The 57,671-nt window shown below is 72.9% G+C and carries 47 protein-coding genes and 1 riboswitch (2 of these 48 only partly in view); of the genes, 18 read left to right on the forward strand and 29 right to left on the reverse strand.

Annotation, left to right across the window (positions count from 1 at the left end):
- Nucleotides 1–543: the 3' portion of a hypothetical protein gene (locus D7044_RS09865; protein WP_120688620.1), read on the forward strand. 57 nt of this gene lie to the left of the window's left edge; only the last 543 of its 600 coding nucleotides appear in the window; its start codon lies beyond the left edge, outside the window; it ends in the stop codon at nucleotides 541–543.
- Here D7044_RS09865 and D7044_RS09870 read toward each other — a convergent pair.
- A complete protein-coding gene (locus tag D7044_RS09870) occupies nucleotides 497–775 on the reverse strand; it encodes a helix-turn-helix domain-containing protein (RefSeq protein ID WP_120674412.1) in 279 nt (92 codons plus the stop codon). The two genes, D7044_RS09865 and D7044_RS09870, sit on opposite strands and share 47 nt — an antisense overlap.
- A 65-nt stretch (nucleotides 776–840) precedes the next feature.
- Here D7044_RS09870 and map point away from each other — a divergent pair, with 65 nt between their 5' ends.
- A complete protein-coding gene (gene map, locus D7044_RS09875; RefSeq protein WP_120688621.1) occupies nucleotides 841–1,623 on the forward strand; it encodes a type I methionyl aminopeptidase in 783 nt (260 codons plus the stop codon).
- A 23-nt stretch (nucleotides 1,624–1,646) separates the two neighbouring features.
- Here the strand turns inward: map and D7044_RS09880 are convergent, their stop codons facing one another.
- From D7044_RS09880 to D7044_RS09900, 5 genes are all read right to left on the reverse strand, one after another.
- Nucleotides 1,647–2,180 carry a DUF1697 domain-containing protein gene (locus tag D7044_RS09880; RefSeq protein WP_120688622.1) on the reverse strand — a complete coding sequence of 178 codons (534 nt, stop codon included), beginning with the start codon at nucleotides 2,178–2,180 and terminating at the stop codon, nucleotides 1,647–1,649.
- Nucleotides 2,181–2,282: 102 nt separating this feature from the next.
- Nucleotides 2,283–3,467, reverse strand: a complete 1,185-nt coding sequence (locus D7044_RS09885) for a low temperature requirement protein A (RefSeq protein WP_120688623.1) — start codon at nucleotides 3,465–3,467, stop codon at nucleotides 2,283–2,285.
- Nucleotides 3,468–3,526: 59 nt separating this feature from the next.
- Nucleotides 3,527–4,027, reverse strand: coding sequence for a hypothetical protein (locus tag D7044_RS09890; RefSeq protein WP_147434623.1), 501 nt, complete (start codon nucleotides 4,025–4,027; stop codon nucleotides 3,527–3,529).
- Entirely contained in the window at nucleotides 4,024–4,782 is a 759-nt protein-coding gene (locus tag D7044_RS09895) for an SDR family oxidoreductase (protein ID WP_120688625.1), read from the reverse strand. The genes D7044_RS09890 and D7044_RS09895 overlap by 4 nt, the downstream gene beginning before the upstream one ends.
- A gap of 145 nt (nucleotides 4,783–4,927) precedes the next feature.
- Nucleotides 4,928–5,527 (reverse strand): copper resistance CopC family protein, encoded by a 600-nt coding sequence (locus D7044_RS09900; protein WP_158609973.1) that lies wholly within the window; start codon nucleotides 5,525–5,527, stop codon nucleotides 4,928–4,930.
- 193 nt (nucleotides 5,528–5,720) lie between these two features.
- Between D7044_RS09900 and D7044_RS09905 the strand changes: the two genes are divergently transcribed.
- The 6 genes from D7044_RS09905 (at nucleotide 5,721) to D7044_RS09930 (ending at nucleotide 10,308) form a co-directional block, all read left to right on the forward strand.
- Nucleotides 5,721–6,155, forward strand: coding sequence for a hypothetical protein (locus tag D7044_RS09905; RefSeq protein ID WP_120688627.1), 435 nt, complete (start codon nucleotides 5,721–5,723; stop codon nucleotides 6,153–6,155).
- Nucleotides 6,156–6,195: 40 nt separating this feature from the next.
- Complete coding sequence (locus D7044_RS09910; protein ID WP_120688628.1) at nucleotides 6,196–6,558, forward strand: sigma factor; 363 nt, start codon at nucleotides 6,196–6,198, stop codon at nucleotides 6,556–6,558.
- A 100-nt stretch (nucleotides 6,559–6,658) separates the two neighbouring features.
- Entirely contained in the window at nucleotides 6,659–7,543 is an 885-nt protein-coding gene (locus D7044_RS09915; protein WP_120674432.1) for an RNA polymerase sigma-70 factor, read from the forward strand.
- 91 nt (nucleotides 7,544–7,634) lie between these two features.
- Nucleotides 7,635–9,032: a MocR-like pyridoxine biosynthesis transcription factor PdxR gene (gene pdxR / locus D7044_RS09920; RefSeq protein WP_120688629.1), complete on the forward strand. Its 1,398-nt coding sequence runs from the start codon at nucleotides 7,635–7,637 to the stop codon at nucleotides 9,030–9,032.
- Between the two features lie 41 nt (nucleotides 9,033–9,073).
- Nucleotides 9,074–9,490, forward strand: a complete 417-nt coding sequence (locus tag D7044_RS09925) for a cupin domain-containing protein (protein WP_120688630.1) — start codon at nucleotides 9,074–9,076, stop codon at nucleotides 9,488–9,490.
- A gap of 2 nt (nucleotides 9,491–9,492) precedes the next feature.
- Complete coding sequence (locus D7044_RS09930; protein ID WP_120688631.1) at nucleotides 9,493–10,308, forward strand: NAD-dependent epimerase/dehydratase family protein; 816 nt, start codon at nucleotides 9,493–9,495, stop codon at nucleotides 10,306–10,308.
- Nucleotides 10,309–10,407: 99 nt separating this feature from the next.
- On the opposite strand, the gene D7044_RS09935 is transcribed toward D7044_RS09930, so the two are convergent.
- From D7044_RS09935 to D7044_RS09945, 3 genes are all read right to left on the reverse strand, one after another.
- The gene (locus D7044_RS09935; RefSeq protein ID WP_120688632.1) at nucleotides 10,408–11,034 is read right to left on the reverse strand and encodes a LysE family translocator; all 627 of its coding nucleotides are present in this window, start codon (nucleotides 11,032–11,034) and stop codon (nucleotides 10,408–10,410) included.
- 3 nt (nucleotides 11,035–11,037) lie between these two features.
- The gene (locus D7044_RS09940; protein ID WP_120688633.1) at nucleotides 11,038–11,550 is read right to left on the reverse strand and encodes an acyl-CoA thioesterase; all 513 of its coding nucleotides are present in this window, start codon (nucleotides 11,548–11,550) and stop codon (nucleotides 11,038–11,040) included.
- Nucleotides 11,551–11,675: 125 nt separating this feature from the next.
- A riboswitch (cobalamin riboswitch) is annotated at nucleotides 11,676–11,891 on the reverse strand.
- Nucleotides 11,892–12,606: 715 nt separating this feature from the next.
- Nucleotides 12,607–18,120 (reverse strand): ATP-binding protein, encoded by a 5,514-nt coding sequence (locus D7044_RS09945; RefSeq protein ID WP_120688634.1) that lies wholly within the window; start codon nucleotides 18,118–18,120, stop codon nucleotides 12,607–12,609.
- A gap of 422 nt (nucleotides 18,121–18,542) precedes the next feature.
- Between D7044_RS09945 and D7044_RS09950 the strand changes: the two genes are divergently transcribed.
- The gene (locus D7044_RS09950) at nucleotides 18,543–21,905 is read left to right on the forward strand and encodes a S8 family peptidase (protein ID WP_233564923.1); all 3,363 of its coding nucleotides are present in this window, start codon (nucleotides 18,543–18,545) and stop codon (nucleotides 21,903–21,905) included.
- Nucleotides 21,906–21,947: 42 nt separating this feature from the next.
- On the opposite strand, the gene D7044_RS09955 is transcribed toward D7044_RS09950, so the two are convergent.
- From D7044_RS09955 to D7044_RS10005, 11 genes are all read right to left on the reverse strand, one after another.
- Nucleotides 21,948–24,008 carry an AfsR/SARP family transcriptional regulator gene (locus tag D7044_RS09955; RefSeq protein ID WP_120688635.1) on the reverse strand — a complete coding sequence of 687 codons (2,061 nt, stop codon included), beginning with the start codon at nucleotides 24,006–24,008 and terminating at the stop codon, nucleotides 21,948–21,950.
- A gap of 125 nt (nucleotides 24,009–24,133) precedes the next feature.
- Nucleotides 24,134–24,658 (reverse strand): sigma-70 family RNA polymerase sigma factor, encoded by a 525-nt coding sequence (locus tag D7044_RS09960; protein WP_199716557.1) that lies wholly within the window; start codon nucleotides 24,656–24,658, stop codon nucleotides 24,134–24,136.
- A 114-nt stretch (nucleotides 24,659–24,772) separates the two neighbouring features.
- Complete coding sequence (locus D7044_RS09965; RefSeq protein WP_147434624.1) at nucleotides 24,773–27,589, reverse strand: AfsR/SARP family transcriptional regulator; 2,817 nt, start codon at nucleotides 27,587–27,589, stop codon at nucleotides 24,773–24,775.
- Between the two features lie 119 nt (nucleotides 27,590–27,708).
- A complete protein-coding gene (locus D7044_RS09970) occupies nucleotides 27,709–29,208 on the reverse strand; it encodes an MFS transporter (RefSeq protein ID WP_120688637.1) in 1,500 nt (499 codons plus the stop codon).
- 113 nt (nucleotides 29,209–29,321) lie between these two features.
- Nucleotides 29,322–30,377, reverse strand: coding sequence for an aldo/keto reductase (locus D7044_RS09975; protein WP_120675247.1), 1,056 nt, complete (start codon nucleotides 30,375–30,377; stop codon nucleotides 29,322–29,324).
- A gap of 273 nt (nucleotides 30,378–30,650) precedes the next feature.
- Nucleotides 30,651–31,838 (reverse strand): hypothetical protein, encoded by a 1,188-nt coding sequence (locus tag D7044_RS09980; protein ID WP_147434625.1) that lies wholly within the window; start codon nucleotides 31,836–31,838, stop codon nucleotides 30,651–30,653.
- A gap of 121 nt (nucleotides 31,839–31,959) precedes the next feature.
- Nucleotides 31,960–33,699: an ABC transporter ATP-binding protein gene (locus tag D7044_RS09985; RefSeq protein ID WP_120688639.1), complete on the reverse strand. Its 1,740-nt coding sequence runs from the start codon at nucleotides 33,697–33,699 to the stop codon at nucleotides 31,960–31,962.
- Between the two features lie 79 nt (nucleotides 33,700–33,778).
- Nucleotides 33,779–35,461, reverse strand: a complete 1,683-nt coding sequence (locus tag D7044_RS09990) for an ABC transporter ATP-binding protein (protein WP_233564924.1) — start codon at nucleotides 35,459–35,461, stop codon at nucleotides 33,779–33,781.
- Nucleotides 35,458–36,300, reverse strand: a complete 843-nt coding sequence (locus D7044_RS09995) for an ABC transporter ATP-binding protein (protein WP_120688640.1) — start codon at nucleotides 36,298–36,300, stop codon at nucleotides 35,458–35,460. Before D7044_RS09995 ends, D7044_RS09990 begins: the two co-directional genes overlap by 4 nt.
- An 11-nt stretch (nucleotides 36,301–36,311) precedes the next feature.
- Nucleotides 36,312–37,385, reverse strand: a complete 1,074-nt coding sequence (locus D7044_RS10000) for a FecCD family ABC transporter permease (protein ID WP_233562961.1) — start codon at nucleotides 37,383–37,385, stop codon at nucleotides 36,312–36,314.
- Entirely contained in the window at nucleotides 37,382–38,443 is a 1,062-nt protein-coding gene (locus D7044_RS10005; RefSeq protein ID WP_199716558.1) for a FecCD family ABC transporter permease, read from the reverse strand. Before D7044_RS10005 ends, D7044_RS10000 begins: the two co-directional genes overlap by 4 nt.
- A 102-nt stretch (nucleotides 38,444–38,545) precedes the next feature.
- Here D7044_RS10005 and D7044_RS10010 point away from each other — a divergent pair, with 102 nt between their 5' ends.
- Together D7044_RS10010 and D7044_RS10015 are read left to right on the forward strand one after the other, a co-directional pair.
- Complete coding sequence (locus D7044_RS10010; RefSeq protein WP_120688642.1) at nucleotides 38,546–39,589, forward strand: iron-siderophore ABC transporter substrate-binding protein; 1,044 nt, start codon at nucleotides 38,546–38,548, stop codon at nucleotides 39,587–39,589.
- 137 nt (nucleotides 39,590–39,726) lie between these two features.
- Nucleotides 39,727–40,167 (forward strand): OsmC family protein, encoded by a 441-nt coding sequence (locus D7044_RS10015; protein WP_120674462.1) that lies wholly within the window; start codon nucleotides 39,727–39,729, stop codon nucleotides 40,165–40,167.
- A 15-nt stretch (nucleotides 40,168–40,182) separates the two neighbouring features.
- On the opposite strand, the gene D7044_RS10020 is transcribed toward D7044_RS10015, so the two are convergent.
- Genes D7044_RS10020 through D7044_RS10030 form a run of 3 tightly spaced genes read right to left on the reverse strand, consistent with a single transcriptional unit; the run spans nucleotide 40,183 to nucleotide 43,371 of the window.
- Complete coding sequence (locus D7044_RS10020; RefSeq protein WP_120688643.1) at nucleotides 40,183–41,922, reverse strand: multicopper oxidase family protein; 1,740 nt, start codon at nucleotides 41,920–41,922, stop codon at nucleotides 40,183–40,185.
- The gene (locus tag D7044_RS10025; RefSeq protein ID WP_120674466.1) at nucleotides 41,919–42,371 is read right to left on the reverse strand and encodes a DUF6220 domain-containing protein; all 453 of its coding nucleotides are present in this window, start codon (nucleotides 42,369–42,371) and stop codon (nucleotides 41,919–41,921) included. The genes D7044_RS10020 and D7044_RS10025 overlap by 4 nt, the downstream gene beginning before the upstream one ends.
- A 10-nt stretch (nucleotides 42,372–42,381) precedes the next feature.
- On the reverse strand, nucleotides 42,382–43,371 hold the full coding sequence (locus tag D7044_RS10030) for a carboxymuconolactone decarboxylase family protein (RefSeq protein WP_120674468.1): 990 nt from the start codon (nucleotides 43,369–43,371) through the stop codon (nucleotides 42,382–42,384).
- Between the two features lie 144 nt (nucleotides 43,372–43,515).
- Here D7044_RS10030 and D7044_RS10035 point away from each other — a divergent pair, with 144 nt between their 5' ends.
- A complete protein-coding gene (locus tag D7044_RS10035; RefSeq protein WP_120688644.1) occupies nucleotides 43,516–44,646 on the forward strand; it encodes a sensor histidine kinase in 1,131 nt (376 codons plus the stop codon).
- Nucleotides 44,643–45,305, forward strand: coding sequence for a response regulator (locus D7044_RS10040; RefSeq protein WP_120674472.1), 663 nt, complete (start codon nucleotides 44,643–44,645; stop codon nucleotides 45,303–45,305). The genes D7044_RS10035 and D7044_RS10040 overlap by 4 nt, the downstream gene beginning before the upstream one ends.
- A gap of 27 nt (nucleotides 45,306–45,332) precedes the next feature.
- Here D7044_RS10040 and D7044_RS10045 read toward each other — a convergent pair whose 3' ends face one another.
- Nucleotides 45,333–45,854, reverse strand: a complete 522-nt coding sequence (locus D7044_RS10045) for a hypothetical protein (RefSeq protein WP_120688768.1) — start codon at nucleotides 45,852–45,854, stop codon at nucleotides 45,333–45,335.
- 109 nt (nucleotides 45,855–45,963) lie between these two features.
- On the opposite strand from D7044_RS10045, the gene D7044_RS10050 reads away from it, so the two are divergent.
- On the forward strand, nucleotides 45,964–46,434 hold the full coding sequence (locus D7044_RS10050; protein ID WP_120688645.1) for a TspO/MBR family protein: 471 nt from the start codon (nucleotides 45,964–45,966) through the stop codon (nucleotides 46,432–46,434).
- A gap of 22 nt (nucleotides 46,435–46,456) precedes the next feature.
- Here the strand turns inward: D7044_RS10050 and D7044_RS10055 are convergent, their stop codons facing one another.
- Complete coding sequence (locus tag D7044_RS10055) at nucleotides 46,457–47,398, reverse strand: RNA polymerase sigma-70 factor (protein ID WP_120688646.1); 942 nt, start codon at nucleotides 47,396–47,398, stop codon at nucleotides 46,457–46,459.
- Nucleotides 47,399–47,581: 183 nt separating this feature from the next.
- Here D7044_RS10055 and D7044_RS10060 point away from each other — a divergent pair, with 183 nt between their 5' ends.
- The 4 genes from D7044_RS10060 to D7044_RS10075 all read left to right on the forward strand — a co-directional run bounded on the left by D7044_RS10060 (nucleotide 47,582) and on the right by D7044_RS10075 (nucleotide 50,142).
- Complete coding sequence (locus tag D7044_RS10060; RefSeq protein ID WP_120674478.1) at nucleotides 47,582–48,067, forward strand: carboxymuconolactone decarboxylase family protein; 486 nt, start codon at nucleotides 47,582–47,584, stop codon at nucleotides 48,065–48,067.
- 134 nt (nucleotides 48,068–48,201) lie between these two features.
- Nucleotides 48,202–48,852 (forward strand): tetratricopeptide repeat protein, encoded by a 651-nt coding sequence (locus tag D7044_RS10065; RefSeq protein WP_120674480.1) that lies wholly within the window; start codon nucleotides 48,202–48,204, stop codon nucleotides 48,850–48,852.
- A 10-nt stretch (nucleotides 48,853–48,862) separates the two neighbouring features.
- Nucleotides 48,863–49,126 (forward strand): DUF7161 family protein, encoded by a 264-nt coding sequence (locus tag D7044_RS10070; protein ID WP_120688647.1) that lies wholly within the window; start codon nucleotides 48,863–48,865, stop codon nucleotides 49,124–49,126.
- A 5-nt stretch (nucleotides 49,127–49,131) separates the two neighbouring features.
- Nucleotides 49,132–50,142, forward strand: a complete 1,011-nt coding sequence (locus D7044_RS10075; protein WP_120688648.1) for an MFS transporter — start codon at nucleotides 49,132–49,134, stop codon at nucleotides 50,140–50,142.
- Between the two features lie 41 nt (nucleotides 50,143–50,183).
- Here D7044_RS10075 and D7044_RS10080 read toward each other — a convergent pair whose 3' ends face one another.
- The 4 genes from D7044_RS10080 to D7044_RS10095 form a co-directional block, all read right to left on the reverse strand.
- On the reverse strand, nucleotides 50,184–50,747 hold the full coding sequence (locus D7044_RS10080) for a GNAT family N-acetyltransferase (RefSeq protein ID WP_120688649.1): 564 nt from the start codon (nucleotides 50,745–50,747) through the stop codon (nucleotides 50,184–50,186).
- Nucleotides 50,748–50,826: 79 nt separating this feature from the next.
- Nucleotides 50,827–52,290, reverse strand: coding sequence for a family 43 glycosylhydrolase (locus tag D7044_RS10085; protein WP_120688650.1), 1,464 nt, complete (start codon nucleotides 52,288–52,290; stop codon nucleotides 50,827–50,829).
- 11 nt (nucleotides 52,291–52,301) lie between these two features.
- Nucleotides 52,302–54,845, reverse strand: a complete 2,544-nt coding sequence (locus D7044_RS10090) for an alpha-L-arabinofuranosidase C-terminal domain-containing protein (protein ID WP_120688651.1) — start codon at nucleotides 54,843–54,845, stop codon at nucleotides 52,302–52,304.
- Nucleotides 54,846–54,925: 80 nt separating this feature from the next.
- Nucleotides 54,926–57,671, reverse strand: the 3' portion of a protein-coding gene (locus tag D7044_RS10095) for a family 43 glycosylhydrolase (protein ID WP_199716559.1). It continues 1,307 nt past the right edge of the window; the window shows 2,746 of its 4,053 coding nt (coding positions 1,308–4,053); the start codon falls outside the window, past its right edge; the stop codon is at nucleotides 54,926–54,928.

Raw genomic sequence — 57,671 nt, forward strand, 5'->3', positions numbered from 1 at the left:
CTGTTCGCCAACCCCGGCCCGTTCGGCGAGTGGTATCAGGGCCGCGGCCCCGGCGTCGGGGACCACCCGGTCGAGGGGTTCCTCGGTATGCCGCCTGGTGCGTTCTACCTGGGCGTTCTCTGTGTTCTCGCGGCCCTGGGCGGGGTGCTGGCCCTCGGGCTCATCAGCGACTGGGGCCTGACCTTCCCGCGCTGGATACCGCTGCTGCGTGGCCGCAGGGTGCCGCCGTGGCTCCCGTTGACCCCCACCGTTCTCGGCTCCGCGCTGATGATCGGCTATTCGCTGACGCTGCCCACGCAACTTCTCGAACAGCTCGACACAGCCGGCCCGCAGGACATCTTCACGACCACCGGAGTGCTCATCGGCCTGCCGCTGCTGGTGGCGTGGGAGATCGCGTTGCCGGTGGCCGGGTGGTCCTACTACCGCCGTACTCGTCGCGTCGAGGGCTCATCCGGCTCTCGGGGTCGACGCTGGGCGTACCGACCGGGGGCGCGGCCTACGAGGCCAGCCGCGCGGGTGCGGCGGCGCGTTCCGGTTGGTTGATCTCGGCCCAGACCACGTCGAGGGAGAGGCCGAGGACGTCGGCGATCGCCGCGATGGTCGAGAAGGCGGGGGTGGCCACGCGGCCGGACTCGATCTTCCGAAGGGTCTCCGGCGAGACGCCGGCGTCCAGCGCGGTGAGGAGCATCGAGCGCTCCCCCCTGGCGCGTCGCAGGAGGGCGCCGAGGCGCTGCCCGCGTTCGACCTCCGCGGGGGTGAGCGGCAACCTGACCATGGGCCGATTCTAGTACCGGGATACTATGGCCGGGATAGTTATTGGATGTGCGAGGAAGGCGGCACATGATCGAGCTCCTGAACCCCACCGACCTGCCGCGAGCGAGGGAGACGGGCGCCCTGGTCGCCGAGATCCTGCAGACCCTGAAGGGCCGCAGCACGGTCGGCACCAACCTGCTGGAGATCGACAGGTGGGCCCAGGCCATGATCGTTGAGGCCGGAGCGCAGTCCTGCTACGTCGACTACGAGCCCTCCTTCGGGCGCGGGCCGTTCGGCCACTACATCTGCACCTCCGTCAACGATGCCGTCCTGCACGGTTTGCCGTACGACTACACGCTCGCCGACGGCGATCTGCTCTCCCTCGACCTCGCCGTCTCCAAGGGAGGGGTGGTTGCCGACTCCGCCATCAGCTTCGTCGTGGGCGACTCCGCGCCCGCCGAGAGCGTCGCGCTGATCGACGCGACCGAACGCGCGTTGCGCGCGGGGATTGCCGCCGCCGGACCTGGAGCCCGGGTCGGTGACCTCTCCCATGCCATCGGTTCGGTGCTGAGCGAGGCAGGCTATTCGATCAACACGCAGTTCGGTGGTCATGGCGTCGGATCGACGATGCACCAGGACCCGCACGTGTCGAACACCGGGAAACCCGGTCGTGGATACAAGCTCCGCCCCGGGCTCCTGCTGGCGCTGGAGCCGTGGGTCATGGCGGACACCGCCGAACTCGTCACCGATGCCGACGGCTGGACGCTCCGAAGCGCGACCGGCTGCCGGACAGCGCACAGCGAGCACACGATCGCCATCACCGACGACGGAGCCGAGATCCTCACCCTGCCGAAGCAGACGCACGGGTGAGGTCGAGGTCAGGGGTGCCGCGCTCAGCGCATCATGGCGAGGAGCTTCTCCACCGTGTTCCAGTTGCGCACGGTCGCCGGCGGGCCGCCCTTGATCCTGGACAGGGCCTTCATCAACGGGCTGTCCCGCTGCCCACCCGGGCACCAGATGTACATCTCGGTGCCGTCGACGGCGTAGCGGTCCGCGCCGAGATCGACGCCGGCCAGCTCCTCCTCGACCGGCCGGTCGGGCGGCCGGGCCAGGAACGAGACGACGTACCTCGATCCGTCGTTCGCCACGGCGGCGAGCGGATTCCTCGCCACCACCCGGGCCAGCTCGTCGCGGCTGCGTAGGAACACCTCCACCGGCATTCCGAACCGCTGCTCGAGCGCCCGTTCGATCAGCGGTCCCAGCTCGTCCGGCGGCCGGTCGGCGTCCAGCACCACGTTGCCGCTCTGCAGCAGCGTGGCGACGTTGCCGTACCCCTCCTGGGTGAGCAGGGTGCGCAGGTCGGCCATGGCGACCCGCCGAGCTCTGCCGAGGTTGATGCCGCGGAGCAGCACCGCGTAGCGCGTCATGTCACCACCCCTTCGCGCGACCGGTCCGGTACGAGCCGTTCCCGGCCTTCCAGCCGAAGCTGCCCGAGCCCACCGGCCGTGTCAAGCAACCGCCCCGAGCCGCTACGGCCGGCCGTGTGCCGCGACCGGTTCGGTCGGGTGCCGTCGGGCGTTGCGCGCGTCGGAGACGACCACCGCGGCGAGGACCAGGGGGACGGCGCCGGCGGCCAGCAACGGCGGCGCGAACAGCAGCGGTACCGAGAGCGCGAGCAGGGCGAGCAGCGCGATCGGCCGGTTCCGCGAGACCCGGCCGAAGATCGCCTGTTCCAGGCGGGCCCGCCCCACGATGAAGAGCGCGGGCCCGCCGAGCAGCACCGCGACCCAAGCTGCGTGATTGTGGCCGAGCGGGTCGGTGATGACCATCTCGTCGCCGACGGCGGTGACGACGACGCCGGCCACCATGATCAGGTGCGCGAGCGCCAGCGGACGGGTCAGCTGCACGGGATCGGCGGCCGCCGCGATGGCGCTGTCCAGCAACTCCCCGGCGCGGAAGACGTAGATCCGCCAGAAGAGCACGGTGGTCAGGACCGAGACCGCCAAGGCGCCGGTTCGGTCCGGAGTGAAGTCCCGCTGGGTGAAGGTGACACCCGTGACGAGGATCAGCTCGCCGAGGGCGATGATGAAGAGCTGGCGGTGCCGCTCCGCCAGGTGCCCGGCGGAGAGCGGCCAGTCGGGCAGGGTCACCCGCCCGAGCCGGGGCGTGGGATACCGGAGGGTGTACGCGGCGTAGTCGATGACCGCGGCGAGAACCCACAGCACATTCCGTGCGGTGCCGCCGGTGAGACCGCCGGCGAACCAGAGAACGCCCGTGCCCGTGGACCAGACGAGCAGCCGCCGGCCGGTGCGCCTCTCCGGGTGGGGAAGCGCGAGAGCTAGGAAGAGCATCACCGCGATGTGCAGCGCGGCGGAGACGCTCGCGAAGATGACGCCGTGCGCGCCGAAGGCGTCGGTCAGCACGACCGCCATCACGAGCGTGCCGACCATGATCCCGAGCACCACCGCCTGAACCGTCGGGCGGCGGGGATCCATCCGGTTCGTTATCCACGCGGCGAGGGTCCAGACCCACCAGAGCGCGAGGAGCAGCACGAAGGTCTGGTAGACCCCCGTCCAGGTGAGATCCGAGACCAGGTTCTTCGACAGCTGCGTGAGGGCGAAGACGAACGCCAGGTCGAAGAAGAGCTCCAGGAGCGCCACCTGCTGCCGCTCCTCGGGCCCCCTGAGCAGCCCGCCTGGCTTCCCGTCCCCCATCACCTGTCCCGCCGGGCTGTCCTGCTCGCCGAACTCCGGAACGTGCCGCTACCAGGCGATTATCCGTTGGCGGCTCCGCTCGGCGGCCGGATTGGTCGCTGCCGCCGTCGCTGCACCGCGTCCCGGACGAGGGACAGGACGATGACGAGCAGGCCGAGCAGGGCGACGACGGCGTTGCCCCCCGTGAGGAGCACCGCCTCGCCGAGGCCGGCGTGGTCGAGGTGTGTCAGGTGGAAGAAGAAGTGCGGCACGGCGAAGGTGGAGAAGGCCGCGGCCGCCGGGATGGTGAAGACGGACCGGGGTACGGCGAGCGCGATGCCGAGGACGACGGCGATGCCGAGCGTGGCGCCGCCGAAGTCTCGCGCGTAGTGCTCGCTGAACGGCGGCGTGAGGCTGACCGTCGGGAAGTTGTCGTAGAAGTTCTCGGGGAAGGTCTGGTTCCAGAGCCCGACGACGAGCTCGTCGAGGAAGATGATCGCCAGTGCGATCCGGATCAACGCGGTGATCCGCCGGCCCCGGGTGTGGCTCTCCGGCGCGGCGGGATCCCGGCCTGCGTTCACCGGCCCCGCCTGCTCTGCGCCACCGGGCTCGCCAGCCACTGGTCGAAGGTCTGGGTGCCGCGTGGGCCGGCGCCGGTGGGCAGCAGGGCGCCCTCGGCCATGGCCCGGCCGACCGCTCCCGGGAGGCGGACCGGCAGGACGACGCGACGACTTCCCCGGGCACGTAGCAGCCGCCGAGCCATCTCCGGCATCCGCAGCTGCTCGGGGCCGGCGAGGTCCGGCACCAGGCCGGCCGGCTCCGCCACGGCGAGGTCGACCAGGCAGCGAGCGACCTCGCGGGCCGCGATCGGCTGGCTGAGCAGCTGGGGCACCGCCGCGACCGGTCCACGGGGTGCGATCCGCTGCGCGGCGAACTCGTGGAACTGTGTCGAGCGCAGCACCGTCCCCGGTACCGCGCCGTCCAGCACGAGCGCCTCCTGCCGGCGTTTGCCCACGTAGTAGCCGATGTCCACCCGGTCCACGCCGACGATCGACAGGACGACGTGGTGCCGTACGCCGGCGCGCCGGCCGGCGGCGAGCAGGTTGCCCGTCGCGGTGCCGAAGAACTCCTCCGACCTCTTTCGGCTGATCGTCCACAGGTCGCTCACGTCGATCACGACCGCCGCCCCGGTCAGCGCCTCGGCCAGCCCGGTGCCGCGGATCAGGTCCACGCCTGCGGAACGCGCGATCACGACGGGTTCGTGGCCGCCGGCCCGTACGGCCTCGACGACCCGCCGTCCGATCCAGCCGGTCCCGCCGGCTACCGCGATACGCACCGAGCCACCTCCCGATCCGCGTTCGCGTCACGCCACCGGCAGGTCGCCGCCGGGGGCGACGGCGGGCGGGGGACTGCTCGCTCTGCTGTCATGTCGGTCCTATCTGTCCGGAGCCCTCGGCAGGGCCGAACCTCGGCAAATCGCCCTAACGGGTGGAGTCCGCGCGCTCGCCGGTCGCGTACACACCCCGTGCGAGCGCGATGATGGCGAGCAGCAGGGCGAGCACGGCGGCGCCCGCGGCGGCCTGCAGGGCGACGACTCCACCGGAGGTGACCCGAGCCCGGAACGGATTCGCCGCGACGGCCGCCGCCGCTTCCGCCCCGACGGTGAACTCGGACGTGCCGGCGACCGGATGACCGTCGGTGAAGGTAGCCCGCCAGCTGATCCGGTACCCGCCGTCCGGCATGCCCGTCGCCACCTGTTGGGTCAGGGTCGCACCCTGGACCGCCGGTCGACCGCCGGCCCAGTCCCTCCCCGCGCGATCCGTGATCGTGACGGCGCCGACCTGGCTGATCTCGGCGGCGAAGACCACGACGACCTGTCGCGGGGCATCCGGCAGCGCCGCGCCGTCGGCCGGCGCGATCGACCGCGTCGCGCCGTGGGCGAAGACGGGAGTGGGTGCGAGCGCCGGCGAGAGACCCACGGCGAGCGCGACCGCGACGAGCAGTCCGACCGTACGCCGGGTGCGGGCAGCCCGGCCGGGTCTCGACCCGCCGATGCCACCCGCCGTGCCGCGCCTCTTCATGGCCTGCTCCCTCCGTCGCGGCCGATCCCACCGTTCGGGAAGTGGACCGAGCGGGGCCCTCGATTCGTGACAGCCGGCGCTCGCCGTTCGCCGGCTGTCACGAATCGGGGGGCCGCTCGGTCCGTAACAGGTGACAGCTCGCCGGTGGCGGCACCTCGGAGGTCGGCCGGGCCAGCGTAAGGAGCACCAACTCATGACCGTCATCATCCGAATCGCCCTGGCGATCCTGTTCGTCGACAACGCCATGGTCGGAGCCTGGAACGCGATCTCGCCAGCGAGCTTCTACAAGTACTTCCCGACGGTGGACCTCACGCCGCCGTTCAGCGAGCACTACGCGCGCGACTTCGGTGCCGCGTCACTGGCGATCGCGCTGCTGCTGGGCATCGCGGCGGTCAAACCCAAGGCGCACTACGTCATCCCCGCCGCGGCGGCGTACTCGACCTTCGGGGTGCCGCACTTCTTCTACCACTTCGCGAACATGGAGAACGCCACCCTCGGCGAGGCGCTCCTGCTCACCGTCGGAAACGGAACCGTGGCGCTCGCCGGCCTGCTGATCATCCTGCTCACGGTGCTGCGCGACCGCAGGGCGGCGCGGCGCGCTCCGGCGCCCGCGCCGGTCGCCCGCTGAGACGGTCCGACCCGGCCCCGCGACAACCCTGGGAGGATTGATGGTCCCCGAATCCCGCCGGTCACCCCGGTCCGGCGCGCTCCCGAGCACGTTCTGCGCGGTCGTCGCCGAGCGGCGCCTGCTCAGCAACCTCGCGTACTGCCTGCTCGACTCGGTCGGCGCGGCCGAGGTCGCGGTGCAGGAGACGTACACCCGCTGGTACACGATGCCGGACGAGGAACAGGAGAGGATCGACCGGCCGCTCACCTGGCTCGTCGGCACCCTCGTCCGGATCTGCGTCGACAGGCGCGAATCATCCTCGCGCCACGCGGGCGGCCCTGCCGTCGACCCGGCAGGCCGCACCGATCCGGCGGGCCCGACACCTCGCCGGTTCCGCGTCTGGCGGGATGTGCCGAAGCTGTAGTCCGCGCGTGCGGGGTATCCACCGTCGGGCGCGGAGCCACCGGAAGCGACATCACGCTCGGCAGTTTCGATTCAGGCACGGAAGGGATGAGGCGGCGAAGATGGCAGGGCGAGGGCATGAGGAGACGTTGATCGACGCGCTGGAAGTGTTCGACGCGGTCCGTCCCCGGCTCTTCGGCATCGCCTACCGGATGCTCGGTAGCGTCACCGAGGCGGAGGACGTCGTGCAGGACGCCTGGCTCCGCTGGCAGCAGACGGATCGCCGCCAGGTGCGGGATCCGATCGGTTTCCTGGTCACGGCGACCGCTCGGCTCGCGCTGAACGCCGCCACCTCGGCTCGCGTCCGGCGGGAGCGCTATCCCGGGCTCTGGCTGCCGGAGCCCGTCGACACCTCCGCCGACCCGACGCTCCTGGCCGAACGGAACGAGTCGCTCGAACTCGCCGTGCTGCTGTTGTTGGAGCGGCTCACCCCGGCCGAGCGCGCGGTCTACGTGCTGCGCGAGGCGTTCGACTACCCCTTCCGCCGCATCGGCGAGGTGCTCGGCATCGGCGAGGCGCACGCGCGGCAGCTCGGCAGGCGCGCCCGTACGCACCTGGCGCAGGAGCGGCACGATCCGGTCGGCCGTACGGACCACGGCCGCCTGCTGCAAGCCTTCCTCGCCGCCGCCCGCTCCGGGGACCTCGGCCAACTGGAGGAGCTGCTCGCCGAGACCGCCACCTCCCACGCCGACGGCGGCGGCGCCGTACGGGCCGCCCCGGCGCCCATCGTCGGACGCGACAACGTCGCGCGATACATCTTGGGACTGGTCCGGAAGTACGGAGACGACCTGTCGTTGGAGATCGTCGAAGCCAACGGTCAGGCCGCGATCCTCGCGTCGCGGGCCGGAACGGCCGTCGCGTTGCTCACCGTCGACGCCTCACCGGAGGGCATCGAGCGGGTGCTGATCGTCCTCAACCCGGAGAAGCTGGCCCAGTTCCGACGATGACCGGTCGAGGCCCCGTGACACGCCGACCCCGAAACCTGGCGAGTCGTCACCGAACCCGCCACAGCCACCGCACGAATGAGATCGTTGGACGGTGACGGAGTCACTCGACCTGCACCTGGAGTTCGATCGAGGTGCGGGATCTCCGGGCCGCTCGCTGGAGAACGCCCTGCGGGAGAGCATCCGGACCGGCCGGCTGCGGGCCGGGACACGCCTGCCCGGCAGCCGTAGCCTCGCCACCGATCTGGGCCTGGCCCGGGGCACGGTGGTGCAGGCGTACGCGCAGCTGGTGGCGGAGGGGTGGCTGGTGTCGACGGCCGGCTCGGGCACCCGCGTCGCGGACGTGCGGCACGATCCGCCCGACCCGCTGCGCAGCCCGCGACCGTCGCCGGTCTCCGATCCGGTCATCGAGCTGCGGCCGGGGATTCCGGACCTCGGCTCGTTCCCGCGTACCGCCTGGGCGGGCAGCGTTCGTCGGGCGCTGGCGTCGGCGTCCCGCGAGGCGTTGGACTACCCGGATCGACGCGGCCTGCTTCCGCTGCGAGCGGCGTTGGCCGACTATCTCGCGCGTACGCGGGGGGTGCGCTGCGACCCGGACGCCGTGGTGGTCACCGCGGGCTTCACCCAGGGGCTCTCCCTGCTGGCGCGGGCGCTGCACCGGCGCGGTGTACGCGCCATCGCCACCGAGAACCCCGGTCTGGCCCCGCACCGTAAGGTGCTCCGGGCCGCGGGCCTGACGGTCACCCCGCTCACCGTCGGCGCGGGCGGGGCCGACCCGGACGAGGCGGCGGGTCAGGCCGCGCTGCTCACCCCGGCACACCAGCATCCGACCGGAGCGGTGCTGGCGCCGCAGCACCGCTACCGCTTCATCGCCTGGGCGCGCCGGCACGACGCGTTCCTGATCGAGGACGACTACGACGGCGAGTTCCGCTACGACCAGCGGCCGGTGGGCGCGATGCAGGCGCTGGCGCCGGAGCGGATCGTCTACGCCGGCAGCACCAGCAAGTCGCTGGCGCCGGGCGTACGCCTGGGCTGGTTCGTCGTGCCCGAGCCGCTGCGCCGTGACCTGGGGGAGGTGATCCTGGAGGCCGGCGCCGCGGTCTCCGCGATCGACCAGCTCGCGATGACCGGCCTGCTCGTGGACGGCGACTACGACCGGCACATCCGTCGCATGCGCCTGATCTACCGGCGGCGCCGGGCGGAGTTGGCCGAGCGCCTGGCCGAGGTGACCAGCACCCCGCTGGAGGGGATCGCGGCCGGTGTGCACGCGCTGCTGCCGCTGGCCTCGGCCGCGCAGGAGCGGCTGCTGATCCGGGCCGGGCACGGCCAGGGCCTGCACCTGACCGGTCTGCACAGCAGCGGCTACTGGCACGAGCCGGCGGACGAGCGGCAGGCGGCGGCCCTGATCCTCGGGTACGCGGCGCCACCCGCGCACGCCTGGCGAACGGCGCTGACCCGGCTGGGCCAACTGGTCCAGCAGAATGCTGCCTGACCGGTCCATTTCACTGGTCCGGATCGGGCTACGTTCGATGCATGCAGAAGATGAAGATGGGAAACAACGAAGCCACGCTGCTGGGTACGGTCATGCCACCGGAGCTGCCACCGGGCTCGCACGTGATGACGGCGATCATCGAAATGCCGGCGGGCGACCCCGGCTCGCCGCCGCACCGGCACTCCGGTCCCGTCTTCGGGTACATGCTCGAAGGCGAAATGATCTTCGAACTCGAGGGTGAGCCGGAGCGAGTGATCAAAGCCGGTGAGGCGTTCTGGGAGCCCGGCGGTGACGTCATCCACTACCAGGCGGCCAACAACCTGCCCGACCAGCAGGCCAAGTTCCTGGTCGTCATGGTCTGCGCGCCGGACAAGGAGATGCTGGTGCTGGTCAGCCCCGAGGAGCTCGAAGCACGCAAGGACCGCAGGGCGCCCCGGCCGACCGACGGAGCGGCCTGATCATGCGGATCCTGCTCGCCGGCTCGACCGGCGTCATCGGCCGCCGACTCGCGCCCCTGCTGACCGCCCAGGGGCACGAGGTCGTCGGCCTGGCCCGCAACGGACCGCTCGCCGTCGACGTCTTCGACCGGGACGCGGTGGCCGCCGCCGTGCGCGACGTCCGGCCCGACGCGGTGCTGCACCAGCTCACCAGCCTGAGCACCGGTGACCGCGCCGCCAACGCGCGGCTGCGCCGGGTCGGCACCCGCAACCTCGTCGACGCGGCGCTCGCCGCCGGGGTACGCCGGATCGTGGCCCAGAGCATCACCTGGGCGTACGAGCCGGGCGCCGAGCCCGCGACGGAGGAGACCCCGCTCGACCTGCACGCCGTCGAGCCAAGGCAGCACACCGTGGCCGCTGTCGCCGCACTCGAATCCGCAGTGCAGGAGGCGCCCGAATGGGTCGTGCTGCGGTACGGCACCCTCTACGGCCCGGACACCTGGTACGCCCGCGACGGCCTGATGGCCCGGTTCGCCGCCGCGGGTCAGCTCCCCGCGGACGCCGACGTCGCCAGCCTGCTGCACGTCGACGACGCCGTCGCCGCCGCGGCGGCAGCCCTGAAGTGGCCCAACAGCACGGTCAACGTCTGCGACGACGAGCCCGCCGCCGGCACCGTCTGGGTGCCCGCGTTCTGCGCGGCCGCCGGGGTTCCCGCGCCCGCGCCGACCGAGGGCGAACGGAACGGCTGGGCCCGGGGAGCGAACAACCACTACGCCCGCAAGCACCTCGGCTGGGTCCCGGAGCACCCCTCCTGGCGAACGGGATTCAGCACCCTGTGAGCCGGCCACCCCGCCACGGCACCGGCCGCCCGGCCCACGGCCCGGCCGCCCCCGCGCGGCTCCGCCGTGCGGAACCGCCCCCGGTGCCGGGCGGGCGCCCTACGAACTCGTCGCCAGGCGGAGCCCGAGGGCGACGAAGGCGACCGCGCAGATCCGGTTGATCCGCCGTGCCCAGCGGCCGTCGGCCAGCCGGCCCGCGAGCCGCCCCGCACCCACGCCGAGAGCGATGTCGACGGTGAGCTGCAGCGCGACGAAGAGCGCGCCGAGCAGCACCAGCTGGGCGGTGACGTCGCCGGAGGCCGGCGAGACGAACTGCGGCAGGAACGCCACGCTGAACAGGATCATCTTCGGATTGAGCAGATTGGTCACCAGTCCACGCAGGAACGCCCGGCCGGCCCGGGAGTCCGCTCCGTCGGTGGCGATGGCGGGTCCGCCGGCGCTGCGCAGCGCCCGCACCCCGAGCAGGACCAGGTACGCGGCGCCGGCCCAGCGGATCACGGTGAAGAGCACCGGCGAGGCGGAGATCGCCGCCGCGAGGCCGCACACCACCGCCGTGACGTGCACCGCCTCACCGGCGGCGACACCGAGCGCCGCCACCACCCCCGCACGCGTGCCGTAGCGGGCCGCGTTGGCGAGGACGAACATCATGTCCGGGCCGGGGGTGAGCATGAGGACCACGATCGCGGCGAGGTAACCGGCGAGGGCGGCCGCGGAGAGACCGAGCACGTCTCAGCCCTCCTCGGCGTCACCGAGCAGGGCGCGCCGCAGCGCCAGCCGGTGCTCGCGGCGGATCTCCGCCTCGCGGTAGCGACGCCGGTCCTCGTCGGTGTGCGGCAGCAGCGGCGGCACCCGACGCGGCTGGCCCGCGTCGTCCACGGCGACCATGACCAGGTGCGCGGTCGCCACGTCGACCGGCGGCACGGCCCGGTCCCACCGGTCCGCGGTGACCCGGACCGCCAGCTCCATCGAGCTGCGTCCGGCCCAGGTGATCCGGGCGTCGACGTGCACGACGTCGCCGACGCGGACCGCGCGCAGGAACGCGGTCTCGTCGATGGCAGCGGTGACCGCCGGCCCGTCGGAGTGCCGGGCGGCGACGACCCCGGCGACCGAGTCGATGAGGTTGAGGATCCGGCCACCGTGGACCGTACCCATCAGATTGGTGTGGTGCTGGTCCATGATCTGCGACAGCGTCAGGTGGGACGCCGACGGCGGCCGGCCGGTGAGGGTGATGGTGTCGTGCACAGTGTGGTTCGTCCGTCCTCGGGAAGCACACCACCGACCTCGGTGAGCGCACGTCGAGGACGCGCCGACGGCTGCGGCGCCTCACCCGCCCGACCCGCCCGCGAGGTCGACGGCAGCGCACACACCTCGTGTGCGCAGCGCGGGCAGGTCTTCGGACTCGCGGGCGTGACCGGTGCTCACCGGTCTTCTACTGGCCGTCGCTTCCCAGGCAGGTAGCCCAGTGCCGATGACGGCGGTCGTTCCCACTCACCGCTGCGGGGCAGTCCCGGATTTCCACCGGATTCCCTCTTACGACGTACGGCCGGATCACGACCGGACGAACCAGCGCCACCCGGCAGCCTACCGCGCGTCGATCGACCACCGGGCAGGGCGGACGTCGGCTGTGAGCTATCCCCGGCCGGGCGGGGGCGGTTCATCCTGCCGGGCCGGTGGGCTGCTACCACGGCCGTCGTGGGGTGTTCAACGTCGGCGGCCCGGCCACGATTCTGGCCCGAGGATGCCACCGGTCACACCCCGAGAGCGAACCAAACCGCCCAGCCGGGGGCGGCGCACCCCAGCCCGCGCCGCCGATGAACCGGACATCGTTCGTCAATCACCCCGGCCGCGACCGGTGATCGACTCGGGTTCCTTGAAGTCGGCCATTCACGCGGCCGGGACACCCCGACGTCAAGGAAACCGAGTCGATCTTCGACGCGCAGGGGGCGATGAGCGCGATGTGTCCGGTTTGCGAGGCCGGGAGAGGCAGCGGGCAGTGCCCAACGACCGGGCTCTGCCCCGGGGGTGTCGGCCCGATCCGCGTGAAGGTCCATTCGAGGGGCCGCGCGGGGCCGCAAACCGGGACACCGCGCGCCAATCACCCCGATCACCAGTAGCCCGGGGGCGATCAGGGCGATGTGTCCCGAATGGGGTACCGGCGGGGCGGCGGGGCCGGTGACCACCGCGGGTGGGCGCGGTGCCGGGGGCGCTGCCGGGCGACGCGGTCGGGAGGGAGCTCCACCCCGCGTCGCCCGAACCGGTGAGCCGTGCGCCGGTTCCGCAGCGGCCCGCCGTTCGCCGTCAGGTCATCGCGATGTGTCCGTCGGGCGCCTGGCGCGGCCGCTGGACCGGTCGGCGCAGGTGCGCCTCGATCGCCTCGATGATGCGTGGACGCAGGTCGGCGGTGCGGATCACCGCGTCGACCGAGCCGACCTCGACGGCCCGCTGGACGCTGTGCACCCGGTCGAACTCCGCCGCCACCTCGCCGAGCTTCTCCGCGCGGACCGACGAGCGCAACTCACCGAGCTCGGCGGTCAACGTGGCGCGGTCGGTGCCGGCGGCCGCCGCCACGCGGGCCTCCAGCTCCCGCACCCGCGGGTCCGCCGCGGTACGGGCGTCCACCTCGCCGGTGAAGACCACCGCGGCGGCCGGAGCCCCGCCGAGCACCGAGGCGAACGAGCCCTCCAGCGCCAGCACGGTCATGTTGGGGTTCAGCGCCTTGGAGAAGACGACGAACGCTCCGCCGTGGTACCGCGAGATCACGCAGAAGACGATGGGCCCGCGGAAGTTCACGATCGCCCGGCCGATCTCGGCGCCGTACTCCAGCTGCAGCTCGCGCAGCGACTCGGGCGAGCCGTCGAAGCCCGAGAGGTTGGCGAGCACCACCAGCGGCCGGTTGCCGCTGGCCGCGTTGATCGCCCGCGCGGCCTTCTTCGACGAGCGGGGGAACAACGTGCCGGCGGTGTAGGTGTCCGGGCCGTCGGTGGGCGGGAAGCCACGCCGCGGCACCGACCGGGACTCGATGCCGAGCAGGCACACCGGAACCCCACCGAGGTGTACGTCCTGCACCACCGCGGTCTCGGCGTCGGCCATGCCCGCCCAGCGCTCCAGCACCGCGTGGTCCTGGTCGGAGAGGGCGCGCATCACCGTCCGGATGTCGAACGGCTTCTTGCGGTCCGGGTTGGCCGTGGCGGAGAAGATCTCGCCGACCGTGCTGAAGTCACTGCCGGCCACCACGTGCGGGAAGTCGGAGACGTCGCGGTCCACCGGGTCGGTGCTGCCCGCCCGCCGCGGCGCGCCCTCACCCGGCGCCACGTACGTGTGCTCGTAGTGCGCCATCAGCACGTCACGCGCCCCGGCCAGGTCCGGCGCCCAGTACTGCGCCTGCCCGTTCGGGCCCATCACCCGGTCGTAGCCGCCGATACCGAAGTTGTCCTCCGCGGACACCCCGCCGGAGAAGTCGAGCGCCTGCTTACCGGTGAGCACCATCGCCGAGTCCGGGGTCATCACCAGGATGCCCTTGGTGTGCATGAGCATCGTCGCCTCGGCGTTCCAGTACGGCTGGGCGCCGACGTTGATGCCGGCGACCACGATGTTGATCTCGCCACCGTCCTGGGTGAACTCGACGATCCGCTTCAGCGCCGCGGCCACCCAGTCCATGTTCTCGGTGCCGGACGTCATGGAGATCCGCGCGCCGGCGGAGAGCGCGTACCACTCCACGGGCACCCGCATCCGCTCGGCCAGGTCCAGCGCGGCGATCACGCGACGGCACTCCGGCTCCGACAACGCGCCCAGCGCCTTCGTCGGGTCGCCGAGCAGCACCACCCGGGTGACGCCCTCGGGGTGCCGCGAGGTCGGCGTGCTGACCACACCGGCGATGATGGCGGCGCTGTTGCGCCCCTTGGGCCGGTCGACCGGCACCAGCGCGTGATCGTCGTCCAGGTCGTACTCGACGAAGTCGCCGAGCAGCCGGGTCAGCTCGTACGGGTACACCGTGTTGCGGCTGCTGGCCCGCAGCACCTTCAGCCGGTAGTCGTCGAGCGGCTCGATCGCCTCGACCGGCGGCTCACCGACGGTCAGCTCGGCCCCGCCGGCGCCGTCGAAGGAGATCCGCACCCCGATCTTGGTCAGCTCGCCGGTCGTACGGTTGCGCTGGCGGGCGATGAAGAGGATCTCCTCCAGCCCGGCGCCCGCGGTCGTCGGCCGCACCCGGTTGGCGATGATCTCCATCTCCTCGCGGGTGAGGTCGCTCGGCGGCCAGACGTAGATCACGATCCGGTTGGTGTTGAAACGGACCTTCGACGGCCGGCGCGACTGCGCGCGCCGGATCGAGTCGAGGCAGGCGGCGACGGCGTCCTCGGTGGTCGGCAGCGAGACCAGCCGACCGTCGTGCTCACGCAGCTCGGTCAGGTCACGCACCTGCGCGAACGCGACGAGGCGCTGGTCGGACGGGTTCTCCCGGGCCACGCTCTGGAAGAGGTAGACCTCCTCGTCGGCGGAGGGCAGCCGGGTGAGGTCGAAGTTGCGCAGCCGCTCGAGCTGCATCCGCTGCGCGATGTACGGGTGCAGGCCGCGGATCAGCCGCTCCTCGACCATCCCGCCGTCGGACGGACGGAACGTGTAGTGATGGTGCATCACCGCGCCGCCGCGACCCGCGACGGTGGTGGTGAGCCGGTTGACCTGCGGCGGCAGCGGGTGCGCGTTGATGACCTCCAGCAGCGCGGCCACCGTCGCGTCGAAGTCCTCGGGCTGGTTCTCCCAGGCGAGGTAGATGTCGGCGTCGATGGCCTCGCCGCCACTCGCCAGCTCACCGAGCCCGCGCAGCGCGTCACCCAGCGCGTCGAACCGCACCGCGGCGGAGACCACGCTCGACTCGGCCCGCTCGGCGACCACGAACGTGCAGCCGGCGACGGCCCGGGTGGTGACGGCGGTGAGCGCCTTGTTGCCGTAGTACCGCCGGGTCAGGACCTCCAACATGACCGCGTTGTCGAGGTGGTCGTGGACGAGCCGCTGACCGAGCAGCCGGACCAGCGGCTCGGTGCTGCGTACCATCTCGGCGATGCGCTCGCGGCGGTCCGGCGCCTGCGGGTGCACGTCCAGGTGACGCAGGTGCTTGCGGACCTCGGCGTAGACGCGGGCGCGGTTGCGGCGCAGCAGCGGCTGGGCGAACCAGGCGAACACCACGCCCCGGGCGAGGTCGGCGAGGACCGGGAAGCGGACCTGCGTGGCGGCGATCAGCCGCTCCAGCGCGAGGCCGGCCGGCTCGTGCAGCGCCTCGTCCGGCGGCGACTCCCGCAGCCAGGTGCGCAGCAGCGTCGCGACGACGGTGGCGTCGGCGGACGCGCGTTGCTGGGCGAGGAAGATCCGGAACACGGCGGCTTCGAGCTCGGGGGAGCGCTCCAGCTCGGTGATCCCGTAGTGGCCGAGCGCCTTGGCGAGCTTGGCCTGGAACGCGCTCGGCAGCCCGGCCCGCTCCACGTCGAGGCTCTGCAGGTAGGTGTGGAAGTACTCGCGGGCGCTGTGGATGTGGCTCGCGCCGCCGTCCTCGCCCGTCGGCCGGTTGCGGGTCAGCTCGGCGAGGTCGACGAAGAGGTTGACGAGGTCGACCTCGGCGGCGAGCGGCCGCTGGCCGTCGTCGGCGGCCGCCTGCCGGGCGGTCAGGTAGTCGTCGAGCACCCGACGGTTGTCGTGCGGGTCCACGTCGAAGCCGAGCAGCAGCCCGCGCAGGTCCTCCTGGCCGCGCGCGGCGCGCTCCGCCGCGGGGACCTGGTCGACCGCGGCGGGCAGGTCCAGCTCGACGGGGGCGGCGGCCGGGCTCTCCGCGACCTCGGCGGCCCCGTCGGCGACCGGCTCCAGCCGCAGCAGCGTGGCGCCGGCCTCCACCTGGCTGCCCACCGCGACGGCGCACTCCTTGAGCCGCGCCTTGAACGGCGCCCGCAGCACCGTCTCCATCTTCATGGCTTCCAGCACCAGCACCGGCGCGCCCGCCTCGACCTCGGCGCCGATCTCCAGCGGCGTGGCCACGACCAGCGCGGGCATGGGGGAGCGGAGGACACCGCCCTCGTCCCGGCTGACTCGGTGCGTGACGCCGTCCACCTCGACCAGGAAGATCGGCCCGTGCACGCCGGTGAGCAGGCGGTAGCGGGTGCCGTTGACCGCGATCTGCCCGGTGTGCCGGTCGAAGCGGTCGACCTCGACGTCGGCGGTGCGCACGTCACCACCGGCTTCGACACCGACGCGGAACCGGTGCGCGCCGATCCGGGCCACCCGCACGCGGTAGCCGACACCGCGCAGCTTGAGGTCGAGGGGCCGGCCGCTCTTGTGCTGCACCTGCGGACGCCCACCGGCCGCCGTCGACAGCAGCCGCTGCCGCTCGACGCCCTCCTCCTCCTCGTACGCCTCGATGGCGGCGGCGGCCAGCGCGACCGCGGAGTGCTGGTGGGCGACGAGCCGGCCCTGACCGCGGACCCGGTCGATCCAGCCGGTGTCCGCGCTCGCGTCGATGACCTCGGGCTGGTCGAGCAGGTCGAGTACGAAGCTCTTGTTGGTCGCGCCGCCCTCGATGATCACCGTGGTGTTCGCCATGGCCCGGCGCAGCCGGCCCAGCGCCTCGTCCCGGTCCCGGCCGTACGCGATGACCTTCGCGATCATCGAGTCGAAGTCGGCGGGGATGGTGTCGCCCTCGCTGACGCCGGTGTCGACGCGGATGCCCGGCCCGGCGGGCAGGTCCAGCCGGGCGATGCGACCGGGGGAGGGGGCGAAGTCGCGGTCCGGGTCCTCGGCGTTGAGCCGGGCCTCGACGGCGTGCCCGCGCTCCACCGGCGGCGTGCCGTCGAGCCGCCCGCCCGAGGCCACGTGCAGCTGCGCCTTGACCAGGTCGAAGCCGGTGGTCAGCTCGGTGATCGGGTGCTCCACCTGCAGCCGGGTGTTGACCTCGAGGAACGCGAAGAGTCGGTCACCGGGGTGGTAGAGGAACTCCACGGTCGCCGCGCCCCGGTAGCCGACGGCCACGGCCAGCCGCTCGGCGGAGGACTTGAGCTCGGCCGCCTGCGCCGGGCTGAGCACCGGTGAGGCGGACTCCTCGATGACCTTCTGGTTGCGGCGCTGCACCGAGCAGTCGCGTACGCCGAGCGCCCACGCGGTGCCCTGACCGTCGGCGATCACCTGGACCTCGACGTGCCGAGCGCCGGTGACCAGGCGCTCCAGGAACACGATGCCGCTGCCGAACGCCCGGGCGGCCTCCTGGCTGGTGCGCTCGTAGGCGTCAGCGAGCTCGGCGGGGTTCGTGACCACGCGGATACCGCGTCCGCCGCCGCCCGCGGTCGCCTTCAACATCAGCGGGTAGCCGATCTCGGTGGCGGCGGCCAGGGCGGCGTCCAGGGTCTCGACCGCGCCGCGGCTCCACGGCGCGACCGGCACGCCGACCTCCTCGGCGATCAGCTTCGCGCCGATCTTGTCGCCGAGCTTGCGCATCGCGTCCGCGCTCGGGCCGACGAAGGTGACCCCGACCTTCTCGCACAGCTCGGCGAAGGCCGGGTCCTCGGCGACGAAGCCCCAACCGACCCACGCGGCGTCGGCCCCGGACTCCACCAGCGCGCGCTCCAGCACCTTCAGGTCGAGGTACGGGCGCGCGGAGGCGGGACCGAGGTCGTAGGCGATGTCCGCCTCGCGGACGAACGTGGCGGTACGGTCCACGTCGGTGAAGAAGGCGACCGTCTCGATCCGGGCCCCGGTCTCCGCGGCCAGCTCCCGGACCGCGTGGATGAGCCGCATCGCGGCCTCACCTCGGTTGACGATGGCAACACGGCTGAACACCCGAAGACCCCCCGGCAGACCCCACACGTATGCGCCGGGGCAGGAAAAGCCCCGGTAGTGATCACCCTTCCGCCGTCCGGCCGGCCGCGCCATGTCGTAACCGCCGAACCCGGGACCGCATCGTTTGTAGGAACCGTACAAAACTCTTTGGCTTCGCGCTCGCTCATCCGGTGTGGCCTGGCCCGGCGAGTCGCGGCCGGTTTCCGGCGTGCACGGCGCGGCTGGGCCTCGCCGGCGGGATCGGCGAACTTCGCCCGGTTCTCCGACCCTTCGTGGTCATCGGTCCGGAAAATCGCCGCCGAACCGGCCGGATCGCGGCAGCTCTCGACGTGCGCAGAGTGACTCAGGTCACATGGACTGAACTTTCACCGGGCCGACACGTCTGGAGCAGCCGAACACCCCCTCGCATTCATCAAGGGAGCATGATGCGATCAGTCCGCAAGTTATCCGCGCTGGCAGTGCTGGTGCTGGGCGTCTCGGCGGTGGCGCCGGGCGGTTCGCCCGCGTCCGCACAGCCCCGGGCCGCGGAGCCGGCGACCACACCCACGGTCGCCGAACGGGCGACCACCGCCGCAGTCGCGGCCAAGCCCCGGACGGTCACGCTGGTCACCGGCGACACCGTCCACGTCAGCGCGGTGAACGGCCAGACCGCTGTCGACGTCGTGCCGGGCAAGGGCCGGGAACGGGTCCCGTTCATCACCCACAGCGCCGGCGAGGACGTCCGGGTGATCCCCGCCGACGCCCTCGCCCTGCTCAACCGCGGCAAGCTCGACGCCCGGCTCTTCGACATCTCGACCCTCGTCGAGTTCGGCTACGACGACAGCCGGGCCACCCTGCCGCTCATCGTCCAGCACGGCGGCACCGCCCCCGGTGGCCTCGCCGGCGCCCGGACCACCCGGACCCTCTCCGGGGTGAGCGCGGTCGCGGAGAGCCGCGCGGACGCGGTGTCCTTCTGGAACAGCATCACGTCGACCGCGGGCGGCACCGAGCGGCGGCTGCGGACCGGGTTCGACAAGATCTGGCTCGACGGGCTGCGCCAGCCCACCCTCGACGTCAGCGTCCCGCTGACCGGCGCGCCGCAGGCCTGGCAGGCCGGCTTCACGGGAGCCGGGGTGAAGGTCGGTGTGATCGACACCGGCGTCGACCAGACCCACCCCGACCTGGCCGGCCGCGTCGCCGCCACGGAGAACTTCACCGCCGACCCGGACACCCTCGACCGGGTCGGCCACGGCACCCACGTCGCCTCCACCATCGCCGGTGGCGGAGAGGCCTCGCAGGGCCGGTACAAGGGCATGGCGCCCGGCGCCTCCCTCTACAGCGCCAAGGTCTGCGTCGAGGCGGGCTGCCCGGAGTCGGCCATCCTCGCCGGCATGACCTGGGCGGCGCAGCAGGGCGTCAAGGTCGCCAACATGAGCCTCGGCGGCGCGGACAGCCCGGAGACCGACCCGATCGAGGCGGCCGTGGCCGACCTCACCCACCGCTACGGCACGCTCTTCGTCGTCGCCGCGGGCAACAGCGGCGAGGCCGGCGAGTCCACGGTGGACTCGCCGGGCAGTGTGGCCGAGGCGCTGACCGTGGGCGCCGTGACCAAGACGGGCGAGCTGGCCTCCTTCTCCGGCCGTGGCCCGCGCGCTGGCGACGCCGGCATCAAGCCGGACATCACCGCGCCCGGCGTCGGCATCGTCGCCGCCCGCAGCTCCGCCTCCGAGCTGCCGGCCGCCGAGAACCCGCAGTACACCGGCATGAACGGCACCTCGATGGCGACCCCGCACGTGGCCGGCGCGGCGGCGATCCTGGCGCAGCAGCACCCGGACTGGACGCCTGAGCGGATCAAGTCCACGCTGATGGCAGCCGCGCAGCCGAACGCCACCATCGGGGTCTACGAGCAGGGCGCGGGCTTCCTCGACGTCGCCCGGGCGACCCGGCAGACCGTCACGGCGAGCCCGGTCAGCGTCGCCTTCGAGCGGACCGGCGCCGCACAGCAGCGCACGATCACGTACGCGAACAGCGGCTCCACCGCGCTCACCCTGGCCCTCGCCCTCGACGCCAAGGACGCCGACGGCGCCCCGGCGCCGGCCGGCCTCTTCAACCTCAGCGCCTCCTCGGTGACGGTCCCGGCCGGCGGCACGGCCACCGTGACCGTCACCGTGCGGGCCGGCGCCGACCTGCCCGACCGCTACCTCGGCGGCGAGGTGACCGCCATCGGCGACGGCGTGCAGGTGCAGACCCCGGTCGCTCTCGACATCGCCCGGCAGCGGCTGACCCTCAAGCTCGTCGGGCCCGACGGCGGAGCGCCCACGCCCGAGCAGGGCTGGGCGACGGTCCTGACCGACCTGGACCGGCAGACCGTGCTGGTGCTCGGCGATCCCGCCACCACCACGTACCGGGTCCGTCCGGGCCGCTACCTGGTCCAGACCTACCTGCAGAGCGGCGACCCGAACTTCCCGCAGGTCACGTCGTTGGTGCGGCCGAGCCTCGACCTGACCCGGGACCAGTCGCTCACCATGGACGCCCGTCAGGCGAAGCCGATCGCGGTGTCGGTGCCGAACTCGAAGGCCACCATGATCTTCCCCGAGTCCGGCTGGACGATCCGGACCGAGCAGCCGCAGATCTGGGGCAGCAACGACCCGTACGGCGTGCTGATGAACCTTCCCTTCGACCACGTGCGGACCGCGCAGATCGGGCCCGGCAAGACGCCCGGCTTCGTCTCCTACGTGCACGGGATGTGGGGCCAGGTGGCCGACGACGGCAGCCTGCACAACAGCCCGTACGTCTACCGGGTCTACCTCTACGAGCCCGAGAAGATGATGACCGGGCTGACCCGCAAGCTGCGCGCGAACGACTTCGCCACCGTCCGCTCCCGGGTCAGCGCGGACGTGGCCGACGTGCCGGTTTCGCGGACCGCCGTCGCGCACGCGCCCGGCAACTCGCCGGTCTACCGCGACGATCGCGTCATCCCGCCGAGCTTCACCTACGACGCGCCGAGCACCTTCACCGAGTACTACAACCAGGACAAGTCGGCGGTCTGGCAGTCGACCTCGGCCCAGCAGGGGTACACGTACTACCAGTCGCCGTGGACCAGCTTCAAGCCCGGGCGCACGTACGACGTGAAGTGGGCCAACGGGGTGATCGGGCCGGTCTTCCCGGAGCCGAACTTCGGCCAGCAGTACGCCACCCGCTACTGGGGCGACACGATCGGCGGACCGGGCCCGCTGCACGGTGACGGCGCCGGGCACATGGGTTTCCGACACCCCGTCGGCGGCAGCGTGCAGGTGAACCTCTACCGCAACGGGACCAAGATCGGCGACGCGAACCAGGCGCCGTGGACCTGGGACGTGCCCGCGGAGAAGGGTGACTACAAGCTGACCGCGAGGTTCCAGAGCGACCCGGCCTTCACCCTGTCGACTGTCGTCGACGCGGAGTGGACCTTCAAGTCCGGTCGGGTGGCCGACGGCGAGCTGGTGAAGCTGCCGATGACCGCGATCCGCTACACGCCGGAGCTCGACATCGACAACCGGGCGCCCGCCGGGCGGCTCTTCGCGATCCCGGTCTCGCTCGACCGGCAGGTCGGGGCGGCGCCGGGCCGGACCCGGACGCTGACCGTCGAGGCGTCCTTCGACGACGGCAAGAGCTGGCGGAAGCTCACCGTGCTGCGCCTCGGTGAGAAGGCGGTCGCCCTGGTGTACAACCCGAAGGGGCACGGCTTCGTCTCGCTGCGCGCCGCCGCGAGCGACACCGGCGGTAACACGGTCAAGCAGACCGTCATCCGCGCCTACCGGTACTGACGGTGGGCCCCGGACGCGGCGCCCACCGGCGCCGCGTCCGGGTCACCGGTGCCGGTGCGGCGCGTCGCGGATCCGCCGGGCCGGCGGAGAGTCCGTGGCGTACGCACTCGGTTCGTCATCGTCGTGGACCCGCTCGACGGCGTCGCGCTCGGCGGTCCCGTCATGTTCCTCCCCCAGCTCCACGGCGTAGGCGCGCACCAGGTCGTGCATCCGCCACCGCCCGTCGCCGGGCTGCACCAGCAGCTGTGCGCCGAGTTCGGCGAGCAGGTCGCGGGCGGCACGCAGGGAGAGGCCGCCCAGCGCGGCCGCCGCTTCCGTGCTCAACTCCCCGGTCGGATGCAGGGGCAGCAGCCGGAAGAGTCGGGCCGCCGCGGGCGTCAGGGCCCGGTAGGACCAGGAGAAGACCGCCTCCAGATCGGCGTGCGCCTCCCCGAATCCGGTCAGCCGGCCGTCGGCCTCGGCCAGCTCGGCGGCGACTACGGGCAGGCCGAGTGCGGCTCGGCCGACGCTGCGGGTGGCGACCAGCGCCAGGGCCAGCGGCAGCCGGCCGCAGCGCGCGATGATCTCGTTGACGGCGGCCCGGTCGGCGGTCGCCGCCTCGCCGAGGCGTCGCACGAGCAGTTCGCGGGACTCGACCTCGGTCAGCAGATCGAGGTGGATCGGGTGGGCGACCGCCGGTACGCCCCCGCCGGCGATCCGGCGTCGGCTGGTCGCGATGACGAGGCTGCCGCCGGGCCCGGGCAGCAGGTCCCGGATCTGGCCCCAGTCGCGGCAGTTGTCGAGCAGGATCAGCGTCCGGCGCTCGGCCAGGATGCTGCGGTAGAGGCTCGCCTGGGCGGGCGGCTCGGCCGGGATGGCGGCCGGCGCGACCCCGAGCGACCACAGGAAACCGCGCAGCGCCTCCGCCGGGGTCATCACCGAACCGCCGGCGTCGAAACCGCGCAGGTCCGCGTGCAGCTGCCCGCCCGGGTAGCGGGCGGCCAACCGGTGCGCCAGGTGCACCGCGAAGGTGGTCTTCCCGACGCCGGGCATCCCGTCGACGAGCAGCGCGGTGGCCTGCGGGTCCGCGGCTAGCAGCTCCTCGGCGGCGGCCACGGCGGCCCGGCGACCGATGAAGAAGGGATGGTCGGCCGGCAGCTGCGCCGGCGGCTCGGCCCGGACCGGCCGCGACGGCTCCGGCCCGGCCGACGTCCACGAACCGGCGGTCGTGCCGCCGGGCGGCGCTCCCGGCCGAACGAAGGCCGGACGGTCGGCTCCGGCCTTCGTGCCGTCGCGCGGCGCCGCGGACCCGGCGAGGGCCGGTCCGACGCTCCCGGACCCGGAACCCTCGGCCGGGCCGTCGTGGCCGAGTAGCCGGTCGCGGGCCGCGCGCAGGTCGAAGCCCGGCCGGATGCCGAGTTCGGCGGCGAGCCGGTGCTCGATGTCGGCGTACGCGGCGAGGGCCTCGACCCGCCGGCCGTCCGCGGCGAGCGCCTGCAGCAGCCCCGCCTGCAACGCCTCGTCCAGTGGCTCGTACTCGGCGGCCAGCCGGATCGCCGGCAGCACCAGGTGCGCGCAGCCGGCCCGCAGCGCGGCGTCGGTCGCCGCCCGGACGGCCCCGAACCGCTCGCGGTCGACCGCGACGAAGTCCGGATGAACCCGGTCGCCGGTCCGCAGGTCGGAGGCAACTCGGTCGCGCCAGAGCGCCAGGGCGTCCCGGTAGAGCGCGACGGCCGGCTCGCCGGAGCTCTTCGCGGCCTCGGCCACCAGCCGCCGGAAACGCAGCAGGTCGAGCGACTCCCCGTCGATCCGCAGCCGGTACTCGGCGCCGTCGCGGATCAGCACCGAGCCCGCCGCCCGCGTCGGCAGGCCCGGCTCGAAGCGCCGCCGGAGCAGCCCGACGTGCCGGTGCACCACGTTGACGGCGCTGGGTGGCGGGTCGGATTCCCAGAGCAGGTCGACGAGTTCGGCGACGCTGACCGCGTCGCCGGCCCGGATGAGCAGCAACGCCAGGATCAGCCGCTGCTGCCGGGTGCCGGGTTCGATCTCGGACCGCCCACGCCGGACGCGCACCGGGCCGAGGACGTCGAACGACAACGCGTCTCTCAAACCGATGCGATCCATGCCGAGCCCGATGGTGCCGATCGGCAGAGCATGGCAGGCCCCACCTCGGGTGGGCGGGGCGCGGGGCGACGAGGTGAGCGCCGACTCAGCGGCCGGATCCACCGGTCGGCGGAAGCACGCCCTGCTCAGGCCGCTTCGAGGCCGCTGCGCAGCGCGCGCAGCGCGTAGTGGGTTCGGGACTTCACCGTGCCGATCGGCAGACCCAACCGGCCCGCCATCTCCTCCGGCGACCGGCCGACCAGGTAGACCTCGGAGAGCAGGCTGCGCTGCGCTGCGCTCAACCGGCCGAGCGCGTGCCGCATGGCGTACGACGCGAGCGCGCTGCCGGTGGTGTCGTCACCGGCGGGAATCCAGGTCATGTCGACGAGATGGACCTCGGCCGGACGGCCCCGCCGCAGCCGGACGCCGTCGATGACGAGCCGCCGAGCGACGGTGAGCAGCCACCGGCGGGCGGCATCGGACTCGGCCGGCACGGAGTCGAGGTGTCGCCAGGCCCGCAGCATCGTCTCCTGAAGCAGATCCTCGGCGGTCTGCCGTTGTCCCTGGGTCAACACGAGCAGCAGACGCAGCACGGCACGGGCGTGGTCCGCGTGCAGCGCGGTCATGCGCTCGGAGTGGTCGGCCGGTGGTTCGTCGGATGCCCGGAGCACGGTGTACCCCCACAGACAGGAGCAACGGCGAGTCGAGGCACGAGCCTATGGACGAGCGATGCGAATGGACTGACGTGCCAGTGCGAATCGAGTGCCGTCGCCGATCGCAGCCGGTCAGGGACCCGACGTGACCGTCGCGAGCAGGTCGGCCAGCCGCCGGCCGGTGCGGGTCTGCGCGTACGGGATCAGGGCCAGCGCCTCGCGCCACGCCCGCAGCGCGGCGTCCTGCTCGCCGGCGGTGGCGAGGGCGTCGCCGAGCAGCGCCAGCACCTCCGCGGCCGGCGCCGGCGCCGAGGCCTCCTGGTAGGCGGCGGCTGCCTCGCGCCAGCAGTCGACGGCCATGCCGAGCTCCCGGCGAGCGGAGTGCGCCCGGCCGAACACCTCCCACGCCTCGGCGATGCCCAGCCTGTACTGCGCCCCGCGCGACAGCGCCATCGCCTGCTCGGCGCAGCGCACGGCCTCCTCCGCCCGGCCCAGCTCGGCGTTGCTCACGCCCAGGACCGCGAGGGCGTCGGCGAGCAGCTTGTCGTCCCCGACCGTCCGGGCCGGGCCCAGCGCCGCGGAGACCGCCCGGACGACATCTTCGTGTCGCCCCTGGGCGCCCAGGATCATCGCCCGGTTGATGTTGGCCCGGATCAGCTCACCGAGCAGGCCGAGCCGGGTGAGCAGCTCGACCGCCCGGTCGAGATGCCCGAGCGCGGCCTCGTGCTCGTGCCGGAAGTAGGCCGCCCCGGCCAGGCTGCGGTGCATCCGGGCCTGCCCCACCAGGTCGCCGCCGGCCCGGGCGGCGTCGAGGGCCACCTCGCCGGTCGTCGTCCACTCGACCCACCGGCCGCTGCGGTCGAAGAACTGCTGCATGCCGAGGGCGAGCTGCCAGGCCTCGGTGTGCCGGCCCTGCCGCGCGGCCCGGCCGACCAGCGCCGTCAGGACCGGCCGCTCGGCGGCGAACCAGCGCATCGCCTCGCCCTGGTCGGCGAAGCGCAGCGGAGCCTCGCCCGGTACCGGCTCGATCATCGGGTGGTACTCGGAGGTCAGGAGCCGCAGGTGCGCCTGGAAGCTGGTGGCCCGGTAGAACCGCAGGCAGCGCAGCTCCGCGGCGGCTCGCTCGGCCGGGCTGTCGTGCTCCTCGCCGAGCTCCGCGGCGTACGCCAGCAGCAGGTCGTGGGTGCGGTAGCGGCCCGGTCGGTCCTCGCTGATCAGGTGCGCGCGGCTCAGTTCGCCGACCAATGTACGGCCGGTCCGCAGCGCAACGCCGGCCAGACCCGCCGCCCCGGCGACCGAGATGTCGGGGCCGGGATGGATCGGCAGCAGCCGGAAGAGCCGCGCGGCCGGGGCGGAGAGCGCCTGGTAGGACCAGGAGAAGACGGCACGCAGCCCGGTCTGCGGGTCGTCGCCGTCGAAACCGTCCAGACTCCCGGGCGCTTCGGCCAGCTCGGCGGCGATCTGCGCCGGCGACGTCCGCGGCAGGCCCGCCGCGCGGGCGGCCACCACGGCCAGCGCGAGCGGTAGCCGTCCGCAGCGGGCGATGATGGCGTCCACCGCGGCCGGGTCCGTGGCGACGCGGCCGTCGCCGAGCGGACGCAGGAGCGCGGCGCGGGCCTCGTCGATGCTCGGCAGGCCGACCGGCAACGGATGCGCGCCGGCCGTGGTCAGCAGCGTGCTGAGCCGACCGCGGCTCGTGACGATCACCAGACAGCCGGGGCTGCCCGGCAGCAGGTGCCGGATCTGCTCGGCGTCCCGGCAGTTGTCGAGGACGATCAGCAGGCGTCGGCCGGCCAGGCTGCTGCGGTAGAGGCCCGCCTGCGCGTGCAGCTCGGCGGGTATGCCGTCCTGTGGCACCCCGAGCGAGCCGAGGAAGCCGCGCAGCGCCTCGGCCGGGCTCATCGCCGGCTCTCGCCCGTCGTATCCGCGCAGGTCGACGTAGAGCTGCCCGTCGGGGTAGGCGGCGGCGAACTCGTGGGCGAGGTGAACGGCGAGGGTGGTCTTGCCGATCCCGGGCATCCCGTCGATCGCGAGCACCGTCGGCCCACCCGGACGCGCCACCAACGCGCGGGCCTCGGCGACGAGGTCGCCGCGACCGGTGAAGAAGGGCAGGTCCGGCGGCAGCTGCGCGGGCCGGGGGAGCGGCGCCGGCGACCCGGTACGCGCCGCCGGGGTGCGCTGGTGCAGCAGCCGGTCGTACGCCTCCCGCAGCTCCTCGCCCGGATCGATGCCCAGCTCGTCGGCGAGCCGGCGGCGCACCACCCGGTACGTCTCGACGGCCTCCGCCTGACGGCCGTCGGCGGCCAGCGCCAGCAGCAGCCGGCTCTGTAGCGACTCGTCGAGCGGGTGCAGTTCGGCCGCCTGCCGCAGCGGCACCAACACCGCACTCATCCGGCCGCAGCGCTCGGCGGCGTCGGCGGCCTCGCGCACCGCCTGGGCGCGCTCGGCCTCCACGGCGAGGAAGGCGGGGTGCAGGCGGGAGGCCGGTTCCAGGCCGGCGGCGCACCGGCCGCGCCACAGCCGCAGCCCGTCGAGGGAGTGCCGCAGCGCCGACTCCGGATCGCCGTCCCGCAGGCTCCGGCCGGCGAGCCGGCTCAGCGACCGGAACTTCAGCAGGTCGAGGGAGTCCTCGTCGGCGTGCAGCCGGTAGCCCGAGAGCTCCCGGGGGAGGTACCGGCCTGTCGACCGTGTGGGCAGGCCCGGTTCGAGCAGTCGCCGGAGCGCTCCGACGTGCCGGTGCACCACGTTCGCGGCGCTGGCCGGGGCCTCGTCGTCCCAGAGCAGGTCGACCAGCTCGGTCAGCGAGACGGGTGAACCGGCCCGGGCCAGCAGCAACGCGAGGACGAGGCGCTGCTGGCGGGCCCCCAGGTGCAGCTCGGCGCCGGCGCGGACGACCCGGATCGAGCCGAGCACCGAGAAGCCGATCGCCTCGTCCGCCTCCGCCCGCACACCGGAAACGGTAACCGGGCTGATCAGCGTCGAAGCCTGCGGCCACGGGCCGGGCGTGCCCGGGGGCCTGCCCGTACTCACGACGGACAGGCCCCCTTGGCGGATTCCGGTCGAGCCGGTCAGTGCGCGAGCACGGGCACCTGGCTCTCGTTCTCTTCCCCGTCACCGGTCTGCGCCGCCGGGCCGCCCTCCCGCCGGGCGTTGACGAAGACGACGACGATCGCGGCCGCGGCCAGCATCACGCCGACGGTCCACCACATCGCGGTGACGTAGCCGTGCACCGCCGCCGCGTTCGCCAGTTGCGGAGTCGGCGTGCCGGTGAGGTGCGTGGCCAGCCAGGCGGTGGTGGAACCGGCGGCGACGGTGTTCAGCAGCGCGGTGCCGATCGAGCCGCCGATCTGCTGTGAGGTGTTGACCATCGCGGAGGCGACACCCGCGTCACGTGGCTGCACACCGTGGGCGGCCAGGTGCATGGCGGTGATGAACCCGACGCCCAGGCCCAGGCCGAGCAGGGCCATGCCCGGCAGGATCGGCCAGAGGTACGAGCTGTCGACCCTGAGCTGGGTCAGCAGCAGCATGCCGAGCGCCCCGGCCAGGAATCCCGGTGCCATCAGCAGGCGTGGCGCGACCCGGTGCAGCAGGCGGGGTCCGATCTGTGCGGAACCGATGACCAGGCCGATCACCATGGGCAGGAACGCCACACCGGTGAGAACCGGCGACCAGGCCTTGACCACCTGCAGGTAGTAGGTGATGAACAGCAGTAGACCGAACATGCCGATCACGGCGATACCGAGCCCGAGGAAGGCACCACCCCGGTTGCGCTCGGTGAGTACCCGCAACGGCAGCAGTGGCGCCTTGACGACGGACTCCACGACCGCGAACGCGACCAGCAGCACCACCGCGGCGGCGAACGAGCCCAGGGTCCAGGCGGCCGTCCAGCCGTCGGTCTCGGCCCGGGTGAACCCGTACACCAGGCTCACCAGGCCGAGACTGGCCAGCAGCGCGCCCGGGATGTCGAGTCGGTTCGTGTTGCGCGAGTGCGCCACGTCGCGGATCACCAGCACGGCGCCCACTCCGGCGACCAGCGTGATCGGGACGTTGACGTAGAGGCACCACCGCCAGTCGAGGTACTCGGTGAGCACCCCGCCGAGGATGAGGCCGAGAGCGCCGCCGCCACCGGCGACGGCGCTGAACACACCGAACGCCTTGGCCCGCTCCCGTACCTCGGTGAAGGTCACGGTCACCAGGGAGAGCGCGGCCGGGGCGAGCAGCGCGGCGAAGAAGCCCTGTAGTGCTCGGGCGCCGAGCAGCATGCCGGTGTTGACCGCGAAGCCACCGATCGCCGAGGCGGCGGCGAAGCCGAGCAGACCGATCAGGAAGGTGCGCTTGCGCCCGGCGATGTCGGCGATCCTGCCGCCGAGCAGCAGCAGCCCGCCGAAGGCGAGCGTGTAGGCGGTGATCACCCATTGCCGGGTGCCGTCGGAGAAGCCGAGATCGTGCTGTGCGGCGGGTAGTGCGATGTTCACGATCGTGGAGTCGAGCACCACCATGAGCTGGGCGAGCGAGATGACGAGCAGCGCTGTCCAGCGTCTCGGGTTGGGCGCGGCCAGGTCAGACATGAACGATTCCCCCGTATGTCTCTGAGATTCGACGATTCGTTGCTCCCGATGACCGCCCCGACCGGCCCCGACCGGGGTCGGCGGCCGGCGCCGGGTCGGACGACGGGCTGTTGCTACGCCGGGTCCGGCACGGCGACGCCGCGCTGCTGCGGCACCCGCGTCGGGGCGAACATCTGCTGGATCCAGTTCGGGTAGGCCGTGGGCAGGGCGCTGACGGCGTCGAGCTCGGCCAGGTCCTGCTCGGTGAGGGTCAGGTCGGTGGCGGCCACGTTGTCCACGAGCTGCTCCACCTTGCGGGCACCCACGATGACGCTGGAGACGGCGCGCTGGGCCAGCAACCAGGCGATCGACACGCGGGCGGGGCTCACCCCGTGCCGGGCGGCGACGGCCCGGACGACGTCGAGTACGTCGTGACCGCGCTCCCGGTCGATCGGCGGGAAGTCGTAGCCCGACCCGGCGTGGCGCGAGCCCTCGTCGGTCACACCGTCGCGGGTGACCTTGCCGGAGAGGAACCCGCCGGCCAGGGGGCTCCACACCGTCAGTCCGACGCCCTGCGCCTCGGCCATCGGCACCAGCTCCCGCTCGACGTCGCGCCCGAGCAGCGAGTAGTAGACCTGCGCCGAGACGAACCTGGCCTGGTGGTGTTGCGCGGAGACGCCGAGCGCGTGGCTGATCTGCCAGGCGGCGAGGTTGGCGCAGCCGAGGTAGCGGATCTTGCCCTGCCGGACCGCGTCGTCGAGCGCGCTCAGCGTCTCCTCGATCGGGGTCAGGTGGTCGAACTGGTGGATCTGATAGAGGTCGATGTGGTCCGTACGCAGCCGGCGCAGGCTGTCCTCCAGGGCCCGCATCACGTGCAACCGGGAGAGGCCGTTGTCGTTCGGGCCCGGCCCGACCGGCGAGTACAGCTTGGTCGCCAGTACGACGTCCCGTCGGCGGTCCTTCAGCACCTGGCCGAGCAGCTCCTCGGACTCCCCGTCGCTGTAGAAGTCGGCGGTGTCGATGAAGTTCACGCCGGCGTCGAGCGCCGCGCCGACCAGGCGATCGGCCTCGGACGGCCCCAAGGCGCCCAGAGCGCCCCAGACCGGGTGGGTCGCACCGCCGAACGTCATGGTGCCCAGCGAGATCTCGGAGACCCAGACCCCGGTTCGCCCCAACAGGCGGTATTTCATCATCCACTCCTCGTTGATCGTCCGGTCCGACGAGCCGGCCGGCGGCTGACTAGACAGGGTGTCTAGACAGCGTGTCCGATGCGAGGCTACACCGGGCCACGGCAGGGCGACCACACGCGAGTTCGGCGCAGGACGCGGCGCCCCGCGGCGCTGAGGAGTCGCCACCGGGCCGCGACGTTCATCCCGTCGACGGGCCCGAAGGGCGGATTGTGCGGAAAAGTTGCGGCCTGGCCGACGCCACCCGGGGCAGCGCGCGGCCGGTACGCCGCGAGCTCAGCGGCGGACGCGCTCCAGCAGCTCCCGGGCGGCCGCGTGCAGCGGGTGATCCCGCGGGGCGACCCGCTTGACCTGCCGGGCGATGTCGATCGCCACCGCGGCGTCCTGCTTGTCCCCGGTCCGCTCGTACCGATCCAGATGAGTGGCGCCGACGTCGAGGATCCGCTCGGGGCGCTCACCGTGCTCCGGTGGGGTCGCCTCGACCGCCTGGTACGCCGCGACCAGCGCCGCCTCGAGGTACGTGGGGTCGCCGGTGCGGGCGTACCGCAGGCGGTGCGTCTGGTGCAGCGCGTGGAGCCGGCCGCCCAGCCCCGGGTCCCCTACGGGGGTGGCGCTCACCGCCGACCGGATCAGCTCGAACGCGGCATCGAGATCGGCGAGATCCTGCGAGACGTGCGCGTAGCGGGTCAGCCTCGCCCGGCCCAGGTTCGACAGGTACATGGGGCGGTCCTCGTGGTCGGCCGGCGCCGCCGACAACGCCTGCTCAAGCGTCACGATCGAGGCCGCCAGGTCAGCGCTGTTGCCGGCACCCGCGAACCGGAGCTGGAGGTAGCCGCCGAGCGTGGTGAGCCGGTTGGTGTACATCGAGTCGTCGGGCGGCGTCTCCGCCAACACCGCCCGGGCGGTGTCGATGGCGTCCGTCAGGTCCGCGACCTCGCCGGTGCGCCGGTAACGGAGCTCCTGGGCCTCGGCGAGGTTCATCCGCAGCGGCAGGGGATCCGTCCCGTCGTCGACGGCGGCCCGCACGGCGTGCCGGGTCACCGCGATGACCGCGTCGACCTCGTGCAGCGGTGAACCGGCGAAGGTGAAGACGGCCACCCGCTGCGGGCTCAGCCGGACCGGCTGCGCCGGCACCTCGGCGAGCGCCCGCAGCTGCTCGGTCAGCTCGGGAACCCGGTCGGACACCGGTCGCAGCAGTGGCTCGGCCCGGCTCAGATCGCTCTCGTCGTCGCCGGTCGACCCGGCGACATGTCGGGCGTAGTACAGGAGCGCGGCGGCGTGCTGCGCGTCGACCAGTGGCGTCCGGCCGCCGCGCGCGAACCGGCCACCCGGCAACTCACCGGCCACCACCAGCAGCGCCTGCGCGTCGCGCAGCCCGGCCGGGTGACATACATCCTCCGCGTCCCCGGAGTTCAGGTACCGGTTGACCCGGGCGCGTACCGACGCGAGCAGCTCGTCGAACATGGCGCTCTCCCGAGTTCGTCCGGACTCCAGGTCCACGAAGGACTCGGTCAGCAAATCACCCGTACGGCACGGACACCAGACAACTATCGATGAATTCGGTCGGTCCTCGACGGTCTCCCGCTCACTCCGACGCGAGGTGTGGCACCCGCTGGTCCGACCAGGCCTGCCACAGGGTGGCGTACCGGCCGCCCCGCTCGGTCAGTTCCCGGTGGGTGCCGACCTCGACGATCCGGCCCTCCTCCAGCACCACGATCCGGTCCGCCGACACCGCCTGCGTCAGGCGGTGCGCCACGATCAGCGCGGTACGCCCGGCCAGGGCCGTCGCGGCCACCCGTTCGAGCAGACGCGCCCCCGCGCTGCCCGCCTCGGCGGTGGCCTCGTCCAGAATGGCCACCGGCGGGTCCCGCAGGATCAACCGGGCGAACGCCAGTTGCTGCGCCTGCGCCGCGGTGAGGACGTGCCCGCCCGCGCCGACCTCGGTGTTCGTACCGTCGGGCAGCTGCTCCACCCAGCTCAGCGCGTCCACGGCGGCCAGCGCGGCACGCACCTCGTCGTCGGTGGCGTCCGGGCGGGCCAGTCGCAGGTCCTCGCCGAGCGGCCCGGCGAAGACGTGCACCTCCTGCGTGATCAGCGCGACCTCCCCGGCCGGCACCGCGACGCTCCCGCCGGTCACCGGGTGCACACCGGCGATCACCTTGGCCAGGGTGGTCTTGCCCGCTCCGCTGCTGCCCACCAGGGCCACCCGTTCCCCCCGGCGGATCGTCAGGTCCACACCGGTCAGCACCGGCCGCCCCGGTACGTAGGCGAAGTCGACCCCGCTGACCACCACCGCGTCCGGCGTCTGCGCGGGCGTCACCGGCGGCCGGGCGGGCGGGTCCAGGTCGGCGACCCCGACCAGCCGGTCCAGCCCCGACGCGGCGGCCTGGGCGTCGTCGACCAGGGCCAGGGCCACGTTGATCGGGTTGAAGAGGCCATGGAAGTACAGGGCCGCCGCGGTGGCCGTGCCGATGCTCACCGCGTCCCCCCGCACCAGCAGGAATCCGGTGGCGAGCACGGCGGCCAGCCCGGCGAACTCGGCGACGTGCAGCCGGGCGTAGAACCGGGTCTGCAGCGCGACGCCCCGCAACAGCAGCTCCACCGCCTGCTGCGACTTGCCGGCGACCCGGTCCCGGTGCTCTTCGGCGATCCGGAAGGCGCGGATGGTCGGCGCGCCGTCGATGGTGGCGAGCAGGTGATGCTGCTGCGCGGCGACCGCCACGCGCTGCCGCGCGTAGAGCGGCATGGCGCGACGGGTGTACCAGCCGACCGTGTACACCTGCACCGGCACCGCGATCAGCGCCGCGACCAGGAAGCGCCAGTCGAGCACCGCCATCCCGGCCAGGGTGAGCACGATCGTCAAAAGGGCCCGGGCGAACTCGGGCAGCGCGCTGCGGGCCGCCTCGGCGACCACCGCCACGTCGTTGGTGACCCGGGAGGTGAGGTCACCGGTCCCGGCGCGCTCGACCCGCTCCAGCGGGAGGCGCAGCGCGGCGGCCACGAACCGTTCCCGCAGCCGGGCCAGCATGCCCTCACCCACCTGGGCGAGCAGGGCCACGCCGAGGCCGGCCAGCGCCGCCTCGGCGATCGCGCCGCCCACCAGCCCGGCGCCGGTGAGCAGGAACTCGCCGGTGCTGCCCCCGCCGGTCGCCAGATCGACGATCCGGCCGAGCAGCGGCGGGGTCACCAGTCCCGCGGTGGTGCCGGCGACCAGCAGGGCGAGCGCGCCGGCCAGCCGGGCCCGGTGCGGCCGCACCAGCACGCGCAGCCAGGCCCGGGTGCGACGCCCGGTGGCGATCGGCAGCGGTGTCGGCTCTGCGGTCATGGCTGGCCCTCCGTCGGCGTGCCGCTGTGTTCCGTACGCCCGAACTTCCCGGTCACGCGCCGGAGTCCGGTGCGGCCGGTCATGCCAGCACGGTCTCTCGGTAGCCGGCGTCCCCGGCGATCAGGTCGGCGTGCGTGCCGCTGCTCTGCACGGCGCCGTCCCGCAGGACGACCACCCGGTCGGTCACCGCGAGCAGCGCCAGGCTGCTGGTCACCAGGACGGTGGTCAGCCCGTCCCGCATCGACCGCAGTCGCCCGGCGATCCGGGCCTCGGTCACCGCGTCAACGGCGGTGGTGGGGTCGTGCACGATCAGCACCGGCGGGTCGCCGGCCACCGCCCGGGCGAGCGCGATGCGCTGCCGCTGCCCACCGGAGAGCGAGCGGGCCTGATCGCCGAGCACGCTGTCCAGACCGTCCGGGAGGCTGCGCGCCACCTCATCGGCGTCGGCCGTGGCCAACGCCGCCGCCACCCGGTCGGGTCGGGCGCGCCCGGCCAACGAGACGGCGTCGCGCAGCGTGCCGTCGAAGAGGTCGGTGTGGTGTTCGGTGGCGAGCACCACGGCCCGCAGCGCGGACGGAGCGAGCTCGGTCAGCGCCACGCCGTCCAGTCGGACCGACCCGGCGGCCGGGTCGCGCACGCGTCCGAGCACCCGCACCAGCTCGGCCGCCTCGGCCGGGTCGGCGGCGACGACGCCGAGCAGCTCGCCGGGGGCGACGTCCAGGTCGACCCCGCGCAGCGGCGGGCTGTGCAGACCCCGCAGCGTCAGTGCGCCCCGGGCCGGGGTGACCGGGCTCGCCGAGCCGCCGGTCACCGCGTCGGGCGCGTGCAGCACGGCGGCGATGCGGCGGGCGGACGCCCGGCCCTGGGCGAGGTCGGCGCCCACCCAGCCGAACGTCGACAGCGGCCCCACCAGGAACTGCGCCAGGCCGAGCGAGGAGATGAGCTGACCGACGCTGACCTGGCCACGGACGGCCAGCAGGCCGCCGACGACCGCGATGACGGCCAGGAACGCTCCGCTGAGCGTGGAGACCACCCCCTGGTAGGCGGCCTCCGCCCGGGCCGCTCGTACCGTCGCGGCCAGCGCGCTGCGACTGCGCCGCCGGTAACGGGCGACGGCGGCGCTCTCGGCCCGCAAACCCTTGATCACGCGGAGCCCGGCGACCAGGTCGGCGGCGATGCCGGAGGCCTGCGCGCCGTGCTCCTGCTCGGTCTCGCTGCGTCTCTCCAACGGCTTGCCGAGCAGGCGGGTGAGCAGCATCAGCGGAGGGGTGCCCAGGAGCACCAGCAGTCCGAGCGGCAGCGAGATGGAGAGCAGCAGGACTGCCGTGAAGACCACTGCGACGACGGCGGCGACGCCGGCGGCCACCGCGACGGCGACCGCGCCGACCCGGGACGCGTCGCTGGTGGCGATCGAGACCAGGGCGCCGGGGAGGCGGTCGGCCTCGGCGCCGCCGCGCGCGTCCAGCACCCGCCGGGTCACCCGCAGGCGCAGGTCGTGGGCGGCCTGCTCGGCGGCCCGCTCGGCGGCGCGCGCGCCGTAGCGGAAGCTGTAGCTCAGGCACAGGTAGACCGCGGCCAGCACCCCCAGCCACAGCGCGAGGCTGCCGACGCCGCCGGCCACCGCCCGGTCGATGATCACGCCGATCAGGAACGGGACCGCGGCCTCGCCGGCCTGGTGACCGGAGAACATGACTGTGCTCAGCGCGATGGTGCGCCGCTGCCCGGCGAGCGCTGCGCCGAGCACCGTACGACGGCCGGTCACACGGTGGCCCGGTCGACCACGCCCGTCGCCGCGCCGCCGCGCGCCGCCCGCCGCCGCTGCCGGTCGGCGGGCACCACCATCGGGGTGTCGGTCTCCGGGTCGGTCATCACCCGGCAGGGCATCCCGAAGACCGACTCCACCAGCTCCGCCGACATCACCTCGGCGGGAGCGCCCTGCGCGACGACCGCGCCGTCGTGCATCACGATCAGCTCGGTGGCGTACCGGCAGGCCTGGTTCAGGTCGTGCAGCACGGCCACGATCGTGCGGCCCTGCTCGTGCAGCTCCGCGCAGAGGTCCAGCACCTCGAACTGGTGGGAGAGGTCGAGGAAGGTGGTCGGCTCGTCGAGCAGCAGGATCGAGGTCTGCTGGGCCAGCGCCATGGCCAGCCAGACCCGCTGGCGCTGCCCGCCGGAGAGCTCGTCGACGAAGCGGTCGGCCAGCTCGGTCACCTCGGTCTGGCGCATCGCGTCGGCGACCGCGGCCTCGTCCTCGGCGGACCACTGCCGCACCAGGCGCTGGTGCGCGAAGCGGCCGCGGGCGACCAGCTCCTCCACCACCGTTCCGCCCGGCGCGACCGGCGACTGCGGCAGCATGCCGAGCTGCTTGGCGACCTGCCGGGACGGGTACGACCCGATCGCCCGGCCGTCGAGCAGCACCGTGCCGGAGTGCGGCTTCAGCACCCGGGCGAGCGAACGCAGCAGGGTGGACTTGCCGCACGCGTTCGGGCCGACGATGACGGTGAACGACCCGTCGGTGATCTGGACGTCGAGATCCCGCACGACCACTCGTCTGTCGTACGCCAGCGTCAGCGCCTCGGCCCGCAAGCGCGCCTTGGTCATCGCCGTGCTCCTTATCCGCGGTTGCGGCGCTCTCGGAAGAGCAGCCAAGTCAGGTAGAGACCGCCGAGCGCGCCGGTGACGACGCCGACGGGGATGTCGTTGCCGGGCAGGACGTGCTGTGCCCCCCAGTCGCTGGCGCTCAGCAGCGCGGCGCCCATCAGCGCGGCGGGCAGGACACCGGCGTGCGGGGAGCGGGTCAGCCGGGTGGCCAGCGGCGGTGCGGCCAGCGCCACGAACGCGATCGGCCCGGCCGCCGCGGTGGCGCCCGCCGCGAGCCCGACACCGGCGAGCGCCAGCACCGCCCGGCTGCGTTCGACCGGAACGCCCTGCAGCTGCGCCGGTTCGTCACCCAGGGCCAGCAGGTCGAGGTGCCGGGCGTGGTAGAGCACCACCGGCAGCAGCACCGCGACGGTGCAGCCGACCAGCGTCACCTCGGTCCAGCCGTGGCCGTTGACGCTGCCGATCAGCCAGACCTGGGCGGCGAGCGCCTCGTCCAGTCGGCTGCGGTAGATCAGGTACGAGTTCGCGGCGTCGAGCAGCGCGTACATGCCGACGCCCATCAGGACCAGCCGGAACGGCTGCACCCCACGGCGGAACGCCAGCAGGTAGATGGCGACGGCGGTGGCCAGGCAGCCGAGGATCGCGCCGACCGCCACCTGGAATCCTCCGCCGCCCAGCACCAGCAGCACGATCAGCGCGCCGGTCGCCGCGCCGACCGTCATGCCGACGAAGTCGGGGCTGCCGAGGGGGTTGCGGGTCAGGCCCTGGAAGACGCTGCCGCTCGCGCCGAGCGCCGCCCCGACGAGCAGGGTGATCAACACGCGGGGGAGTCGCAGCTCGTGCACGATGAAGTCGGTGCCCGGGTCGCCCTGGCCGACGAGGCTGCGCAGCACGTCGGGCACGGGGACCGGGAAGTCGCCGCTGGAGAGGTTGACCAACGAGACGGCGAGCGCCGCCAGCAGCAGCGCGGTGCCGACGAGCAGCGCACGCAGGTGCACCCGCAGCGAGAGCCGGCCGGCCCGGCTGCGGATCACCAGCTGGGTGGTACGGCCGGAGCGGCGCAGCCGCAGGACGGGGGCGGTCACAGCGCGCTCAGCCGGCGTCGGCGGCACAACGCGATGAAGAGCGGGGCGCCGAGGAACGCGGTGACCACTCCGACCGGCATCTCGGCCGGGGCCACCAGGACCCGCCCGATCACGTCCGCGGCCAGCAGGAGGGTGGGGCCGAGGACGACCGAGTAGGCCAGGATCCAGCGGTGGTCCGAGCCGGTGAACATCCGGGCCGCGTACGGGACGGCCAGGCCGACGAACCAGATCGGACCGGAGGCGGCGGTCGCGGCGCCGCAGAGCAGCGTCACCGCGAGGATGCTCAGCGCCCGGATCCGGTTGGGGTGCGCGCCGAGCGAGGCGGCCGAGTCGTCGCCGAGGTTCAGCGCGTTGAGCTGGCGGCCCAGCGCCAGCGCCAGCAGGATGCCGGCCACCAGGAACGGGGCCACCTGCATGATGGCGGCGCTGTCGCGGTCGGCGAGGGAACCGACGTCCCAGTGCCGGTACCTGTCGAACGCCTCCCGGTTGGTGACGAGGACGGCCCAGACGGCGGCGCCGAGCACCGCGGTGAAGGAGACCCCGGCGAGCACCTGCCGTTCCGGGGTGGGTGCGCGGCCGGAGCCGCCGAGCGCGAAGACGGCCGCCGAGGTGAGGGCGGCTCCGACGATGGCGAACCAGACGTATCCGGTGGCGGTCCCGACGCCGAGGAACGCGATGGCGAAGACCACGCCGGTGGCGGCGCCGAGGTTGACGCCGAGCAGCCCGGGCTCGGCCAGCGGATTGCGGGTGAGCGCCTGCATGACCGTGCCGGCCAGGCCCAGCGCCGCGCCCACCCCGAGGCCGAGCAGCGTACGGGGCAGCCGCAGCTGGTGCACGATCGCCGCGGACGGGGAGCCGTCATCGTGCCAGAGCACCTGCCAGACGGTGCCCAGGCCGAGCGAGCGGCTGCCGACCGCGACACTCAACGCCACGGCGACGGCGAGTGCGACGAGGCCGACGCCGAGGCCGGCCCAACGACGGCGGGTACGGGACCGCGGCTCCCGCGACGTCTGCTCCGCTGAGGTGGTCGGCGGCGCCGGGAGGGTGCCGGTGGTCAACAACGCTCTCCGCCCATCCGCGTTACGTGAGTTAGGTGAGGCTAACCTACACTCCGCTCCGAGGTCACCGACGTGGGGCCTCGCCTGCAGAAAGGAACAACCGTGCGGCTAGCCTCAATCCGGCGTACCGCCACCGTGGCGGCGACCGGGCTCGTGCTTCTCCTCTCGGCGTGCGGGGGCGGATCGGAGCCGCCGGCCACCTCGTCCAGCGGCACCGCCTCCGACTCCTTCCCCGTGTCGATCGAGCACAAGTTCGGCACCACCACCGTCCCCGCCGAGCCGAAGCGGATCGTCGTGGTCGGACTGGTCGAGCAGGACGCGCTGCTGTCGCTGGGCGTCGTCCCGGTCGCCACCAGCGAATGGTTCGGCGAGAAGCCCGGCGCGATCTGGCCGTGGGCCGAGGCCGCGCTCGGCGGCGCGCCCCGACCGCAGGTGCTCACCAGCACCGACGGCGTCCAGTTCGAGAAGGTCGCCGCGCTGCGGCCCGACCTGATCCTCGGCATCTACTCCGGGCTGACCGCCGACGACTACGCGACCCTCGCGAAGATCGCCCCGACCGTGGCGCAGCCGAAGGGGGCCGTCGACTACGGGGTGTCCTGGCAGGACCTCACCCGTACCGTCGGCGCCGCGGTCGGCCGCAAGGCGCAGGCCGACCGCGTCGTCGCCGACGTCGAGGGGAAGATCGCCGCGGCGCGCAGCGCGAACCCGGCCTTCGCCGGGGCGACCGGCCTGATGGCCACCACCTACGAGGGCTACTACGTGTACGGGCCGCAGGACCCGCGCGGCCGCTTCCTCACCGACCTGGGCTTCACGCTGCCCACCGGGCTCGCCGAGGTGACCGGCGCGGAATTCGGCGCGAACCTGAGCCGGGAGCGCACCGACATGCTCGACACCGACGTGCTGATCTGGCTGGTCGACAAGTACGACCCGGACAAGGCGAAGGTGCAGGCCGACCCGCTCTACAGCAAGCTCAAGGTCCAGACCGAGGGGCGCGACGTCTACCTGGAGAACGAGGAGATCGTCGGGGCCGCGACCTCCTTCATCACCCCGCTGAGCCTGTCGTTCCTGCTGGAGAAGCTGGTTCCGCAGCTGACCGCGGCGGTCGACGGCGATCCGGCGACCGTGGTGCAGCGGGCCACCGCCTGACGATCCGGTGGGGAACCGGTCCCGGACGACCGGTTCCCCACCGCGCCGGCCCGCGCGGCGTGACCGCCGAGCGGTCTCACCCACCCCCGTCCGGGCCGGTGGCTCACGCAGCGGGAAACCTGGGTAGCGTGCCTGTCATGAGTTCGGACACCTTCCGCTCGGTGGAGATCGAGCGCACCAGCCTCGGGCAGTACGTCGTGCGGAACGTCCGCGGCGGGTCGATGTCGGTCGGCACCGGTGAGGACGGCAGCTTCACCCCGGTGGAGCTGCTCCTGGCCGCCATCGGCGGCTGCACCGCGATCGACGTCGACCACATCACCAGCCGCCGCGCCGAACCCGCCCACTTCACCGTCAACGTCACCGGCGACAAGATCCGGGACGAGAGCGGAAACCGGATGCAGAACCTCAAGGTCGAGTTCACCGTGACCTTCCCGGAGGGCCCGGAGGGCGACCAGGCACGCGAGGCGCTGCCCCGGGCGATGCAGCAGTCACACGACCGGCTCTGCACCGTCTCCCGCACCGTCGAGCTCGGCACCCCCGTCTCGACCGTCGAGGCGGCCGGTCCCGACCGCGACTGAGCTTCCCGGCGCGGGTCACCGGTACATCAGGTGCAGCATCATGCCGGCGTCGGCGTGCGGCAGGTTGTGGCAGTGGTTCGCCCACATCCCGGGGTTGTCCGCCGGGAACGCCACCTCCCACACCTCGCCGGGGCGTACGTCGAACGAGTCCCACCACAGCGGACTACCGGTCGCCGGCGTACCGTCGCGGGCCAGCACCAGGACGTGATGCCCGTGCAGATGCCACGGGTGCACCACCAGTGATCGGTTCACGATGGTGAACTTGACGACGTCGCCGAGGCGGACGACCTGCGGCGGGATGTCCGGAGCGGCCGCGCCGTTGACGGTGTGGGCGTAGCGCGGAAGCAGACCCCGCAGGTCCAGGCCGCGGTCGAGCACGAGGGTGAACTCCCGATCGAAGCGGGACCACGGCACCGGTGAACCGGTGCCGTAGCTGAGCGGATCCAGCACCGGCCACGAGCCGGTCGCCGTCGACACCGGCCCGGTCGACCAGACCGACCGGCCGTCGACGAGGAGCGCCACCGGTGTGGCGGGCGCGGTGAACACCAGGTCGTAGCGCCCCCCGGCCGGGATCAGCACGGCGGTCTCCGCGACCGGCGTCGGGCCCCGCAGGTCCGAGCCGTCGATCGCGGCGACCCGGAACGGAGCACCGGCCAGGGCGTACCGATGCGTCGTGCTGTCGGTGTTGATCAGTCGTAGCCGTACGGGCACACCCGCCTCGACCTGCTCCGTTCTCGCCACGGGCAGCGGCAGGCCCGCCAGCGTGTGCACCGGCACCGTGACGTCGACGCCGGTCACCGGCGCCGGGCGCACCACCAGGACCCCGTAGAGCCCCATCCGCACGCCGACGTCGGAGACCGAGTGCGTGTGGTACCAGTACGTGCCGACCTGGTCGGCGCGGAACCGGTAGACGAACTCCTGCCCCGGTGACACCGCCGCCTGGGTCACGTCGGGCACCCCGTCCTGGTCGTTCGGCACGTCGTACCCGTGCCAGTGCAGCGTGACCCCCCGCTCGATGTCCCGGTTGCGCAGCGCCACCTCCAGGACGTCGCCGACGGTGGCGGTCAGCTCCGGCCCCGGAACCTGCCCGTCGAACGCCCACGCCGCGACGTCCCGGCCGCTCACCCGTACCGTGGCGGTCCCGGCGGTCAGTGTGAACCGCTTGGTCGGCTCGCCCACCGGCTGCGCCTGCCGGTATTCGTGGTCGTGGGTCCCGGCGGGGGAGGCCTCCGGGGCGGCGGTCAGGCCCGTTCCGGTGACCAGCGCCGCGACCGCCACCGCGACGGCCGCCCGGGACACCGCCCGCGACGGCCGCGGACCGAGCAGACGCCACGAGACGACGGTCGCCGCCGCCACCCCGGCGACCGCGAGCAGCGCCACGCCCGGCGACACCGGATAGCCGTGCAGGACGGTGACGAGCAGGGCGCCGCTCCCGGCGTAGCCGGCGAAGAGCAGCGGGACCGCGGCGGAGCGGATGTCGGCCGGCGGTCGCAGCAACCGTGCCCCGGCGACCGCCACCGCCACGAGCGACAGTGGCGTGGCCACGACGATCTTCTCCGCCGCGAACCACCAGCCGGCGCGGGCGAGCGCGGTGATCGTGACGGCGCGGGCGAGCGTGGCGAGCAGCGCGAGGACGGCCAGCCCCAGTGCGAGCCGACGACGCCGGGCGGCCGACGCGACGCCACCGGCCAGCCAACCGGCGGTCGCGAGGACCGCGATCGCGAGGTCGGCCGCGAGCAGCGAACCGGTGCTCACGCCGGCTCCGCTTCCCGCACGACCACCCGCTCGGCGTCGGCCGGCGCCGGGTTGGCCAGCTCGCGGGCCGCCCGGAGGAGACCGACCACGACGTGCACCGCGATGATCCCGTTGACCGCGTGCAGCCCGGCGACGGTCAGGCCGACCGGAGTGCTGGCGCCCGAGGCGTCGGTGAAGGCGTTCGCGAACATGGCGAGCAGGGCCTGCAGGACGACGAGAGCGAGCGGCAGGGCCGCCAGCCCGACGACCCGGCCCGGTGCCCTCGCCAGCGCGGCGAGCAGGATGGTGAGCAGGGTGAGGACAGGGATGATCACCATTCCGTTGACGCTGTGCAGTGCGTACGCGCCGTCCCCGGCGGGTTTGGTGAACGCGCCCACGGCGGCGAAGACGAACTGGAGGGCGAACGCGACCAGCAGCAGAGCGCTGACGAGGACCAGGGCCTTACGCATGAGAAACCTCCTAGAGTTCAGCGGGGGAGAGGGTCTGGGCGACGTGGTCGGTGGCCGTGATCGCGCCGTAGGCGACCAGCCGCACGAGATCCGCGTCGTCCGGATGGGAGAGCCGCCAGAGGGCGACGTCACCCGAGCGGATCGCGGCGGGCGCGAACGCCGCCAGCAGGGCGATCCGCGTGCCGACGCGGTCCGCGCCGGGCAGGTCCCGGATCAGGTCGGCGGCCCACTCCGCGGGCCGGGTCGGGTGCCGCCCGTCCTCCCAGCGCACGGTCGCCTCGACGGTCCGGCGCGCGACGTCGCCCAGCAGCTCTCCGCCGCGCCCGGCGGCGTCCCGCAGTGACGCGTACGCGACGCCGACGGGGCTGTCGCCGGCCCAGGCCGGTGGCGACGTCGTGCCGACGCCGAGGAGGGCCAGGCCGCGGCCGGGTTCCTTCGGCGCCCGGGCGGTCGTGGCGTGCAGCCGACCGCCGGCCGAGCGCACCAACGGGTAGCGCTGCACGCCGCCGGGGAGCAGATCCGGGTCGAGCAGCGCCGAGACGATCCGGTTGACGAAGTGGAAGGCGAGCGCGGTGCCGGTCACCTCGGGGCGGTACGGGCTGGCCCAGTCGGCCGCCTCCGGGGTGCGGCTCGCCTCGGCCCAGGCGACGAGCGCGGCGTGCCTCGGCTCCGCCGGCGTTCCGCCCCGGGCGACGACCTCGGCCAGCTCGTGCTCGCCGAGCGCGTGCAGCAGCATCACGTGGGCGTCGACGCAGAACCGGCAGCGGTTGGCCCGGGACACCGCCGACGCGACGAGCTCACGGTCGACCCGGGACGCGTCCCCGGCGAGCAGGGCCTCGCGCATCAGCGCCCACGTCGCGGTCAGCAGCTCCGGCGCGACCGACAACGCCCGGAAGGTGGGCGCCGGCCCGAGGAACTCGTCCCGCAGCTGCCGGTAGACCTCCGCGGTGCGGCCGGTCGCGGCCTTCGGGGGAGCGGGGGTGAAGAAGCGGTACGTCATGGCGTCGATGCTCGTCCCGGCGGGCCGGAAGGGCGTCGTGCCGCCGCAGACACTTGCCGGGCCGCCGCTACCACGTCCGCGGTACGCCTCAGCTACCGCAGCTGGAGGATGCTCCAGTGACGACGGCCGTTCTACAGTTCGTCCATGCGCCGCGACCTGCCGTACGGCCTCAGCGGCCTCGCCCTCGGCCTCCTCCTGCTCGGCAACGCCGCGCTCGCCCCGGACGCCGCACCGGTACACCCGATCGACGTCGCCCTCGTCGTGGTGATGGCGGCCGCCCTGGCGGCGTGCCGGCGGTACCCGGCGCCGGCGTTGATCGTGGTGAGCGCCGCCATGCTGGCCCTCCACCTCCGGGTGCACCCCGGCCCCTCCGCCGCCTTCCCCGTCCTCGGCGCGGTCTACGTCGCCGCCTGGCGGGGACACCGGACGACCGCCGCCCTGGCCAGCCTCGTCTTCCTCGGCGGCTTCCTGGCCCACGACATCTCGGTGGCACCCGCCGGCCGGCCCGGCCAGCAGATCGTCGAGCGGACGTCCCTGCTGCTGGGCTGGTTCGTGGCCGCCAACGTCGCCGGGCTCGTCGGTCGGCAGCGCCGGGCGTACCTGGAGCAGGTCGAGCAGCGGGCGGTGGAGGCCGAACACACCCGCGAGGAGGTGGCGCTGCGTCGCGCCGGGGAGGAGCGGCTGCGCATCGCCCGGGATCTGCACGACTCACTGACCCACAACATCTCCGTGATCAAGGTGCAGGCGGGGATCGCCGTGCACCTGGCCCGCAAACACGGGGAGGAGCCGGCGGCCGCGCTGCTGGCGATCCAGGAGGCGAGCGGCGCCGCGATGCGGGAACTGCGCGCGACGCTGGGCGCCCTGCGCTCACCCTCCGACGGGGACTGGGTCGGGCTGGCCCGGGTGGGTGAGCTCGCCGAGCGGACCCGGGCGGCCGGCGTACCGGTGCAGGTGACGGTCACCGGTCAGCCCCGGGAGCTGCCCGGCGAGGTCGACCAGGCCGGGTACCGGGTGGTCCAGGAGGCTCTGACCAACGTGGCCCGCCACGCCGGTCCCGCCACCGCGCGGATCCACGTCGAGTACGCCCCGGCGCAGCTGACCGTCTCCGTCACCGACGACGGCCGGGCCGCGCCGGTCGGGTCGCCGACGCCCGGGGTGGGCCTGCGCGGCATGCGGGAGCGGGTCACCGGGCTGGGCGGCACGCTGGACGCCGCGGCCCGCGACGACGGCGGGTTCGGGGTGCGCGCCACGTTCCCGCTGGACGGTTCCGCGTGATCCGGGTCCTGCTCGCCGACGATCAGGCCCTGATGCGGGCCGGTTTCCGAGCCCTGCTCGACGCCGAGGACGACCTGGAGGTCGTCGGTGAGGCCGTCGACGGCGCCTCGGCCGTGCAGCTGACCCGGCGGCTGCGACCGGACGTCGTGCTGATGGACGTGCAGATGCCGGGGCTCGACGGCATCGGGGCGACCGGGCGCATCGCCGCCGATCCCGACCTCGCCGCGGTCCGCGTCCTCATCCTCACCAACTACGGGCTCGACTCCTACGTCTTCGCCGCCCTCCGCGCGGGCGCCAGCGGGTTCCTCCTCAAGGACGCCGACCCCGCCGACCTGCTACAGGCCGTCGCCGTCGTGGCGCGCGGCGACGCGCTGCTCGCCCCCGCCGTCACCCGTACGCTGATCAGCGAGTTCGTCGCGGTCCCGGCACCGCCGGACCGGACGGCCGGGCGCGAGGTGCTGACCGCCCGCGAGCAGGAGATCGTCGAGCTCGTCGCCCGGGGGCTGAGCAACGACGAGATCGCCGAACAGATGGTGATCAGTCCGTTGACCGCCAAGACGCACGTCAACCGGGCGATGACGAAGCTGCACTGCCGTGACCGCGCTCAACTGGTCGTGTGGGCGTACGAGTCGGGGCTGGTGACGCCGCGCCGTCGCTGACACCACGTCGCCCAGCGGGCGCTCGGTTCAGTCGCACACCGTCTCGGCGTAGCGGGCGAAGTCCTCTCGGGTGCGGTACGTGGCGATGTATCCGCCGTCCGTGTCGCCCTCCCAGTTCTTGGTGAGGATCGTGTTCGGGCCGACCCGGTCGCGTAGCTCACTGACCCGGAACGGGAAGTCGTCCACCGCGCCGCCGTCCTCGTTCCACGCCCGCAGGTCGTAGATCTGCTCGTCGTCCAACGTGGCCGCCGCCAGCTTCGTCCGCCAACCGTCCGCCGGGTCGAGCAGTACCACGTCCTCCGTCTCGCGGGCCCGGCGATCCTGCTCCCGCTCGAGCTGGATCACCCTGCCCTTGACCCCGCCGTTGTCCATGCCCCGGTAGAGGGTGATCACGACCGCCCCCTCACCCCGGCACCAGTCGAACACACCGACCAGCCGGCCGTCGGGGTCCAGTCGTACGCCGACCGCGCCCTCGATCGGCGCGCTGCAGCCCGTCAGGCAAGCCAGCACCAACGCGCAGATGAGTCCCAGCAGCCCCGTCCGTCGCATCCTCACACGGTAGGTGCCGACGGTCACCACGCGGTCACGCCGACGAAACGGCTCGGCAGGCGGTCGGTGCCTTCAGGTTGATGCCCGGTAGGGCGGGTACCGGACCACCATGCCTGCATCCACCTGGATCACGACGGCGGCGGCCGTCGCCGCGACGGCCGCCGCCGGCAGCCTGGCCACCGATCCCTCCTCCCGCTGGTACCGGCGGTTGCGCAAACCTCGCTGGCAGCCGCCGCCGTCGACGTTCCCCCTGGTCTGGACCCCGGTGTACGCGCTCATCGCGGTGGCGGGCGCCCGCACGCTGGAGCGCAGCAGGGCAGACGAGCGTGCCGCGTTCGCCCGTGCCTACGCGCTGAACCTCGCGCTCAACGCCGGCTGGACCGCGCTCTTCTTCCGCGCTCGTAGACCCGCCGCCGCGCTCACCGAGATCGCCGCGCTCAACGCGTCCAACCTCCTGCTGCTGCGCCGTGCCGTGCGCACCGACCGGGTCGCCGGCCTCGCGCTGGCCCCGTACGCCGCCTGGACGGTCTTCGCCACCGCGCTCAACGGCGCCGTCGTACGCCTCAACCGCGACAGGTGATCGGCTCCTGGCAACCCGTCGCTCAGCGGCTCAGGGAGGTCTCCCGCTCCATGTGCGACAGCTTCTCCGGGTTGCGCACCGCGTAGAGACCCGTGACGAGGCCGTCGTCGATGCGTACCGCCACGACGGTGTCGATCTCGCCGTCCTGCCGGAAGACCAGCGCCGGGTAGCCGTTGACCTGCGCCGGCAGCAACGTGCCCACGGCGGCGATCCGGCCCAGCCCGGCGGCGAGCACCCGGGAGACCTTCTCGACGCCCACGATGGGGCGCGGAACGGCCTGCTTGAGCCCGCCACCGTCGCCCAGCATGACGACGTCCGGCGCGAGGATGTCGAGCAGCTGCTGCAGGTCGCCCGTCTCGACGGCCCGTTGGAACGCGTCGAGCGCGTCCCGGGTCTGGGACGCGGAGACGATCCCGCGTGGTCGCCGCGCCGCGACGTGCGCCCGTGCCCGGTGGGCGATCTGCCGGACCGCGGCCGGGCTCTTCTCGACGGCCTCGGCGATCTCGTCGTACGCCAGATCGAAGACCTCGCGCAGCACGAACACCGCCCGCTCGGTCGGCGTGAGCGTCTCCAGCACCAGCAGCATCGCCATCGAGACGCTCTCGGCCAGCTCGACGTCCTCGGCCACGTCCGGCGTGGTCAGGAGCGGCTCCGGCAGCCAGGAGCCGACGTAGGACTCCTTCCGGCGGCGGAGCGTGCGCATCCGCCCGAGAGCCTGGCGGGTGGTGATCCGCACCAGGTACGCGCGCTGGTCCCGTACGGTGTCGAGGTCGACGCTCGTCCATTTCAGCCAGGTCTCCTGCAGGACGTCCTCCGCGTCTGCGGCGGAGCCGAGCATCTCGTAGGCGACGGTGAAGAGCAGGTTGCGGTGGGCGAGGAACGTCTCGGTGGCGGGGTCGGGGCGGTCGTCGAGGTCACCGCCCGAGCCGCGTTCGTCAGGTGTGGTCCGCGCCGTGCCGGCCATGGCTGGCTCCTGTTCACTCTCGGCTGGGTCACCCACCAGATGCCGGGCCGCGCCGTCGTGTGACATCGGAACGGTACCGTCCGGTGTCGTTGTGGCGCGGGTCACCTGTGCGCCGCTGTCACAGCGGCCGGGTCACCGGCATCTCGTGTTCGTCCAGCACGACAGCACGAGGAGGACGAAGCCGTGACCACTCGATTCAACCTGTTCGACAACGAGGTCTCCGTCAGGTTCGCCAAGCGGTTCGCCAACGCCGGCCTGGTCATCCACCAGTCCTCGCTGCCGGCCTCCACCCAGGAGCTGGTGTCGCTGCGGGCCAGCCAGATCAACGGCTGCGGGTGGTGCATCGACATGCACACCAAGGAGGCCCTGGCCGCCGGCGAGAGCGCCGTCCGACTCAACCTGGTCGCCGCCTGGCGCGAGTCCACGGTGTTCACCGAGGCCGAGCAGGCCGCCCTCGCGCTCGCCGAGGAGGGCACCCGGCTCGCCGACGCCCACCCCGGCGTCTCCGACGAGACCTGGGCCGCAGTACGCAAGCACTACGACGACGACCAGATCGCCGCCCTGGTCTCCCTGGTGGCCCTGATCAACGCGGCCAACCGGCTCGCCGTGATCGTGCACCAGCGGGGCGGCTCCTACGAGACCGGCGCGTTCGCCGGCTGGTCCAGCTGAGCGGCGCCGAGTCCGGCCCGGCCCGGGTTCGACCCGGGCCGGCCGGGCTGCCGGCCGTGGTCTCGCGGACCGCTGCTCGTTCAGCCGAGGCGTAGAGTCGTCTGCGTCGATGTCCCGGGCCGGCGGAGGTGGCCATGGCTGGTTTCCGGAACTGGGTCACCCTGATACGCGTGCACCGAGCCGGCCGGCGCGCCGCCGCACGTGTCGAACGCGGTGACCCCGCCGCCGGGGCCGAGGCCCTGACCCAGGCGATCGCGCTCGCCGACCGGCAGTGGGGTGCCGCCAACCCGCAGTCGATCGCGCTGAGGAGCAACCTGGTCCACGTACGTCTCGTGCTCGGCGACCTGACCGCCGCCCGCGAACTGGGCGAGCGGACGGTCGCGCTCTCCCGGCAGGTGCTGGGCGAGGACCATATGGTGACCTGGAACGCGGTCAACAACCTGGCCCTGGTGGTCCAGGCGGACGGCGACCCGGCTCGGGCCCGTACCCTGCACGAGCAGGAACTCGCCGCCTCCCGCCGGCTGCGCGGCGCGGCCCACCCGGACACGATCACCTCGATGAGCAACCTCGCGCAGTGCCTCTTCCGGCTCGGCGAGGCGGAGGCCGCCCACGACCTCTTCGAGGAGGTCGCCCGGCTCTCCCGGGACGTCCACGGCGCCGACGACCCGAGGACCCGCGTCGCGCTGGACAATCTGGCCCTCGTGGCGGTCGCCCTCGGCGACCTCGACCGAGCCCGGCAACTGCATGAGGAGGCCGTCGACGGGCTCGGGCGCGCCGAACCCTAGGGTCTGCTTGATGGGGGAGAACCAGGACCGCACGCCGCTGCGGTACGACCAGAACGGGCTGCGCGGGAGGCTCGCCCGCGTCCTCGTCGCGGAACCCACCGACGAGATCGACTGGCCGGTCGACCTGCCGGCCGGGATCGAGCGGGTCGTCATCCTCGACGACACGCCGAACCCGCATCACACGCTGCGGGTGTGCCCTCCCGGCGAGGCCACGCGCGTGGCGTTGGTCGTGTTCGACCAGTTGGCGCTCTGCGACGACCCTCCGGAGGTGTGAGGACGATGGATCCGCGACGCATCGAGCTGAACCGGCGGCACAGCCGCGAGATGGGCGTGCTCTTCTCGACGTTCCTCGACGCTCATCCGGACGTCGAGTCCGAGGTGGACGGGGCGCAGCTGACGGCCGAACAGGACGCCGCCTGGGTTGCCTTCAGCGCCCCACTTCTCGGCCGGCACCAGGCCGAACGGTCCGCGCTCGCAGACGTGCTCGAAGCCGAACGGCGCGGCGACGACCCGCGACCCGGTACGCGGCGACAGGAGAGCACGACCGATCGACCGCCGCTACTTGCCGCGGAGCCGCGCGTCCGTATGCTCTCGGGGGTGACTTCGCCATCCCCCGGCACCGCCAATCCGGTTCCCCCGAACGGCCCCCGCGCCAGCGTGATCCTCGTGATCGGTGGTGACGGCCCAGCCCCGCTCCGTCCAGCCTGGATGCTGATCGGGCCAGCGCTCACCGCGTTGCTGGGCGTCTACCTGCTCGCCGTCACCTTCGGGCCGGGCGGGTCCGCGATGCGAATGGCCCTGCAGCTACCGGATTCGGCGATCCCGTGGAGCTTCGTCGCCTACCTGCTCCCGGCGCTGCTCGCGACTCCGCTCGGTTTCCTGCTCGGCCGGCGCTGGCCGACCGCGGTGACGCTGCCCGCGGCCGTCGTGCTGATCCTCGGATCGCTGCTGACGACGCTGGCCCCGGGGAGCGGTTCGCTGCTGTTCGGCCGCGCGCTGACCGGGATCGCGGCCGGTGTGGCGTGGGGCGTCACGGCGGTGCTCGTCGCGCAGCTGAGGGCGCAGCGCGCCTGGGCGATGCCGCTCGTCGTCGGCGCGGCAGTGCTCGCGCTCGGGTTCGGAGCCGTGGCCGGGGCGCTGCTGACCCGGGGGCTCACCTGGCGCACGCCGTTCCTGCTGGCCGTGCCGCTCGAAGTGGTGGCGGTGCTGGCCACCGCGGTGACCGGGATCGTCGTGCTGACCCGGCGCCCGTCCGGGCCGGTGCAGCCTCCGGCCGCGCCGCTGGTCTGATCCGGCCGGCGCAGCCGGGCACGGTCTCCTGAGACCGGCCCTCAAGCGGGGTCGGGCGGCCGGCTGCCGTGGTCGGCCTGATACTGCTCGCGGGTGGTCGCGTGAACCGCGACGGGCCGCTCATCTCCCGGTACGGCCGTGTGGAACTCGCACGGCAGGCCCAGCTTCTCCATGACCCGCTTCGATCTCGTGTTCTCCACGTGCCGAATGCTGACGATCCGGTCCAGGTCGCAGACGTTGAAGCCGAACCGTAGGACCGCCGTGGCGGCCTCGGTCGCGTACCCGTGCCCCCAGAACCTGCGATCGAGCCGCCAGCCGATCTCCACCGTCGGCAACACCTCGGGGAGGAACTCGGGCACGGCGAGCCCCACCCAGCCCGCCCAGGCGCCGCCCTCCCGCAGCTCGACGGCGAACAGACCGAAGCCCTGGGTCTCCCAGTCCCTGATCATCTTGCGGAGAGCCTCGGCGCTCTGGTCACGGTCACGTACCGACCCGTCCCGGATGTAGCGCATCACCTCCGGGTCGGCGTTCAGGCTCGCGATAGCGTCGAGGTCGTCCTCGCGCAGGCCGCGAAGGGTCAGGCGCTCGGTGCCGAGAGTGATCACCTGTGCAGTGTCGGCGCTGCCACCTCGTCTCGCCAAATCGGCGTCGTCTGCCGGGGATCTCGTCGAGGGGCTCGCCCGGTCAGCTGAGCCAGAAGGTCGACTTCGCGCGGGACGCCCTGCCCACCGTCAGGGCACCCCGGTCGTGGTTGACGTAGCTGCCCCGACGATCCGACAGCTCCAGCGAGACGGCGTTGCTGTTCGCCAGGCCGGGCACCCTGCGGAAGCTGGCCTGCGCGCCGAACCCGTCGCCCTCCTGCACCGGCTCGATGCGCAGGCTCGTCCCGTCGACCCGCCAGTAGCGGTCCGGGAAGTTCACCGACTGGAGCGAGACCGTGCCGCCGCCCGCGAACCCGGGGACGAACCGGAACTGGGAGTCGGCGAGTTCCCGTACGCGCGGGTCGACGCGGAGCGCGTACGTGTGGTGACGTACGAACGTCGACGGGGCGTCGGCCGGCGACAACCGTACGATCGGGCCGCCCCGGCCCACCGGCACCCCGAACAGGGGAGTTCCGTCGGGGTGCCAGTAGAGGCGCTGCGCGCGGGCGTGCCGGTTCGGGTCGTAGAGCGGGTCACCGACGATGTCCCGGTAGTCCCGCGCGTGGTAGACGAGCACGTCGGTCTCCCCGTCCTCGGCCACGGTGAAGCTGTTGTGCCCGGGGCCGTACTGCCCCGTCCGCTCGTCCGTGGTGAAGACGGGATCAGGGTTCTTGCTCCAACTGGCCGGGTCGAGCAGGTCGGCGCGGGCGTCCGCGGTGAGCAGCCCCATGCAGTAGCGGGCATCGGTGGCGCTGGCGGAGTAGGTGACGAAGACCCGGCCGTTGCGCTTGATCACGGCCGCGCCCTCGTTGACCCGGAAGCCCTGCACCTCCCACGACTTCGTGGGGGTGGCGATGCGCGCCGGGTTCCCGGTGATGGTGAACGGTGAGGTCATCCGGGCGATGTAGAGGTTGCTGTTGCTGCTGATCTCCGGCTCGCTCTGCGCCCAGACGAGGTAGCGCTCCCCGCGGTGCTCGAAGGTGGTGGCGTCGAGCGAGAAGCTGTCCCACGGGGTGACGATCTGCCGCGGCGCTGACCAGCCGCTGACGTCGCGGGGGTCGGCGGCGGTGGACTCCATGACGTACATGCGGATCCGGAAGACGTCGTCGGAGTCGCCGGCGGCGAAGTAGAGGTACCAGCGGCCGTCGATGCGGTGCAGCTCCGGGGCCCAGATGTGGCCGCCCATCCGGCCGCCGGCGGGACGACGCCACACCACCGCCTCGGCGGCGTCGCCGAGCCCCTCGATGGTCGGCGCGGCGCGCACGATGAGCCGGTCGTACTCCGGCACGGAGGCCGTGAAGTAGTAGTGGCCCCGGGTGCGGGGCGTGATGAACGGGTCGGCGCGCTGCCACACCAGGGGGTTGGTGGTCGGGGCGCCGTAGATCTCACCGTCGGTGGGCGGGGCCGCCCAGGCGTCCGTGCCGGTGGCGGCGGGTAGGGCCAGCCCGGTCGCGGCCACGCCGAGGCCACCGCGCAGGAGGGTACGCCGGCTGAGGGGAGTGCTCATCGCTGCTGCTCCTACTTCGTCTGGACGCGGATGAAGGTCACCGAGTACGGCTCGAAGGTCCGGGTGAAGGTGGGCGCGACGCCGTTGATGGTGCTGGTCCTCGGCTTGATGAGCTGCGCCGTACGGGTGTTCAGCTCCTCCGGGTCGCCGCTGATGACGGTCAGCTGCGCCTTGTTCGCGACGCGGACGCCGGCGCCCAGGTTGATCGTGGTGCGCGCCGGTGCGGCCTGGGCGTTGACCACCTTGACGATGAGCTGGCCGGCGGCGACGTCGCGGGTGACGACCTGGGCGAACGGTTCGGTGACGGCGTTGTCGTCGAAGCTGCCCCACACCTGCCCGTCGAGCAGCAGGGTGACCTTCGTGCCGCGGATCTGGACCTTGATGTCGTACGCGCGGCCGGTCTCGATGGTGTTGGGCTTGGCGATCAGCGTGGTCTTGCCGCCGTTCACGGCCTTCTCCACCGCGCCCTGGGTGTTGTTCCAGCCGCCCAGGTTCCACCAGTAGTAGTTGCCGGTGTCCTTCACCCCGAAGCCGACGAGGAACCCCTCGGCGCCGGAGAGCTTGGTCGCCTTGACGTCGAGGTCGTAGTCGCGCCAGTTCTCGTCGCCCGCCTCGACCATGGTGTTCTCGGCGGCGGTGTCGGACTGGACGTAGCCGCCGTCGACGACCGACCAGGCGCCGCGACCCGCGATCGGGCTCCACCGGTCGGCGCCGGCGGAGAAGTCGTCGTGGAAGAGCTGCGTGCCGTCGGCCGAGGTGACCAGCACGTCGTCGTAGCTCGCCGCGGTCCGCCAGGTGGAGAGCCCGACCGCCCCGGTGACCGGCTCGGGCGTCCGCGTCGCGCCGCTGAAGGTGCTCGGCACGACCCGGTCACCGACGTTGGTCATGAAGAGCTTCTGCACCTCGTAGCTGGCCGAGCCCCACGACTGGTCGTTGTCGAACCAGATCATGTCCGGCCGCCACTGGACGTAGTCGATGTTGGCCAGCAGGGGAGCGTAGGACGCCATCGTCACCACGTCGGCGTTGCGCTCCAGGCCGGTCAGGTACGCGCCCTCGGCCAGCGCGTTGTAGAGCTTGTTCTCCTGCGACGCGAACTCGCCGAGCCACACCTTCGCGCCGGAGCGGTCGTAGCTGTCGTAGCGCCTGTTGTTCTGCAGGAACCAGTCGGGGCTGTTGTAGTAGTGCTCGTCGACCATCTCCACCCCGTTGGCGCGGTTGAGTTCCCACGCCCGGTCGAAGGTGGCACCCATGTCGTCGGGTCCGGAGTTGCTGATGACCGTGATGTCCGGGTACTCCGCCTTGATCGCGTCGCGGAACTTCACGAAGCGGGCCATGAAGGCGTCCGGCAGGTTCTCCTCGTTGCCGACCTCGAGACGGTCGAGGCCGAACGGCTCGGGGTGGCCCATCGCCGCGCGCTTCGCGCCCCACGTCGAGGTGGCCGGACCGGTGGCGAACTCGATGAGGTCGAGGGTGTCCTGGATGTGTCGTTGCAGCAGCGCCTCGTCGTCGACGGCCCGGTTCTGGCCGCAGCCGGTGACGAGTGCCGGCACCACCGGCACCGCCTTCGCGCCGACGTCCTCGGCGAACTGGAAGTACTCGTAGTAGCCGAGGCCGTAGGACTGGTTGTAGCCCCAGAAGTTCGCGTTGGTGGCGCGCTCCTCGACCGGCCCGACGGTGTCCTTCCACTGGTAGGCGCGGGCGCGCTGGTATCCGCTGGCGGCGTCGTAGCCGTACATGCTCCCGGTGTTCACGATGCATCCGCCGGGAAAGCGCACGAAGCCGGGGCGCAGCGCGGCGATCTTCTCGGCGAGGTCCTTCCGCAGGCCGTTCGGTCGACCCTTGAAGGTGTCCCGGGGGAAGAGCGACACCATGTCGAGGCGCAGGGTGCCGGCGCCGCCGGCCTGCACCGTGAGGCGCGCCGCGTCGGTGGTGCCGGTGGCCACGAACGTGCCGGTGTACCGGCGCCAGGTGTCGCCCCGCACGCTCACCCGCACCGCCGTGGCGTACTTCGTCGTCCCGGCCTGGTCGCGCAGGCTCACCGTCAACGGGGTGCCGCCGGCCGCGTCGGTGCGCGCCCAGACCGAGAAGTCGTACCGCTTGCCCTTCTCCAGCGCGACGCCGGTGTTGTAGCCGGCGTTCTGCACGCCGTAGGCGCCGGCACCGGTGTTGCTGAGGGTCAGCTTCAGGTAGGTGCGGTTGCGTTCGTTGAGCCGGGCGTCGTCGTCGACGGTGGCGGCGGTGCCGCTGCCGCCGGCGGAGGAGACGGCGCTCCAGGCGGTGAGGCCGGTGTAGGAGCCGTTGTCGACCGGGAGGTACTCGAAGGACCGGTTCTGCACCAGCTCGGCGTAGAGCCCGCCGTCGGCGGCCCGGTTGATGTCCTCGAAGAAGACCCCGTACATGTCCGGGTCGATCGCCGGGCCGGTGCCGCCGGAATCGACGTCGATGGTGTAGTCGAGGGCGGCTGTCGGGTCCGCGCCGATTGCGGGGGCGCCGGCGCTCAGCCCGGCGGCCACGATCGCGGTGACCAGGCCCGCGACGAGGCGGTACGTACGCATGGTGATCGGCCTTCCCTGTCGGCGGTGGCGGGTGGGCGGGGCGGGCAGCGCCGGGATGCGCTGACGCCCCGCCCGCGGGGTCAGGGCGCCAGCGGTGGGACGCCTCCGAGCGTCGGGACGACGCGGGCGATGGTGCCGTCGGCGTTGAAGCGCAGGCGGTCGATGGTCACTTCCCGGTGGGTGCCGTCGCCGCCGGGGATGGCGAAGCGGTGGTAGGCGATGTACCAGTCGTCGGTGCCGGGCACCTGGATCATGCTGTGGTGGCCGGTGCCGAGGATGCCGAGGCTGGGGTCCTTGCCGAGGATCTCGCCCCGGTTGACCAGGCCGTCGGCCATCGGGCTGGTCGCCGTGGCGGAGCCGACACGGTAGTTCTCGCTGCGGGTGTCGTCGATCGACCAGCTCAGGTGGTAGGTGCCGGCGCGCTTGGCCATGAACAGCCCCTCCCGGAAGCCGGTCAGGCCGGTGATCCGCTTGACCTTCGTGGCGTCGTACGACGTCATGTCGGGGTTGAGCGGAACCACGTAGGCGTTGCCGTTGCCCCAGTAGAGGTAGCTGCGGCCGTCGTCGTCGGTGAAGACCGCGGGGTCGATGGCCTGACCGCCGTCGGGGTTGGCGGCGACCAGCGGTTTGCCGAGCACGTCGACGAAGGGCCCGGTGGGGGAGTCGGCGACCGCCACTCCGATCTTGGCGTCGGCGCAGAAGTACAGGTAGTACTTCCCGTTCTTCTCGATGGCCGCCGGCGCCCAGGCCCGCCCGTCGGCCCAGGACACGTCCGGGCCGAGGTCGAGGATCGTCGGGTGCTCGGTCCACTGCGCCAGGTCCGTGCTGGACCAGGTCTTGAAGGTGGTGCCGGACCAGCCGGGAAAGCCGTCGGTGGTGGCGTAGATGTAGTAGGTGTCGCCGAAGCGCACGATGTTCGGGTCGGCGTTGTAGCCGGGCAGGACCGGGCTGTTCATGGTGACCGCCTTGACGGTCCAGGTGCGGCGGCTGCCGTGCGGGCCGGTGACGGTGTACGTGACGGGCTCGGTGAAGTCCCGCTTCGCGCCGTTGCGCGGGGTGAGGCGGGCGCGGTCGCCGATCCCGAACTCGGGCGCCAGCCTGGTCACGTCGGTGCCCGGCCGGACAGGCAGGGTGACGGTGTTCGTGTCGCCGTCGATGATCGCCGGGACCTTGAGCGCGTCCAGCTCGACCGAGCCGATGGCGGTCTCGTTCCCGGGGAGGGCGAGCACCTGCCTCGCCGACAGGGCACGGTTCCACAGGGTGAAGCCGCGCATCCGGCCCTTGAAGTAGCGGTCGGAGGCGAAGAGCGAGCGGCCCAGGTGGTTGGCGGTGGTGATGCCGCCGCCGAGGTCGCCCGGTCTCGTGGTGACGCCGCTGTTGCGGGCCACCTCGACCCCGTTGTCGTAGAGGCGGGCGACGCCACCGGCGAGGGTGTAGGTGATGGTGTGCCAACCACCTCGGCCGAGGTCGCGTCCGGCGCCGGTGTTCTGCTCGGTCGAGTACGTTCCGCTCGCGATGGCGGTGCGGTACGCGTTGCCGGTGGTGAAGAGGTAGCCGTTGCCCGCGCCGTTCGTGGTGTTGCCCAGACCCCAGATGAAGTACGGCGTCGCCTGCGCGGGGTCGACCCAGACCTGGGCGGAGACACTGACGTCGGAGAGACCGGTCAACAGGTTGTCGGGCAGGTCGACGTAGCCGTCGTCGCCGTCGAAGGTGAAGGCGTCACTGCCCCGGGTGACCCCGCCGCGCAGGACGGCGTCGCGGCCGTTGCCGGAGCTGTCGGCCACCGTCGTGCCGGTACCGCCGGTGAGGCGGTAGTCGGCGATGACGCCCTGCTTCGTGGCCGGCGCGGGTGCGGGGCCCTGGCGGAGCCGGTCGAGCTCGGCCCGGGTGACGGGCAGGACGGTGCCGTGCCGGGGATGGGCCGGCAGGTCGTACCCGGTCGACATGGTGAACCGGCCGCCGTCGAGGTCGGTGGTCTCGAACGGCACGTAGCCCCGCCCGCCGAACTCGTCGATGAAGAGGTACCACTTTTCCTCGGTGTTGCTCTTGAAGATCGTCGGTCCCTCACCGCGGGAGATGCCCTCGCTGTCGTCGGTGGCCTTGCCGATGCACTCCTGGACGAAGTCCCAGCTCGGGTCGCGCAGCCGCGTCGACTTCTCCTCCAGGATGAACTTGCTGCACGGGGTGGTGGAGGTGTTGTTCCGCTCGTCCTTGGTGAAGCGGTAGTAGGTGCCGTCGTGCGCGACCACCGTCGAGTCGATCACCGAGTACCCCGGGTCGACCCATACCCTCGGCTCGCTGAAGGTGCGGAAGTCGCGGGTCGTCGCGTACATCATGCGGTTGTAGGTGTCGCCGGTGTGCGCGGTGTCCTCCGGCGCGTAGAGCTTCGAGGCCCAGAAGACGACGTACGCGCCGATCGTGTCGTCGTAGTAGGCCTCGGGCGCCCAGGTGTTCCCCGCGGTGTCGGGGGAGACGCGTACGTGCCGCTGCTGCGACCAGTTCACCAGGTCGGTCGACTCCCACACCTCGATGTACTTGCTGCCGCTGCGCTGGGCGGCGTCCCAGTCACCGTTGCCGTAGATCTTCAGGTCGGTGGCGATGAGATAGAACCGGTCGCCCTCGGGGCTGCGGATGATGAACGGGTCCCGCACCCCCTCGTCGCCCGCGCTGGAGGTGAGGACGGGTCGGCCGCCGTTGAGCTCGTCGTACTTGAGCGGGTCGTTGCCGCGGCTCGCCGCGAAGTAGATCTGCTCGCCGTCGGCCGTGCCCTCGCCGGTGAAGTAGGCGAAGGCGTACCCCTCGAGCTTCTCCTTCTTCGGCAGCGGG

The sequence above is a fragment of the Micromonospora musae genome (genome assembly GCF_003626635.1).
GTDB lineage: Bacteria > Actinomycetota > Actinomycetes > Mycobacteriales > Micromonosporaceae > Micromonospora > Micromonospora musae.

What these genes read in the sequence shown, in the direction of transcription:
- D7044_RS09915 (WP_120674432.1), top strand. Translation starts at nt 6,659, where the DNA reads ATGGCAGGGCGAGGGCATGAGGAGACGTTGATCGACGCGCTGGAAGTG.
- D7044_RS10070 (WP_120688647.1), top strand. Translation starts at nt 48,863, where the DNA reads ATGGGGGAGAACCAGGACCGCACGCCGCTGCGGTACGACCAGAACGGG.
- D7044_RS09900 (WP_158609973.1), bottom strand. Translation starts at nt 5,527, where the DNA reads ATGAAGAGGCGCGGCACGGCGGGTGGCATCGGCGGGTCGAGACCCGGC.
- D7044_RS10065 (WP_120674480.1), top strand. Translation starts at nt 48,202, where the DNA reads ATGGCTGGTTTCCGGAACTGGGTCACCCTGATACGCGTGCACCGAGCC.
- D7044_RS10075 (WP_120688648.1), top strand. Translation starts at nt 49,132, where the DNA reads ATGGATCCGCGACGCATCGAGCTGAACCGGCGGCACAGCCGCGAGATG.
- D7044_RS09880 (WP_120688622.1), bottom strand. Translation starts at nt 2,180, where the DNA reads ATGACGCGCTACGCGGTGCTGCTCCGCGGCATCAACCTCGGCAGAGCT.
- D7044_RS10090 (WP_120688651.1), bottom strand. Translation starts at nt 54,845, where the DNA reads ATGCGTACGTACCGCCTCGTCGCGGGCCTGGTCACCGCGATCGTGGCC.
- D7044_RS09955 (WP_120688635.1), bottom strand. Translation starts at nt 24,008, where the DNA reads ATGGATCGCATCGGTTTGAGAGACGCGTTGTCGTTCGACGTCCTCGGC.
- D7044_RS09995 (WP_120688640.1), bottom strand. Translation starts at nt 36,300, where the DNA reads ATGACCAAGGCGCGCTTGCGGGCCGAGGCGCTGACGCTGGCGTACGAC.
- D7044_RS09930 (WP_120688631.1), top strand. Translation starts at nt 9,493, where the DNA reads ATGCGGATCCTGCTCGCCGGCTCGACCGGCGTCATCGGCCGCCGACTC.
- D7044_RS09925 (WP_120688630.1), top strand. Translation starts at nt 9,074, where the DNA reads ATGCAGAAGATGAAGATGGGAAACAACGAAGCCACGCTGCTGGGTACG.
- D7044_RS09980 (WP_147434625.1), bottom strand. Translation starts at nt 31,838, where the DNA reads ATGTTCGACGAGCTGCTCGCGTCGGTACGCGCCCGGGTCAACCGGTAC.
- D7044_RS09970 (WP_120688637.1), bottom strand. Translation starts at nt 29,208, where the DNA reads ATGTCTGACCTGGCCGCGCCCAACCCGAGACGCTGGACAGCGCTGCTC.
- D7044_RS09910 (WP_120688628.1), top strand. Translation starts at nt 6,196, where the DNA reads ATGGTCCCCGAATCCCGCCGGTCACCCCGGTCCGGCGCGCTCCCGAGC.
- D7044_RS10025 (WP_120674466.1), bottom strand. Translation starts at nt 42,371, where the DNA reads ATGCGTAAGGCCCTGGTCCTCGTCAGCGCTCTGCTGCTGGTCGCGTTC.
- D7044_RS10050 (WP_120688645.1), top strand. Translation starts at nt 45,964, where the DNA reads ATGCCTGCATCCACCTGGATCACGACGGCGGCGGCCGTCGCCGCGACG.
- D7044_RS10055 (WP_120688646.1), bottom strand. Translation starts at nt 47,398, where the DNA reads ATGGCCGGCACGGCGCGGACCACACCTGACGAACGCGGCTCGGGCGGT.
- D7044_RS10045 (WP_120688768.1), bottom strand. Translation starts at nt 45,854, where the DNA reads ATGCGACGGACGGGGCTGCTGGGACTCATCTGCGCGTTGGTGCTGGCT.
- D7044_RS10085 (WP_120688650.1), bottom strand. Translation starts at nt 52,290, where the DNA reads ATGAGCACTCCCCTCAGCCGGCGTACCCTCCTGCGCGGTGGCCTCGGC.
- D7044_RS09975 (WP_120675247.1), bottom strand. Translation starts at nt 30,377, where the DNA reads ATGAAATACCGCCTGTTGGGGCGAACCGGGGTCTGGGTCTCCGAGATC.
- D7044_RS09870 (WP_120674412.1), bottom strand. Translation starts at nt 775, where the DNA reads ATGGTCAGGTTGCCGCTCACCCCCGCGGAGGTCGAACGCGGGCAGCGC.
- D7044_RS10035 (WP_120688644.1), top strand. Translation starts at nt 43,516, where the DNA reads ATGCGCCGCGACCTGCCGTACGGCCTCAGCGGCCTCGCCCTCGGCCTC.
- D7044_RS10030 (WP_120674468.1), bottom strand. Translation starts at nt 43,371, where the DNA reads ATGACGTACCGCTTCTTCACCCCCGCTCCCCCGAAGGCCGCGACCGGC.
- D7044_RS09905 (WP_120688627.1), top strand. Translation starts at nt 5,721, where the DNA reads ATGACCGTCATCATCCGAATCGCCCTGGCGATCCTGTTCGTCGACAAC.
- D7044_RS09885 (WP_120688623.1), bottom strand. Translation starts at nt 3,467, where the DNA reads ATGGGGGACGGGAAGCCAGGCGGGCTGCTCAGGGGGCCCGAGGAGCGG.
- D7044_RS09950 (WP_233564923.1), top strand. Translation starts at nt 18,543, where the DNA reads ATGATGCGATCAGTCCGCAAGTTATCCGCGCTGGCAGTGCTGGTGCTG.
- D7044_RS09985 (WP_120688639.1), bottom strand. Translation starts at nt 33,699, where the DNA reads ATGACCGCAGAGCCGACACCGCTGCCGATCGCCACCGGGCGTCGCACC.
- D7044_RS10015 (WP_120674462.1), top strand. Translation starts at nt 39,727, where the DNA reads ATGAGTTCGGACACCTTCCGCTCGGTGGAGATCGAGCGCACCAGCCTC.
- map (WP_120688621.1), top strand. Translation starts at nt 841, where the DNA reads ATGATCGAGCTCCTGAACCCCACCGACCTGCCGCGAGCGAGGGAGACG.